We start from the raw sequence: 54,122 nt of genomic DNA, 5'->3' as shown, positions 1-54,122 counted from the left end.
CACCCGCTGCTCGATGCCGCGCACCAGCGTGCGCCATTCGCGCGCGGTGATGATGCGCGGGATCATGTCGAAGGGGATCAGCCGCTCTTCGGCGGCCTCATCGCCATAGACATTGAAGGTAATGCCGATGCGGCGGAAGAAGCGCTCCGCCTCCGCGTCCTGGCGGCGCAGCCACGCGGTATCCTGCGCGTCGTACCATTCCCGAAATTCCGCGTAGGCGGGTCTTACCGTCCCGTCCGCATCGAGCATTTCGTCATAGCACGTGCCGCCAGTTGACTTCATCACGACTCCTGTATGCATCCCGTTGATGCAACATGCGCAACCGCTTGCCAAGCGGGGTTACGCTGCACCTGCGAAATAATTGCCGCAGGTCCGTGCCGGGATGCAACAGGGGCCGGGAAGGCCGATCCGGCGCCGCTGGCCGGACGTCGGGTCAGGCCGGTTCGGCCTCGCGCACGCGCGCCTCGCCGGGGGTGAAGGTGATCGGCAGGCCGCGCAGCCCCCAGGTGCCGGGGAACGGCCGCCAGCCCACCGGGCCCGCCAGCCTGGGCTCGCGGATGCGCTGGGCGATCTGGTGCAGCGCTTCCTGCAACTGGGCGCGGGCGATGTACTGGCCAAGGCACATGTGCTTGCCCAGCGCGAAGGCGATGTGGCGCCGTTCCGGCTCGATCGGGCGGTCGGGATCGAACCTGTCGCCATCGGGATAGGTCACCGGATCGCGGCCGGACACGCTCAGCGGGAAGAACAGCATGGTGTCCTTGGGGATCAGCACGCCGCGATATGCGATGTCCTCATCGGCATAGCGCGCGACCGTGCCGGGATTGAACCAGCGCAGCGCTTCCTCGATCACCTTGCGGCAATAATCGTAATCTTCCGCGCAGCGTGCATAGATCTCGGGATAATCGAGCAAGGTGTACATCGTATAAGTCAGCACGTTCTTCGAGGTATCATAGCCGGCGATGAAGAAGAACATGATCAGGTCGGTAAGCTGGCGAGGGCTGATCTCGCCCTCGTCGCCCGTGCGGATCAGCAGTTCGAGCAGGTCTTCCACCCCGTCGGCCCGCGGATGGGCGCGGCGTTCGGCGATCGTATCCTCGACGAATTTCTCCAGCCGCACCATGCCTTCCTGGATGCGCGGAAAGCGATCGAGCTGATAGCTGTGCGCCAGGCCGATCGCTTCCAGATCGTCGCGCAGCAGCGCGATGCCTTCGTGCGGCGCGCCCACCAGCGCGAACATCACCGAGATCGGGAAGTGCGAGGAGAACTCCTCGAAGTCGATCGCGCCGCGCGGTGCCCAGTCGTCAAGCAGGCGGGCAACGGTTGCGCGCATCATCGGCCGAAGCTGGTTGGCATTGCGCGGAGTGAACTTGGCCGCGAAGGTGGTGCGCAGCAATTTGTGCTGATCGGGCGGCAGCGCGATCATCTGCTCCTGGGTGAAGCGGCCCCAGGGCGTGCCGACCTGCCCCAGTTCCTCGACGATGCCGGCATAGGGCGGGCGCAGCTTGTCATCCTGCCGGAACAGCTCGCGCATCGCGGCATATTCGTGCACGACATAACCGAATTCGTCCCATCGCGCGAGCCAGGGGTGCCGCTGGCGCGCCTTCTCGAATTCGGGCCAGGGATCTTCGCCCATGGCGGGATCGCCCATCGGCAGATGATACAGATCGAGTGCTTCGAGTGTCTGCACGGCACCTCTCCAACCAGGCTTTTATCTTTATGGTTTGCCTAGTCCCTCAGGAGCCGTGGAGTCAATCATGCGATACATGATGGATCATAAAAGGCCGCGCGATTGCAGGTCCGCTTCCAGTTCGGCCGCTTCGAAGAAGTGATGCACTTGCCAGCCCAGCGCGCGGGCAGCAGCGATGTTGGCGGCATTGTCGTCGATGAACAGCATCGCCTCGGGCCGATGGCCGAAGCGCCGCGCCGCCAGCGTGAAGATCTCGCGCGCGGGCTTGGCGATCTTCTCGTCGCCCGAGACGACGATATCGCCGAACAGGTCGAACAGCGGCTCGGTCGGGCGGTATTCGGCCCAGAACGGCGAAGCGAAATTGGTGATGGCGAACAGCGGCACCGCCCTGCCGGCCAGCCGGCGCACCAGATCATGCGTGCCCGCCACCGGGCCGGGAATGGTTTCGCGAAAACGGGTCGCGTAAGCGTCGATCAGGTCGGCGCAATCGGGAAACTGCAATTTGCGCTCGGCCACCATCTCGGACAAGTCGCGGCCCGCGTCATGCTCGAAGTGCCAGGCCTCGGTCACGACATGCGAGAGGAACCAGTCAAGCCGGGCCGGATCGTCGATCAGCTTGGCGAACAGCGCGCGCAGATCCCAGTGGATCAAGACCCGCCCGACATCGAACACCACGGCTTCAACGGCTTTGGACACAACAAGAACCCCCGCATTCGCGGGGGTTTCCGATCGCGTCAAACTCCCGCGCTGGCGATCATGCTCCCCGCCCCGGGCAGGGAGCGCGGCGATCAGCCCTGACGCGCCTTGAAGCGGCGATTGGTCTTGTTGATGACATAAGTCCGGCCACGGCGGCGAATCACGCGGTTATCGCGATGGCGGTTCTTCAGCGACTTGAGGCTGTTGCGGATCTTCATGGTCAATCTCGTTGCGTAGGGCCTTGGCGGTTACCGACCGCCGGAAATTCGAAGCCGCGCCGTTAGGGGGCGCAGGCCCGCAAGTCAAGTGGAACCGCGATCGGCACTGGCGCTTCGCCCACCCATTTCGCCGCCACGGGGCCGCATTCATCGGACCGCAACCTTGCCGGCCATAGCGCGGTCATGGGAAGTTCCGCAGTACTGGAGTCGCCATGTCCAAGATCCAAGGCGCGGTCCTTGCCGCGAGCGCCCTGTTCCTCGCCGCCTCGGCCGCGCCGGTCCTCGCCCGGCCCGGTGGCTGGAACGGGCCGGGCTGGAATGGTCCGGGCTGGAATGGTCCGGGCTGGGGCGGCCCCGGATGGGGCTCCCCGCTCGATACCCGTCTGCCGCCCAACCGGCGGTTCGAGGACAGCCGCGAAGGCCGGATCGAGGCCAGCCACTTCGTCGCCGAAGGCGATGCCGCCGTCGCGCTGGGCCACGGCCCGGTCTCGGTCACTTCGCAGTCGGCGCAGGACGATTTCATGGCCGGCAGCGACCGCGCGGTCTACGAAGCGGCCGTGGTCGATCAGCTGGTGAAGGCCGGCTATGACACCACCCATGCCGATAGCGAAGGCGGGCAAGTCACCGAACTGCGCATCTCGCGCGACGTGCTGGTTCCGGCGGAAGTCAAGAGAAGCCCGGTCAGCGGCAGCGCCGCGATGGAAGTGGGCACGCGCGGCTCGGCCTATGGGCTTGCCGTCAATGTCGACATGACCAAGCCGCGCACCGCGCTGGTCAACACCCGCCTCGAAGCGCGGATCGTCGACAAGGCTTCGGGCAAGGTCCTGTGGGAAGGCCGCGCCGAAGTGGCGACCCGCGATGGCGACGAGAAATGGAGCGGCCACGCGATCGCCAGCCGCCTGTCCGAAGCCCTGTTCGATAATTTCCCGCGCCCCGATTCGCCGCCGCGCGGCTGAGCGGCGCGCATGGGAATCCGGCACCGGCCTTGCATTGCCACCGCTTCGGCCGCACATCGCCTGACAGGGCGGGGCGATGCCCCCCGCCGGAGCGGAGTGATGCCATGAAATCCCCAGCCCGCGCCGCGGCGCTTGCCGGCCTCGCGCTGCTTTCGGCCTGCGTCGCGCCGGTAGGCCCGGTGGAAGTGACGCGATTCCACCTTCCCGAGGCGCAATCGCAGGCCCACGGCACGATCGCGGTCGAGCCGGCGGCGGGCGTGGACGGCAATACCCTGGAATTCCGCACTTATGCCGTGGCCGTCACGCGCGAGCTGAACCGCATCGGCTATGCCAGCGCCGCGCCGGGCAGCCCGGGCGATCAGGTCGCCCTGCTCGCGGTCGAGCGCCGCGCGATCCTGCCGCAACGTGCGCGCGGGCCGGTTTCGGTCGGCGTGGGCGGCGGCTCGGGCGTTGGCGTGGGCGTGGGTGTCGGCATCGACCTTTCCGGCCCGCCGCCCGAGCAGGTGGAAACCGAAATGCGCGTGTCGATCCGCGATCGCGCCAGCGGCCGCACGCTGTGGGAAGGCCGGGCCAGCTTCACCGTCCGGGCCAGTTCGCCGCTGGCGCAGACCTCGCTGGGCGCCGCGAAGTTGACCGAAGCCCTGTTCAAGGACTTTCCCGGCGAGTCCGGCCAAACTATCTACGTGCCATGACAGCGATCCAGATCAGTTCCGCGTTCGATTCCGGCAACATCGAAGTCCTTTCCATAAACGGCACCGAGGCGCGCCTGGCGATCCGGCGCGATCACCAGTCCAGCTTCTTCCAGTGGTTCCATTTCCGCGTGACGGGCGGGCGGGGGCGCGAACTGGTGCTGCGGATCACCGGGCTCAACGAATCGGCCTATCCGATGGGCTGGCCGCATTATCGCGCCCGCGTCTCGGAAGATCGCGACCATTGGGGCCAGGCTGAAACCACCTGGGACAAGGAGCGCGAAGGCGGCACGCTGACCATCCGCCACACCCCCGCCAGCGACATCGCCTGGTTCGCCTATTTCGCGCCCTATTCGATCGAGCGGCACCACGATCTCGTCGCGCGCGCCGCCAGGGCCGGCGGCGTCGCCTGTCGCTGCCTGGGCGCCAGCCTGGACGGACAGCCGATCGATTGCCTGGAAATGGGCGCGGGGCCCGTGCGGGTCTGGCTCTATGCGCGCCAGCATCCGGGCGAAGCGATGGCCGAATGGTGGATGGAAGGCGCGCTGGAACTGCTGACCGATCCGGCCAGTTCGGTCGGGCGCGAGCTGCGCCGCCGCTGCCGCCTGCACATCGTGCCCAACTGCAACCCGGACGGTTCGGCGCGCGGGCATCTGCGCACCAATGCAGCAGGCATCAACCTCAACCGCGAGTGGGACAACCCCTCGGCCGAAAAATCCCCCGAAGTCCTGGCGATCCGGGATGCGATGGACCGCACCGGCGTCGATTTCGCCATGGACGTGCATGGCGACGAGGCGATTCCCGGCGTCTTCATGGCCGGGTTCGAAGGCATCCCCTCGCTGAAGCCCGAGCAGATCGAAGGCTATCGCCGCTACCGGGCGATCCTCGATCGCCGCACGCCCGATTTCCAGACCGCCATGGGCTATCCGGTGCCGCCGGCCGGCAAGGCCAATCTCGCCATGTCGACCAACCAGCTTGCCGAGCGCTTCGGCTGCGTCTCGATGACCCTGGAAATGCCGTTCAAGGACCACGATGCCGCGCCCGATCCCCGCCAGGGCTGGAGCCCGGAGCGTTCACGGCAACTGGGCCGCGATTGCCTGGGAGCGCTGCTCGAATGGCTGGACGAGCGGACGGGCTGAGCGCGCCGGCGCCGCCTGCGGCGCTTTTGCATCGGTTCACCCGCGATTCGCGCCCGTCGGCGGATGGCAGGTCCGCGCGCCTTGCAATCCGCGCCGAACTTGGCTTGAACCGCCTGCATCACAACGATGGCGGCAAGGCGTCGCGCGGTCCCGCCAGGCCCGGCCGACACGCCGCCCGCGAATGGAGACCTTTCACCCATGAAACCCCGCCTCAAGGCCGCCTCGGCGCCTGCCGTCCTCGGCGCGGCGCTGCTTGCAGGATGCATCACCATGTCCCAGACCGCTGACGCCGCTCCCCCTCCGGCCAGTGCCCGGCCAAGCGCCGGCGCCGGCAGCTATTTCGCCAAGGACAGCGATCTGCCGTTCCACGCGCCCGATTTCACCAAATTGACCAGCGCCGATTATCAGCCGGCGATCGAGGCCGGGATCGCGCAGGCCCGCGCCGAAATCGAGGCGATCGCCGCCAATCGCGAGGCCCCGACCTTCGCGAACACGCTGGTCGCGCTGGAACGCGGTTCGCGGATGCTGAACCGGGTCATGCCGGTGTTCGGCCAGCTCACTTCGGCCAATACCGACGATACGCTGGATGCCACCGAAAAGGCCGTCTCACCCAGGCTTTCCGCACTTTATGACGACATGTTCCTTAACGACAAGCTCTTCCAGCGGGTCAAGGCGGTCTACGACCAGCGCGCGGCGCTGGCGCTGGCCGGCGAAGACGCGATGCTGCTGGAAACGACATACGCCCAGTTCGTCCACGCCGGCGCCCTGCTCGCGCCCGCGCAGAAGGAACAGCTCAAGGCGATGAACACGCAGCTTGCCGAACTGGAGACCGAATTCTCGCAGAAGCTGACCGAAGCGACCGCCGCCAAGGCGCCGGTGTTCGACAGCGCCGAGGAACTCGCCGGCCTGCCCGCCGCCGATCTGGCCGCGGCCAAGAAGCGCGCCGAGGAAAAGGGTATGCCCGGCAAGTACATGATCGCGCTGGTCAACACCACGCAGCAGCCCGCGCTTTCGTTCCTGACCAACCGCGCCGCCCGCCGCAAGCTGTTCGAGGCCAGCCTCAACCGCACTTCGGGCGGCGACCAGTACGACACCACCGCCATCGTCGCGCGGATCGCGGATCTGCGCGCGAAGAAGGCGGCGCTGCTCGGCCTGCCGAACTACGCCACTTTCGCCATGTACGATCGCATGGTGAAGCAGCCGGGCGAGGCGATGACGTTCATGAAGGGCTTCGTCCCCGCGCTCGCCGCGACGCAGGCGCGCGAGGCGAAGATGCTGGCGGATCACGCCAGCGCCGAAGGCGATACCGCCGCGCTCGCGCCATGGGACTGGAGCTTTTACGCCGAGCAGGTGCGCAAGGCGAAATATGATCTCGATGAATCGCAGATCAAGCCCTACTTCGAAGTGTGGCGCGTGCTGGAAGACGGGGTGTTCTATGCCGCCAACCAGTTCTACGGCATCAGCTTCAAGCGTCGCACCGACATTCCCGTCTATCACCCGACGATGCGCGTCTATACCGTGTTCGACAAGGACGGCTCGGAAATGGGCCTGTTCTATTCCGATCCGTTCGCCCGGCCCAACAAGAAGGGCGGCGCGTGGATGAACAATTTCGTCGAGCAATCGAGCCTGATCGGCGACAGGCCGGTCGTCTCCAACACGCTGAACATCACCGCCCCCGCCGAGGGCGAGCCGGCGCTGGCGACGTGGGACGACGTTTCAACCATGTTCCATGAATTCGGCCATGCGCTGCACGGGCTTTTCGCGCACCAGCGCTACGCCTCGCTCTCGGGCACCAACACGGCGCGCGATTTCGTGGAATTTCCCAGCCAGTTCAACGAGAACTTCGCGACCGTTCCAGCCGTGCTGAACCACTATGCCAAGCATTACCAGACCGGCGAGACGATCCCGCAAGCCCTGATCGACAAGATCGACGCGGCCGCGAAGTTCAACCAGGGCCTGGGCTTTGGCGAGACGCTGGAAGCCGCGATGCTCGACATGAAGTGGCACGAGCTGAAGCCGGCCGATGCGGCGCAGGACCCCAAGGCGTTCGAGCAGCAGGCGCTCGCCTCCTTCGGTCTCAAGACCGACCTGATCCCGCCGCGTTATCGCTCGCCCTATTTCCGGCACATCTGGGACAACGGCTATGCCGCCGGCTATTACTCCTACATCTGGACCGAGATGCTCGCGCACGATGCCTGGGACTGGGTGGTCAAGCACGGCGGCCCGACCCGCGCCAACGGCGATCACGTGCGCGACAGCTTCCTGGGCCAAGGCCACACCAAGGACTATGCCGTGATGTATCGCGACTATGCCGGGCGCGATCCGCAGATCCAGCCGATGCTGGAAGCCCGCGGGCTGGTGGATGAGACGGACAAGCCCGCCGCCAGATAAGACCGGGGGGTCACAGCCCCTTTCCGAGCGAGAGCGCCCGCGCGCCCGGCTCTCCGAGCCAGCGCGCGGCAACGCCCCAGACCGCCGCGATCACGCCGGGCGAGAGCGCCTCACCCGGCGGGCCATCGGCGACGAGCCCGCCCCGATCGAGCACCAGCACGCGATCGGCATGGTTCATCGCCATCGCCAGATCGTGCAGCACCAGCACCACGCCACGCCCGTCCCGCGCCTGATCGCCCAGCCGCGCGGTGAGCGCGGCGGCATGGGCGAGATCGAGATTGGCCAGCGGCTCGTCGGCCAGCAGCCAGCCGGGCCGCGTCGCCAGCACGCGCGCCATCAGCGCACGCGCCCGCTCTCCGCCGGAAAGGCGCGAGACGGGGCGGTGGCGGAACGCGGCCAGATCCATCGCGGCGATGGCTTCGTCGATCGCGCCTTGCGCCTCGCCCTGCCCGCCCGCTCCGGCCCAGGGAATGCGGCCGAGCGAGACCAGCACTTCCACGCTCACGTCCCAGGCGATCTCAGGCGTCTGCGGCAGGAAGCCGATCGCCCGCGCCCGGTCGCGCGGCGGCAGCGAGAGCAGCGCCGCTTCGCCCAGCCGCACCGTGCCCGCATCCGGCGTCAGCAACCCGCCCAGGCAAGCCAGCAATGTCGATTTTCCCGCGCCATTGGGGCCGCAGATGGCCGTGACCTGCCCGGGCGACAGCACCGCCGAGACCGTGTCCAGCCGCCCCGCGACGCTCACCGCGCGCGCTTCCAGCAAGGCTTGTCCGGTCATGCCAGCCCCCGCCGCATCCGCAGCAGCAAGTGCAGGAAGAACGGCGCGCCGATCAGGCTGAGCGCGATGCCGAGGCGCAATTCACCGCCCGCCAGCGGCAGCACCCGGCACAGGCAATCGGCCACGAGCAGCAGCAGCGCGCCAGCCAGCGCGCTCGGCACGATCAGCGAGGACGGGCGCCGATCGGTCAGTGGCCGCACCAGATGCGGCACGATCAGGCCGACGAAGCCGATGATCCCCGCCACCGCCACGCCCGAGCCCACGGTCAGGCCCACCCCCGCGATCAGCAGCGCCGGCAGCCGCCGAGGGTCCACGCCCAGCGATCGGGCCGCGACCTCGCCCAGCGTCAGCGCGTCGAGGCCGCGCCCCGCCGCCGCCAGCAAGGCGATGCCGGCCATGCTCAGCGGCGCGGCGATCTGCACCTCGCGCCAGCTCCGGTCGGCCAGCGCGCCCATCAGCCAGGTGACGATCTCGCTCATCGCGAAGGGCGTGGGCGAAAGGCTGATCGCCAGGCTCATCAGCGCGCCCGCCAGGCTGGCGATCATCAGTCCGGCCAGCGTGAACAGCGCCAGCCCGCCTTCGCGCCCGGCGATCAGCGACAGCAGCGCCATGGCGCCGCCCGCGCCGGCCAGCGCGAACAGCGGCAGCGCGTAAGGGCCCACCGCATAGCCGGTCCAGAAGCTCAGCACCGCGCCCAGCGCCGCGCCGGGGGCGATGCCGAACAGGCCCGGATCGGCCAGCGGATTGCGCAAATATCCCTGCATCGCCGCCCCCGCCGCGCCCAGCCCGCCGCCGACCGCCAGGGCCAGCACCGCGCGCGGCAGGCGAAGCTGCATCACGATGATCGCGGCATGGCGCGTCTCGGGCGCGAAAGGATCGATCCACACCCGGCCCGCCAGCAGCGAAAGCGGGATCATCAGGGCAAGAGCCGCGATCAGCAGGGGGACGGGGCGCATTGTCATGATCCCGCCCCGTCGGCCTGCTCGAAAGCGCGCCGCACTTGCGCCAGCCGGCGCGCCGCGCGCATGATCGTCGGCCCGCCGCACCACAGCAGCGAGGAAGCGAAGCGCTCGCGTCGCACGCCCGGCAGGCCGACCAGCGCCGGGTGGCCCAGCATCCGGTCATCCTCCGAGCGCGGATCACCGGCGGCGAAGATCACGCGCGGCGGATCGGCGACCATGCGTTCCAGCGGCAGGTAATCCGCCTGCCCCAGCCCGCGCGCCGCCGCACCATTGGCAAAGCCGGTGCGGCGCAGCAGATCGACGATCAAGGCGCCCTCGCCCGCGACGATGCCGCCCGATTGCCACACGATCGCCGGAATCGCCCGCGCGCCGCGAGGCGGCGCGGCGGCCTTGAGCGATGCCTCGATATCGCCGACAAGCGCTTCTCCCTTGCCCGGATTTCCCGTCAGCCGGGCCAAATCCCGGACTTGCGCTTCGCTTTGCGCGACATCGGTGGCGATCGGCACGGTGACGACGGTGATGCCCAGATCGCGCAGGGCCGTGCCGGTCGCGGGGGGCAGGAAAGTGCCGGCGATGACGACATCGGGCGCCAGCGCGGCGATCTCCTCCACCGAGCCGGACACCGCCCGGAAGCGCCGCGCCCTGGCCAGATCCATCGAACTCGCCGCCGGATCGTGGCTGTAATGCGAGATCGCGAGCAATTGCCCCGGCGCCGCGACTTCGGCCAGCACCGCGTCGCTGCACGGATTGAGCGAGATGATCGTCGGATGCGCCGCCCGCTCCTCCCCGGCGGGAGCCTGTGCGCAGGCGGCGAGCGCCAGCGCGGGGAGGAGCGGCATGATGCGCATCACATCCGCGCCCGCACTCCGACGAAGGCCGAACGGCCGGGCGTGCCGTAACCACTCACGGTCGCGTAGCTCTCGTCCGTCACGTTCTCCACCCGGCCGAAAAGCTCGAACTTCTCGCCAATCGGAAGCGATGCCCGCAGCGTTCCCGTGGCATAGCCGTCCAGCCGCGTGAAATTGCCCATGTCGTCATAGCTGTCGCCCGCCATGCGGATATCGGCGCCCAGCACCAGCCCGGCCAGCGGCGTCGTCCAGTCGGCCGAGACGGTGACGGCATGGCGCGGCCGGCGAGCCAGGGCATTGCCCTCGTTCACGTCGCCTTCGGTGCGATTGGTCGCCTTCACGTATGTATAGGCGGCTTGCGCGCGCAGCCGGGGCGAGACTTGCGCGCCCAGTTCCACTTCCACACCTTGCGCGCGGGCCCGGCCGACATTGGCATAAAGGCCATAAGGCCGCGTATCGCACACCGCGCCCGTGCACGACACGAAGTCGATCAGGTTGCGGCTGTCACGGCGGAACCCGGTGAGCGCGAGGTGCAGCCCTTCGCCGCGCGCGCCATATTCGATGCCGGCATCGTAGGAACGGCTGCGCTCGGGCGCCAGCGCGGTATCGCCATAGTCCGAATAGAGCTGGTAAAGCGTGGGCGCCTTGAAGCCTTCGCCATAGGACGCGCGCACGCGCAGGCGCGGCGCGATCGTGACGCTGCCATTGGCGCCGAAGGTCCATTCGCCGCCAAAGCGCGAATGATCGTCATAGCGCACCCCGGCCGCGAGGCTCAGGGCCTCGCCATACCAGCCGAGCAGCGCATGGCCACTGGAAAGGTTCGCCTTGCGCCGGCTGTCACCGGCCACGTCGATCCGCGACCATTCGTGATCGGCGCCGAAATCCAGCCGCAGCGCATCGGTTGCCCGCCACACGCCGTTCAGCTCGGCACGGCGGCTCTGGCCATGGTTCTCGCTGGTGAACGTGTCCGAATAGGTGGGGTCGTAATAGCGGCGGCGTGTATCGGAAACCTGGAAGCCGGCATCCAGGCTGATCGCATCGCCCGCCCAGGCCAGGCCCGCCCGGCCGCCGACCTCGCGCGTCTTCTGGTATTCGGGCGTATCGGCGAAGCTGTACAAGGGCGCCGGATAGCCATCGATGGCAAGCTTGCCATCGGTATAGCGGCCGACCAGGCTGGCCGTGAGCCCGGGCATGAGATCGACATGCGCGCGGCCGCCCGCGCGCCATTGGCGGAAGCCGTCCTTCTCGGTCCCGCTTGCCGCTTGCGAGATACCGTCGGTGCGGGTGTAGCCGGTGTTGAGCGTCACGCCGTAGCCATCCCCGGCAAGGCCCGCGTTGACTTGCCCGTCAAAGCTGTCGCGCGCGCCGTATTCGGCCGCGCCTTCGATGCCGTTCACCTCGCGCGAGGTCAGCGCCAGCACGCCGCCGATCGCCTCCGACCCCCAGACCACGCTGTTCGATCCGCGCAACAGTTCGATCTTGGCGATCGGCCCGGCCGCGAGATTGCCGAAGTCATAGCCGGCGCCCGGCGCCGCGACGTCAGCCACGCGGATGCCGTCCACCAGCACCAGCACCTGCTGCGAATTGGCGCCGCGCACGAACAGGCTCGTCACGCCGCCCAGCCCGCCGTTGCGCGCCAGCGTGACGCCGGGCAGCCGTTCGAGCACGCGGGCGATGTCCGGCCCCTGCACCGAGGCGATCTCGTCCGCGCCGATCACGCTGACCGACTGGCCGGTCTCCCCGACATCGAGCCGGCTGCCCGTGGCGACCACGGTGATCGCCGTGTCGTCGATCCGCCGGTCGGCGATCAGGACTTCGTCGGCACTGCCCTGGGCCAAGACAGGCGTGGCGACGGCAAGAGCGGAACAGAGATAAAACAGATATTTCATGGACGTACCTCCAGACATGAACGAACATGCCGTTCATGGCGGAGGCCGCGCCGGCCCGATCGGGCCCGCCACGCGGGTCTCGCTGCATTCCGGTACACCCCGCCCGGCGCGGAACGACCGTCTTCGGGCAGGTCTCCTGGCTCCCGGATCACCGCTGGCCCTCGCCTTCCCAGTCCCGCCCGAAGGCAGGTCCAGTGGCTTCGTGAGGGCAAGCTCCCCGGTCACAGTTGCGGGGGCAGCGCGGGATTCAGGAGGACATCCCCCTCACCCGCTTCCCTCTTCGTCGCGCCTTGCGGCGCAAAACCCGTGACGTGGCGTCGTCGATACCCGCGGCGCGCGGCGCTGGCAAGATCGTCAATTGTTTACCGATTAACTGTAACGCACAGCGCTGTGCCGCTTCGGCACGCCCCGGAATCGGTGGCTGCAAAGGCCTGCGCGCGCGGGTACGCGCGAGACCGACAGTCCCGAAAGGATACGATGACCGCCGCCCCTTCCTTGCCGCACGAACTTCGGCCGCGCGATTTCTCCGCGCGCTTCGTGCGCTCGGGCGGGCGATCGCTGGCCATGGGGCGCCGCCGCGTGCCGCGGCGCGGCAAGGCGGCCTTCGCACTGATCGGTGCCATCGCGCTGCCCGCCTTCGCCGCGCCCGGCGATTGGGACCGCTTCCAGATCGGCGATGCCGTGCAAAGCGAAACGCAAGTCCAGCCCATGCCGTTCGAGCAGGCCGGCAGCAGCTTTCCGGGATCGGCGTTCTATTACCTCGAACTGGAAAAGCCGGTGACGCGGATCGGCGAGGGCGACCATGCCGAGGGCGAGATCCCCGGGCAGGACGCGGATGCGTTCATCGGCCCGATCGCGCGCGCGATGCGGATCGACAACAGCGGCATCGACCGGACCCGCGCCGAACAGTGCCTGACCGCCGCGATCTATTACGAAGCCGCGAGCGAGCCCGATGCCGGCCAGCGCGCGGTGGCGCAAGTGGTGCTGAACCGCGTGGCCCATCCGGCCTATCCCAACACCGTGTGCGGCGTGGTCTATCAGGGCTCCGAACGCTCGACCGGGTGCCAGTTCTCGTTCACTTGCGACGGATCGCTGGCGCGCCGGCCCAGCCGCCTGTTCTGGCTGCGCGCCGAAGCGGTCGCGCGCGATGCCCTGGCCGGCTATGTCTATGCGCCGGTGGGCCTGGCCACGCATTACCACACCGTGCAAGTGCATCCTTATTGGGCGCCAAGCCTGCATTATCTCGGGACGATCGGCGCGCATCGCTTCTACAGCTTCGCAGGCGCGGCCGGGCGGCCGGGCGCCTTCCGCTTCGCCTACTTCGGCGGCGAGCCGATCGCGGCGCCGCACCGGCGCGACGATTCGCCGTCGGCCGTCGCGGCATCGGCATCGCTCGATCCGCTGCTGGTGCAGCGCACGTACGACGCCCTGCTCGATGCCGCCCCCGCGAGCGGTCTGACGCCCGCCGCCGCGACGCAGGCGCCAGTCGCGCCCGCGCCGCTCTACACCAACGACTTGCGCGAACGCGGCGGCGATTCGCTCTATCGCGGCCAGAAGCTGCCCGAGGCGACCGGCATTCGCCCGGAATACCAGAACAGCGGCCGCTGGATCACATCGCCGACCGGATAGACCGCCCCGCAAGCTGAACCGGGCCTCACGTCAGCCGGCCCGAAAAGCTAATGCCCCGGCAACCATAGGCTCTCATGAAGGCTTAGCCGCTTTTCGTCTAAACGACGGGCGCTCCAAGAAAAAGAAGGGTACGCGAGCCATGACCATCCGTTTCGCCCCGGCGCGCAAGCGAGGACATCCGGCCATTGCCCACACCGGCGGTCCGTCGCGGCGGCGTCGCGCGGCCAATGACAACGGACCGGATTCGTCCCACCATCTCCTGCTCGAAGCGGCGCTGCGCCATTTCGCCGGGCATGGCCTGGCCGCCGCCGAACACGCGCGCGACAATGCCGACGCGGCCCGGAACGCGGGCGACGACCTCCAGTGCGCCTGGTGGCTGGCGATCTGCCGTACGCTCGATCGCCGCATGGCCGATGCCTATGCCCGTCGGATCGCCGGGACCAAGGCATAGACCGCGCCGGCACAGCCGGGAACCATCGCCCCGGCAAGGCGTTTCCCAGCGGTATCGCGCGTACCTCGCGCGACTACGTACTCGGCCGTCGCATAGCTATTGCTATTGCAAACTGATATCATATAAACTCGAAAAGACTGTCTTTTTCAGCCAGTTTGGCGGTTGCATTGTCCATCCGACCAGCCTAGTGCACGCCGCGTGAATTTGATGGCGCCTGCCTGTCGCGGGACTGGGCAAGCCGCCTCCTGTCCGGCGTTCCCGCCTGGTGTGAAGGACAAGACAGCAATCATGGCTCGCAAGAAGATCGCGCTTATCGGCGCAGGCAACATCGGCGGAACGCTCGCGCACCTCGCGGCGCAGAAGGAACTGGGCGATGTCGTCCTGTTCGATATCGTCGAGGGCGTGCCCCAGGGCAAGGCGCTGGACCTCAGCCAGTGCGGCCCGGTGGAAGGTTTCGATGCGAGCGTCATCGGCACCAATGACTATGCCGACATCGCCGGCGCCGACGTGGTGATCGTCACCGCCGGCGTCGCCCGCAAGCCGGGCATGAGCCGCGACGACCTGCTGGGCATCAACCTGAAGGTGATGAAGTCGGTCGGCGAAGGCATCAAGCAGTACGCCCCCGACGCTTTCGTGATCTGCATCACCAACCCGCTCGACGCGATGGTCTGGGCGCTGCGCGAATTCTCCGGCCTGCCGCACAGCAAGGTGGTCGGCATGGCCGGCGTGCTCGATTCGGCCCGCTTCTCGACCTTCCTCGCCTGGGAGTTCGGCGTTTCGGTGCGCGACGTTTCCAGCTTCGTGCTGGGCGGCCACGGCGACACCATGGTGCCGGTGGTCGAATATTCGACCGTCAAGGGTATCCCGGTCCCCGATCTCATCAAGATGGGCAAGTCCACGCAGGAGCGCATCGACGCGATCGTCAAGCGCACCGCCAACGGCGGCGGCGAGATCGTCGCGCTGCTCGGCACCGGCTCTGCCTATTACGCGCCGGCCACCTCGGCGATCGCCATGGCGCAAAGCTATCTGGGCGACCAGAAGCGCGTGCTGCCTTGCGCCGCCTACCTTGAAGGCCAGTACGGCGTCGACGGCCTCTACGTCGGCGTTCCCGTGGTGATCGGCAAGGACGGCGTCGAGCAGGTCATCGAGATCGCGCTTGACGAAAAGGCCAAGGCCGGCCTGCAGGTCTCGATCGACGCGGTCAAGGAACTGCTGGTCGCCTGCAAGGCGATCGACGGCTCGCTGGCCTGATCGCGCCAGCCGCCAGACACCCTCTTCTCCCCAGGAGCCACTTCGATGTCGATCCTCGTTGACAAGAACACCAAGGTCATCACCCAGGGCATGACCGGCGCCACCGGCCAGTTCCACACCCAGGCCGCGCTCGACTACGGCACGCAGATGGTCGCCGGCGTCACCCCCGGCAAGGGCGGGGAGACCTGCCTGGGCCTGCCGGTCTATGACACCGTCGCCGAAGCCAGGGCGCTGACCGGCGCGACCGCGAGCTGCATCTACGTGCCGCCGCCGTTCGCCGCCGATTCGATCCTGGAAGCGATCGATGCCGAGATGGAACTGATCGTGTGCATCACCGAAGGCATCCCGGTGCTCGACATGATCCGCGTCAAGCGCGCGCTGACGGGCTCGAAGTCGCGGCTGATCGGCCCGAACTGCCCCGGCGTGCTGACGCCGAACGAATGCAAGATCGGCATCATGCCGGGCAACATCTTCAAGAAGGGTTCGGTGGGTGTCGTCTCGCGCTCGGGCACGCTGACTTACGAAGCGGTGTTCCAGACCACCAACGCCGGCCTGGGCCAGACCACCGCGGTCGGCATTGGCGGCGATCCGGTCAATGGCACCAACTTCATCGACGTGCTGGAGCTTTTCCTGGCCGATGACGAGACGCAGTCGATCATCATGATCGGCGAGATCGGCGGCTCGGCCGAGGAAGAGGCGGCGCAGTTCCTCAAGGACGAGGCCAAGCGCGGCCGCAAGAAGCCGATGGTCGGCTTCATCGCGGGCCGCACCGCGCCTCCGGGACGGCGCATGGGCCATGCCGGCGCGATCGTTTCGGGCGGCCAGGGCGGCGCGGAAGACAAGATCGCGGCGATGGAAGAGGCGGGCATCCGCGTCTCGCCCTCGCCTTCGGAACTCGGCGTCACCCTCGAAGGGCTGCTGAAGGAACTTGCCTGACGGGGCGCCCGCAAGGGCGTTCCACAAGAATGGGCACGAGGCCCCCTCGCGCGGGAACCTCAAGGCCCTATACTGATTGCTCGGTGGCGTCGGCTTGCGATTCCGGCGCGGAAAGGTGATTCCGATGGGCAGCGAGACTTTCGAATTCTTCCCCGACGATCCGCAGCCCGGCCCGAGCTGGCAGCGGTCGAACTGGCCGCGCGTCGGGGGCGAGTTCGAGGACGACCTGACGCAGGCGCTCGATCCCACCGCGCTCAAGGCCCGGATCGAGAAGTCGGCGGCCAAGGCCGGCGTGGCGATCGGCAGCGAACGGATCGAGGAAGCCGCGGCCGACGCGATCCGCGCGATGATGCTGATCCGCACCTTCCGCGTGCGCGGGCACCTTGCCGCCGATCTCGATCCGCTGGGCCTGTCGAGCCGCGAATTGCCCGCCGACCTGACGCCCGAGTATCACGGCTTCGCCGGCGCGGCGATCGACCGTCCGGTCTATGTCGGCGGCAGTCTCGGCCTGGAATGGACCACGGTTCGCGAACTGGTGAAGATTCTCAAGGCCAATTACTGCGGCAAGGTCGGCCTGGAATACATGCACATCGCCGACGTCGATGAGCGCCGCTTCCTGCAGGACCGCATGGAAGGCGCCGACAAGGAGATCGAGTTCACCGTCAACGGCAAGAAGGCGATCCTTTCGGCGGTGATCCGGGGCGAGCAATACGAGAAGTTCCTGGGCCGCAAGTATGTCGGCACCAAGCGTTTCGGCCTCGACGGCGGCGAATCGATGATCCCCGCGCTCGAAGGCGTCATCAAGTATGGCGGCCAGCTCGGCGTGAAGGAGATCGTCTACGGCATGGCCCATCGCGGCCGGCTCAACGTGCTCGCGAACGTGATGGCCAAGCCGTACAAGGTGATCTTCCACGAATTCTCGGGCGGCACCGCCAATCCCGAGGACGTGGGCGGATCGGGCGACGTCAAGTATCACCTCGGCACTTCGACCGACCGCGATTTCGACGGGATCAAGGTGCACATGAGCCTGATGCCCAACCCCAGCCACCTCGAAACGGTGGACCCGGTGGTGCTGGGCAAGGTGCGCGCCTATCAGGTCCGCCATGACGACATCGGCGAAGGCAAGCACAAGCAGGTGCTGCCCGTCCTGATCCACGGCGACGCGGCTTTCGCCGGCCAGGGCATCGTCTGGGAGTGCTTCGGCTTTTCCGGCATTCGCGGCTATGACACGGGCGGCTGCATCCATTTCATCATCAACAACCAGATCGGCTTCACCACCAGCCCGCAGTTCTCGCGCGGCTCGCCGTATCCCTCGGACGTCGCCAAGGGCGTCCAGGCGCCGATCATCCACGTCAACGGTGATGATCCCGCCGCCGTGACGTTCTGCTGCAAGCTGGCGATCGACTATCGCCAGACGTTCGGCCGCGACATCGTGATCGACATGTGGTGCTATCGCCGCTTCGGCCACAACGAGGGCGACGAGCCCAGCTTCACCCAGCCGCTGATGTATTCGCGCATCCGCCAGCATCCGCCGGTGAGCGCCATCTATGCCGAGCGTCTCCAGAAGGAAGGCGTGATCGACGCCAGCTTCGCCGCCGAAACCGAAGCCGCCTTCATCGCCCACCTCGAAAACGAGTTCGAGGCGGCCAAGTCGTACAAGGCGAACGAGGCGGACTGGTTCGGCGGGCAGTGGAGCGGCTTCAACAAGCCCGTCGATCCCGAAACCGCGCGCCGCAACGTGGCGACCGGCATCGAAGGCAAGCTGTTCGACAGCCTGGGCCGGACGCTGACCGCAGTTCCCGAGGGTCTGACGATCCACAAGACGCTCAACCGCGTGCTCGACGCCAAGCGCGAGATGTTCAAGACCGGCACCGGCTTCGACTGGGCGACCGCCGAGGCGCTCGCGTTCGGCAGCCTCGTCTCCGAAGGCTATGCCGTGCGCCTGTCCGGCCAGGATTCGGGTCGCGGCACGTTCAGCCAGCGCCACGCCGTGTGGGTGGACCAGACCGACGAGCACAAGTACATCCCGCTTTCGACCGTGCCGCATGGCCGCTTCGAAGTGCATGACAGCCCGCTGTCCGAATATGGCGTGCTCGGCTTCGAATATGGCTTCGCCAGCGCCGACCCGAAGACGCTGGTGCTGTGGGAAGCGCAATTCGGCGATTTCGCCAACGGCGCGCAGATCATCATCGACCAGTATGTCGCCGCGTCCGAAGCCAAGTGGCTGCGCGCCAACGGCCTCGTCATGCTGCTGCCGCACGGCTACGAAGGCCAGGGGCCGGAGCATTCGTCGGCCAGGCTGGAACGTTTCCTGCAACTCTGCGCGCAGGACAATATCCAGGTGTGCAACATCACCAGCCCGGCGAACTACTTCCACGTGCTGCGCCGGCAGATGCACCGGCCGTTCCGCAAGCCGCTGATCATCATGACGCCCAAGTCGCTGCTGCGCCATCCCATGGCGAAGTCCGACGCGGCGGAATTCATCGGCGAAGGCCACTTCTTCCGCATCCTGTCTGACCCGACGCCGGCGGAAGACAAGGACACGCGCAAGGTCGTGCTGTGCTCGGGCAAGGTCGCCTACGACCTGATCGAGGCGCGCGACGCGGCGCAGCTCGGCGATGTCCAGATCATCCGGCTCGAACAGCTGTTCCCCTTCCCCGGTGAGCCGCTGGCCGATCGCCTGGCCCGGATGCCCCGTCTCGAAGAGATCGTGTGGTGCCAGGAAGAGCCGCGCAACAACGGCGCGTGGTTCTTCGTCGCCTCGCAGATCGAGGACGCCGCCGAACGGGCGGGCCGCACGGTCGGCCGGGTCCGCTATTCCGGGCGGGCGCCTTCGGCTTCGCCCGCCACCGGCCTTGCCAAGCGTCATGCCGCCGAACAGGCCGCGCTCGTCGCCGATGCGCTGGGCCTTTCCGTCCGTTCCGAAATCCGCCGCCGTCAGAAGGCTTGAGGTAATCCATGTCGAGTGAAGTCAAGGTTCCCACGCTGGGCGAATCCGTTTCGGAAGCCACCATCGGCCAATGGCTGAAGCAACCGGGCGAGGCCGTCGCCGCGGACGAGGCGATCGCCAGTCTGGAGACGGACAAGGTCGCCGTCGATGTGCTGGCCCCGCAGGCCGGCGTCCTGGGCGCGCACCTCGCCAGCGAAGGCGATACGGTCACGGTCGGCGCGCTGATCACCACGATCGAGGACGGCGCGGGCAAGCCCGCCGCCGCCAGGGCCGAAGCCGCGCCGGCTCCCAGCCCGGCGCCTGCTTCCGCCCCTGCTCCGGCCCCCGCCGCCGCCCCGGTCGAGGAAGCCGCCTCGTCGGACGCGGCCGTGCTTTCACCCTCGGTCCGCCGCGCGGTGCTGGAATACGGGATCGATCCCTCCCGCGTGAAAGGCACCGGCAAGGACGGCCGCATCACCAAGGATGACGTGGTCGCCGCCGCCCGCGCCAAGACGGCCGAGCCGGCGTCGGCCGCCAGCGCTCCCGCACCCTCGCCTGCCGCCACGGGCGAGCGCCGCGAGGAACGCGTCAAGATGACGCGCCTGCGCCAGACGATCGCCAAGCGGCTGAAAAGCGCGCAGGATACCGCCGCGCTGCTCACCACCTTCAACGATGTCGACATGTCCGCCGTCATCGCGGCGCGCGCGCGGTACAAGGACGTGTTCGAGAAGAAGCACGGCATTCGCCTGGGCTTCATGAGCTTCTTCGCCAAGGCATCGGTCCTGGCGCTGAAGGACATCCCCGCCGCCAACGCCTATATCGAGGGCGACGAGATCGTCTATCATGACTATGTCGACATCTCGGTCGCGGTCTCCGCGCCCAACGGGCTTGTCGTCCCGGTCGTGCGCGATTGCGACAAGCTGTCGTTCGCCGGCATCGAAAAGGCGATCGCCGAATATGGGCAGAAGGCCAAGGACGGCACGCTCACCATGGACGACATGAAGGGCGGCACGTTCACCATCTCCAACGGCGGCGTGTTCGGCTCGCTGATGTCGACCCCGATCATCAATCCGCCGCAGTCGGCGGTGCTGGGCCTCCACCGCATCGAGGATCGCCCGGTCGTGGTGAACGGCCAGGTCGTGATCAGGCCGATGATGTACATCGCCATGAGCTATGACCACCGCCTGATCGACGGCCGCGAGGCGGTGACCGCGCTCAAGATCATCAAGGACGCGATCGAAGATCCCACCCGGCTGCTGATCGACCTTTGATTTTTCCGCGTCCTCCCCATGTCCTGTCTGCGAAGCGCGGGGCATGGGCGCAGGTCGCACCATGGGATCCCGCCGCGGCGGGGATGATGACTGAAGGGAAAGACCCGAACCATGGCTGAATACGACTACGACGTCCTCGTCATCGGTGCCGGCCCCGGCGGCTATGTCGCCGCGATCCGCGCGGCGCAGATCGGGCTGAAGACGGCTTGCGCGGAAAGCCGCGAGACGCTGGGGGGTACGTGCCTCAATGTCGGCTGCATCCCGTCCAAGGCGATGCTGCACGCTTCGGAATACTTCGAGGCGGCCGCTGGCGGCGCCATGGCCAAGCTGGGCATCAAGGTCACGCCCGAGCTTGATCTCGATACCATGCATGGGCAGCGCAAGGACGCGGTCAAGCAGCTTACCGGCGGCATCGAGTTCCTGTTCAGGAAGAACAAGGTCGATTGGCTGAAAGGCCGCGCCAGTTTCGAGGACGCGCACACCGTCACCGTGGCGGGCAAGAGCTACACCGCGAAGAACGTGGTCATCGCCACGGGCTCCTCGGTCACGCCGCTGCCCGGCGTCGAGATCGACAATGCCAAGGGCGTGGTCGTCGATTCCACCGGCGCGCTGGAACTGGCCAGCGTGCCCAAGAAGCTGGTCGTGATCGGCGGCGGCGTGATCGGGCTGGAACTGGGCTCGGTCTGGCGGCGGCTCGGCGCGGAAGTCACCGTGGTCGAATTCCTCGACCAGCTCCTGCCCGGCATGGACGGCGAAGTCCGCAAGGAAGCGGGGCGGATCTTCAAGAAGCAGGGCATGGAGCTCAAGCTTTCGACCAAGGTCACGGGCGTGAGCGTGAAGGGCAAGAAGGCGACGCTGACGCTGGAACCGGCGGCCGGCGGCGAGAGCGAGACGCTGACGGCCGACGCGGTGCTGGTCTCGATCGGCCGGCGCCCCAACACCGAAGGGCTTGGCCTCGACAAGATCGGGCTGACGCTGAACCCGCGCGGCCAGATCGAGACCGGCCACGATTTCGCCACCAAGGTCGATGGCGTCTGGGCGATCGGCGACGTCATCCCCGGCCCGATGCTGGCGCACAAGGCCGAGGACGAAGGCATCGCCGTGGCCGAGAACATCGCCGGCCTGACCGGCATCGTGAACCACGACGTGATTCCGGGCGTGGTCTACACCATGCCGGAAATCGCCGGCGTCGGCCTGACGGAGGAAGCCGCCAAGGAACGCGGCGCGATCAAGGTCGGCAAGTTCCCGATGCTGGCGAACAGCCGCGCGAAGACCAATCATGAGCCCGAGGGCTTCGTGAAAGTCATCGCCGATGCCGAAAGCGATCGCGTGCTCGGCGTGTGGTGCATCGCCTCGGTCGCCGGCACGATGATCGCCGAAGCCGCGCTGGCGATGGAATTCGGCGCCACCAGCGAGGATATCGCCTATACCTGCCACGCCCACCCGACGCATTCCGAAGCGATCAAGGAAGCGGCGATGGCCGTGACGGGCAAGCCGATCCACATCTGAAGGCGGCGCGCGCGGATCGCATGAGCCTGCGCCCCTTCCACCTCGCCTTCCCGGTCCACGATCTGGAAGCCGCGCGCGCCTTCTGGGGCGGCGTGATCGGCTGCCCGGAAGGACGCAGCTCGGCCGAATGGATCGATTTCGATTTCCATGGCCACCAGATCGTCGCGCATCTGGTGGCCGGACTGGCCGCGCCCGACAGCGGCGCGAACCCGGTTGACGGCCACGACGTGCCGGTCCCGCATTTCGGCCTGGTGCTGACGATGGACGAGTGGCACGCGCTGGCCGACCGGCTCACCACCGCCGGGGTCGCCTTCGTCATCCCACCGCATATCCGCTTCGCCGGCCAGCCGGGCGAGCAGGCGACGATGTTCTTTCGCGACCCATCGGGCAACGCGATCGAAATGAAGGCTTTCGCCGATATGGGGCAATTGTTCGCGAGATAGCGCTCAAATCGCCTTGGGATAGACCGGCAGGATATCGACCGGGATATCCTTCATCGCCGCGATCACCCCCTCGGCCTGCGGATCGAGCCGGGCCCATTGCGCCAGGAATGCCTTGGTGCCTTGGTAATCGCCGTTGGCCTGCAGCATCAGCATGTCGTGCAGCAGATCGCGCAGGCCCGCTTCCATCCTGGCATCGTCGATCACATAGCGCCCGGCGGCCGCGTCCCACGCGAACGCGCCCTTGTTCAGCAGATAGCCGTATTGCACCGCCGCGCCCTGCCCGTGCGCCTCGACCGCGCCGAAGCGCACCGCGCGGAAGATCCCGGTGAAGTAAGTCGCGAACAGTTGCGGCTTCTCACTCGCCGGAAGCTCGCCCTTCTGCATCATGAACAGCAGGTTCCACACGCCCGCCACGTCCGCCTTGGCTTCCTCCAGCGCGGAGTTCTGCTCCTTGAGCGCCTTGTCCACCGTCGTCTGGACGCCGCCGACCGTGATCGTGCCGGGCCCCAGGCTGTGCGACAGTTCATGGAACAGCGTTTCAAGCTGCATGTACTTCCTGGCGACCAGCGCGGCCTGGTCCGGTTCCAGCGCGACCGCCGCCATCGGCTTCAATATCCGCTCGTACTTGGCGCCCAGCACGTTCGAGAGGATCACCTTCTTCGCGCCCTTGGCCTCGCGCACGCGCTCATCATTGGGCAGGTTGAAGGCGATGGTCTGGACGCCGGGCACGTTGTCGCCGCCGCCATGGACCTGCTCGGCCACCGCGATCGGGCTGGCGAAGCCGCGCTTGAAGTTCTTGTACCGATCCTCGATCGGCAGGTTGCCTTCCATGTCCTTGAGGTAGCCCTTGTACTTGGCCAGCGCGGCGGACTCCTCGGGGTCCTTCAGCGTCACGAAGCTCTCGAACGAGGTCTTCGCGCCATAGAGGCGGTCGGTGTAGACTTCATAAGGCCCGATCGCGACCTCGATCGGCGTGCCTTCCAGATCCATCCAGGCCAGTTCGCTGGCGAAGTAGTCATCGGTGCGCAATGCCTTGGCGCGCAGCGTCAGGAACGTCTTCAGGCTGGCATTGCTCGTCCGCGCCGCCGCCTGTTCGAGAAGCCGGGCGGCCGGTTCGAGCCACTCCCGGTATTCCACCGAATAAGGCACGGCCTTGAGCGTGGCTCCTTCGCGACGCACCACGGTATAAGGGCTGGTCAACGCCGCCTTCTGGTCGGGATGGGCCGCGACATAGGCATCGAATTCCGCGCGCGTCATGTCGGACGGATAGAAGCCCGCGCCATCGGGCGTCGGTGCCGTACCCCAGAACGGGTGCAGGTCGGCCATCTCGTCCCACGGCCCGAAATTGCGATCGAACATGGCGACCAGCAAGTCGCGATCGGCGCGCCGGTTCATCGCGACCGCCCGGCGCACTTGCGGATTATCGACGCTGCGCTGGCGCAGGTAGATTTCGCTCATCAGGTCGGACGCCTTGATCAGCAGGTTCACGACGTCGCGTTCCTCCGCCGAAAGATAGCCCGTATCGGGGCGCATCTCGATCGTGGCGAGCTTGGCCGCCTGCGCCGCCAGGTCATAGGAATCGGCAGGCGCGGGATCGGGATCGGGCGCGGGAGCCGGCGCGGGCGTCGATGCCGGCGCGCCCACCGTCTGCGCGCAGGCGGCCGTGGCAAGAAGAAGCGGAAGGAGCGCGATACGCATCATGGCCATGTCCGATCGAAAGGATTTCATGCCCGATACTTAGCGCCCGCCACGCCGGGTGTCACGGCACCGTTGGCTTCCGCCCCGCTGCGGTCGTATGGTCGCGCGCGATGGAACCGTCCGATCTTCCCGCCCTGCCACCGCTGCTCGATATCGCGGGCATCGCCATCTTCGCGCTCTCCGGGGCGATCGCCGCCGCGCGCGAGAAGCAGACTTTCGTGACGCTGGCCTTCTTCGCGCTGATCACCGGCGTGGGCGGCGGCACGGTGCGCGATCTGCTGATCGGGGTTCCCGTCTTCTGGGTGCACGATCCGCTGGTCGCGCCGATATGCCTTGCCACCGCGCTGGTGGTCTGGTTCGCGCCGGGCCACTGGTGGAGCGCGCGACTGCTGGACTGGGCGGATGCGGCCGGCCTTGCCGCCTATGCCGTGCTGGGCACGATCAAGGCCCTGCACGTGGGCCTGCCGCCGATCCCGGCAGTGCTGATGGGCGTCATCACCGGCTGCGTCGGCGGGATCATCCGCGACGTGCTGGCCGGCCGGCCCTCGATCCTGATGCGCCCCGAGCTATATGTGACGGCGGCCGCGCTGGCCGCGACACTGGCGGCGGCGGGCTGGCTTGGCGGACTGCCCCTGCCCGTGACCTGGACTGTCGCGGTGTCGGCCGGGTTCGCCTTGCGCGGCGCGGCGATCCACTGGTCGCTCGCCCTGCCCGCCTATAGCCGGGGCCCGAAGGACGAACCGCCGGATATGCCGGCCTAGATGATCGCGTGGCCATCCACCGCGACTTGCCGGATCTGGCCGTCGCGATCGACCCGGCACGAGAACCCGCGACCATCGCGCATATGGCCTTCGACGCGGTAGCCGCCATCCTCGCGGTTCACCGAATCGACCGTGTCCACCCGGCGCTCGCCGCGCTCGACCTCATCCACGCAGCGATCGACCGCGCCGTCCAGGCTGCCCGCGTCGCGCCAGCTATCGCTGGGGGGATAGGCCGGCCGGTCGTCCGGCGGAGCCTCGCCATAAGCGCCGTCATCGGGGGCAGGCTCGGCCTCGGGGCCGGGATAGCGATAAGGCTCGTCGCGCTGGTCGTCGGAGGACTTGCTGGCTGCGCCGGCAATCGCGGCGATGCCACCCAGGATCAGCAGGCCGGCCAGCACATCGCCGCCGTCGATCCCGTCGCCATGGCGGCGGTGATGATGGCCATCGCCCCACCCGCGCGCGAGCACCGGGCTCGCCATCATGGCAAAGGCGGCAGTGGCGGCAAGCGCGACCGCGGGACGCGAAGCAGACAGTCTCATCGAAAAGCAACCCCACCAACCGACATGCACGCCCCGCGCCGAACGCGGGCTCCATGCCGCCCAAGTATCCGCGCTAGGCGGCTCATGCTGTCGACAGCCTGAACCGCCCGATCGCGCCTACAGCCCGCGAATGCCGCTGAAATCCAGATCGGCGATCCGGCCATATTCGACGTCGCACTTGAACGTGCCGCTGTCATAGCCGCGCAGATTGGCGTTCCATCCGCGATAGTCGCCGTTCCAGCCCCGGCCATAGCGGGAATCGCCCGCGCGCCAGCCGCGCGCGTTGCCGTTCACCGCGATCCGCCCGCTGACATCGTAGCCCCGGCTGGTCCGCTTGATCTTGCGAATGTCGGTCACTTTCGCGCGGCCATAGCTGCGGCGGCTCGCGGTGCTTTCCGCCGCGCGGACGCACTGCGCGACCGCCTGGCGCGAAGTCATGCCATAACGGCCATTGCCGTAAGGACGGTCGCGATAGCGATCGTCGCGGCCATAGGCATAGCGGCCGTCACTGTCGCCAGCGCTTGCGGCCACCGCCGCGATGCCGCCGATGATGAGCGCGCCGGCAACGATCTCGCCCGTGCCGATCCCGTCGCCTTCGCGCGCGAAGGCCGGCGTCGCGGCCGAAACCGCCATGGCGCCGGCGGCCACGGTTCCGATCAGGGCTTTGGCAAGGTTTTCCATGGCTTCATCCTTTCGCTTGCGGGACACAGCATGTCCCTCAACGCAGGATGATCTAGCGCGCCTGCGGTGAGGCGAGGCTGAACCACCATGTCAGTTCTTGTTCAGCTTAATTTGCCTTTTTCTGAACATCAAAGCCGCCCACCTTGGCTTCCGGCAGGGCAAGCCCGGTCCATTCGGCCAGGAAGGCCAGCGTATCGGCCCCTTCCTCAATCGCCTTGTCGGTCGGCTTGCCCGATCCGTGGCCGGCGCGCGTCTCGATGCGGATCAGGCGCGGCTTGTCGCCAAGGTCAGCGGCCTGGAGCGCGGCGGCGTATTTGAAGCTGTGGCCGGGCACGACGCGATCGTCGGTATCGGCGGTGGTGACGAGCATCGCCGGGTATTTCACGCCCGAACGGATGTTGTGATAAGGCGAATAGGCGCGCAGCACGCGGAAATCCGCCTCGCGGTCCGGGTAGCCATAGTCGTCCACCCAGTATCGCCCGGCGGTGAAGCGATCGAAGCGCAGCATGTCCATGACGCCGACTTGCGCGTTGGCCGCCGCGAACAGGTCCGGCCGCTGGTTGACCACCGCGCCGACCAGCAGGCCGCCGTTCGATCCGCCCTGGATCGCCAGCCCGCCCCTGGGCGTAATCCCCTCGGCGATCAGGAATTCGCCGGCGGCGATGAAATCGTCGAACGTGTTCTGCTTGTTCGCCCCGCGCCCGGCATCGTGCCATTCGCGGCCATATTCGCCGCCGCCGCGGATATTGGCCATGGCGAAGGCCCCGCCCGCTTCCAGCCAGGCCATCCGCTGCGAGGAGAACGTGGGCGTCAGCGAGATGTCGAAGCCGCCATAACCGTAAAGCAGCGTCGGCAAGGCCCGCCGCGCCTTGGCGGCCGCTTTCGCGCGGACGATGAACATCGGGATGCGCGTCCCGTCGCGGGAGCTGTAGAAGCGCTGCTCCACCACGAAGGCGGCCGGATCGAACGTCAGCGCGGGTTCGGCGAAAGGTTCGCTATGGCCAGTCGTGAGGTTCAGCCGGTAGACCGCGCTGGGCTGGTTGAAGCTGGTGAAGCTGTAGAACGTCTCGGGATCGCCGGGCCGCCCGCGAAAGCCCGAGGCGGTGCCGATGCCGTTCAGCGTGAGATCACGCGCCTTCCTGCCATCCAGCCCATAGACCAGCGCATGGCTGGCGGCATCGTGCAGGTAATTGAGAATGAGCTGATCGCCGACGATATCGCCTTTTTCGAGGATATCCTCCCGCTCCGCCACCAGTTCGCTCCACCCCGCGTCCCGCTTCGCCAGATCGATGCCGACAAGCCGGTAACGCGGCGCCTGCCAGTTGGTGACGAACCAGAGCTTTTCGCCGGCCCCTTCGACCAGCTTCCAGTCGTCGGTGAAGCCGGTGACGAGCGCGCGCGCCTTCCAGCCATCGCGCGCGCGGTGGGCAAGGTCGATCACGCGCAGTTCGTAGCGCGCGTCCGTGCCGGTGGCGCTGGTGATGACCGCGAGCCGGCCATCGTGCGTCACTTGCACGGAATGGCTGTAATCGGGATGATCGGGCGTGGCATAAACCAGTTCGTCGCGCGCCTGCGGCGTGCCGAGCCGGTGGTAATAGATCGCCTGGTTGTAGTTGAGCCCCTGGAAAGCGGTCCCTTCGGCGGGCTCGGGAAACCGCGAATAGAGAAAGCCCTCGTTGCCGGCCCAGGCCAGATTGGTGAACTTGGCCCAGCGCACTTCATCGGCCAGCGCCGCGCCCGTCGCGACATCGCGCACGCGCAGGATGCGCCAGTCGCTGCCGCCATCCTGCACGCTGTACAGCAGATGCCGGCCATCGTCGGAGGGCTCCCAGGCATCGAGCGCGGTGGCGCCATCCTTGGCCCAGGCGTTGGGATCGAGCAGCAGCCGGGGCGTTCCATGCAGCCCCTTGCGCACGAAAAGCTGCGCCTGGTTCTGCAACCCGCTGTTGCGCGTATAGAAGTAGTAAGGGCCCGCCTTCACCGGCAGGCCGAACCGTTCATAGCCCAGCAGTTCGCGCATCCGGTCGGCGAACCAGGCGCGCTGCGGCAAGCCATCGAGGTAGGCGCGCGAAACGCGGTTCTCGCGCTCCACCCAGTCGGCAACCTCGCGGTCGTTGCGGACATCGTTTTCGAGCCAGCGATAGGGATCGGCGATGGCTTCGCCGAACTGCTGTTCGACAACATCATCGCGGCGGGTTTCGGGATATGTGATCTTGGGCATCGTCCCGGCCCAGATGGGCGCGGAAACGAGCAGCGGCAAGGCCGCGCAAAGCGCTTTCACCGCACGCGGCACGGTTCTCTCCCAAACAAAAGCGGCCGCGAATCTAGCATTCGCGGCCGCCCATGCAATTTCTATCCGGGATCGGGAGATCAGGCCTCCGCGTATTCCTCGACCTCGCTCGTCACCGGGCCCGAATCCTGGCCCTTGGCGTCGGTATCGCGATCGACGAATTCGATGATCGCGATCGGCGCGGCGTCCGAAGCGCGGATGCCGGCCTTGATGATGCGGGTGTAGCCGCCGTTGCGACCGGCATAACGCTCGGCAAGAACCTCGAACAGCTTGCGCTCCTGCGCTTCGTCCATCACGCGGCTATGCGCCAGGCGACGGTTCGAAAGACCGCCGCGCTTGGCCAGCGTGACCAGCTTTTCGACATAGGGGCGCAGTTCCTTGGCCTTGGCCGTGGTGGTCTGGATCTGCTCGTGCTTGATCAGCGCGGCGGCCATGTTGCGCAGCAGCGCGGCGCGGTGGCCGCTGGTGCGCTGCAGTTTGCGGCCGGCGATTTTATGGCGCATGTTCTGTACTCCGTTCGTAAGGGGCCCGTATCAGGTAGCCCGGTCCCGGCGGCAGTTCGGGTCGCCGCCCCATCACCCTTGTCGGCTGCCGGTGGCAGGCCCGCCCGGGGTTCAGCCGAGCAGTTCCTGTTCCAGCTTCTTGGCCATTTCCTCGATATTTTCGGGCGGCCAGCCGGGGATATCCATGCCCAGGCGCAGCCCCATCGAGCTGAGGACTTCCTTGATCTCATTGAGCGACTTGCGGCCGAAGTTCGGCGTGCGCAGCATCTCTGCCTCGGTCTTCTGGACCAGATCGCCGATGTAGATGATGTTGTCGTTCTTGAGGCAGTTGGCCGAACGCACCGACAGCTCCAGTTCGTCCACCTTCTTGAGCAGGTAGCGGTTGAGCTGGTTGGTATCGCTCTCTTCAGGCGCGGCGGCGGCGATGCCGATCATCGGCGAGGTGCCGACCGGGGCGATATCCTCGAAGTGGACGAACAGCGCGAGCTGGTCCTGCAGGATGCGCGCCGCATAGGCGACCGCGTCTTCGGGCGTGACCGTGCCGTCGGTCTCGACCGTGAGGCTCAGCTTGTCGAAGTCCAGTTCCTGGCCGATACGCGCGTTCTCGACCTTGTAGGAGACCTGACGCACCGGCGAGTACAGCGAATCGACCGGGATCAGGCCGATCGGCGCATCGACCGGACGGTTCGACACGGCCGGGACATAGCCCTTGCCGGTGTCGGCGGTCAGTTCCATGTTCAGCGTGGCGCCTTCGTCGAGATGGCAGATCACGAGGTTCTTGTTCATCACCTCGATGTCGCCCGAGACGGCGATATCGCCCGCCTTGACCGCGGCCGGGCCGATCGCCGAAAGCTGCAAACGCTTCGGACCATCACCCTGCATCTTGAGCGCGATCTGCTTGACGTTGAGCACGATGTCGGTCACGTCCTCGCGCACGCCGGCCAGCGACGAGAACTCGTGCAGGACGTTGTCGATCTTGATCGAGGTGATCGCGGCGCCCTGAAGCGAGGACAGCAGCACGCGACGCAGCGCGTTGCCGAGCGTCAGGCCGAAACCCCGCTCAAGCGGTTCAGCGACGAAAGTCGCGCGGAGCTTGGGGTCGGCTCCCGGCTTGACCTCAAGGCTGTTCGGCTTCTTGAGTTCCTGCCAGTTCTTGATGTTGACGGTCATGGACTTCCCCTGGGATGTTCAGTGCGGTTACGGCCGCGGTGCCCGATGCGGGCCGCGGCCGATCCGAAAGCCGGACGGCGAGAGGGCCTCGCCGTCCGTACAGGCTCGATCAGACGCGGCGGCGCTTGGAAGGCCGGACGCCGTTGTGCGGGATCGGCGTAACGTCGCGAATCGAGGTGATGGTGAAGCCGACGGCCTGAAGCGCGCGCAGCGCGCTCTCGCGGCCCGAACCCGGGCCCTTGACCTCAACCTCAAGGGTGCGGACACCATGCTCGGCGGCCTTCTTGCCGGCATCGTCGGCGGCGACCTGGGCGGCATAGGGCGTCGACTTGCGGCTGCCCTTGAAGCCCATCATGCCGGCCGACGACCAAGAGATGGCGTTGCCCTGGGCATCGGTGATCGTCACCATGGTGTTGTTGAAGCTGGCATTCACATGCGCGATGCCGCTGGTGATGTTCTTGCGCTCCCGCCTTTTGATGCGCTGGGGTTCGCGTGCCATGTTCGTCTATCCTGTCGAAAAATCGCTGGGGGAAACCGTGAAGGGCCGCTCCGGCCCTGCGGCTTACTTCTTCTTGCCGGCGATCGGCTTCGCCTTGCCCTTGCGGGTGCGCGCGTTGGTGTGCGTGCGCTGGCCGCGAACCGGAAGGCCCTTGCGGTGGCGAAGGCCGCGATAGCAGGCCAGGTCCATCAGGCGCTTGATGTTCATCGCGGTCTGGCGGCGAAGATCGCCTTCCACCACGTGATCGGCGTCAATCGCCTCGCGGATCTGCAGCACTTCGGCGTCGGACAGATCCTGCACGCGGCGGCTGTGATCGATCCCGAGCTTGTCGGCGATCTCAACAGCCTTGGTCCGGCCGATTCCATGGATATACGTCAGCGCGATGATAACACGCTTGTTGGTGGGGATGTTTACCCCGGCAATACGAGCCACTTAATTCTCCTGCTCCACAGAGGCGCCTCAGCCACCCCTATCTCAACGCGATCAACACTCTTGTGACAGGCAACGGTGCGAAAAGGCAAAAGTCCGGGTAGCGCGCACAGTGGCTGACGCCTGCCGGACCGAGCCGTTTCTGTCGAGTGAAGGGCGCGCTTAGAATGATTCACAAGGGCTGTCAACGCCCCGCACGCCAATAAGTTTTGACCACACCGAAAAAGTCCGGTGAGGTTTCCAATGCCTGTGATCTCTACTTACCGCATCGCGGGGCCGCAGTCAAAACCCCAAAATGGCCGTAATCGCGAAAGACGCGCTCAGTGGCCGATGATCTCGCCGATCCTGTCGCCTTTCATCGGCTCGCGCGGAGCGGCGGTCGGCGCGGGGACCGGCTCTGACGGCCCGGCGCCCTGCTCGCGCGCCGGTTCGCTGGCGGGCTCGCTCACCGTCACCAGCTTGCCGCCCAGCTTCTGCGCCAGGCTCGTCACTTGCTCGGTCAGCATCTGGTCGACCAGCGGCGCAAGGTTCCTGGGTTCGGTGCGGAAATAGCCGCCTACCGTGTATTCCAGCAGGATGCGCGTACCCGCACCCGCAGGTTTCAGCATGACCGTCATCACCCCTGTCGCCGCGTCGGATTGCAGCGGCCCCAACCCGCCGACCATCCGCAGGGCCCGCCCGCGCTCGACGTAGACCACGCGCATATGCTCGACACCGCCACGGGGCGCGGCATTGGGCGAAACGGTGCTGGGCAGGATTTCGCAGAAACAGCCACCCGGCCGCAAGTCGATCGTCATGTTCCGGGAATCGCCCGAATACGTATGCGCCTTGCTCCACCACTTCGCGGGCGCGATCAGCGTTTCCCAGGTCTCGTCGGCGCTGGCGGGCACCTCGGCCACATAGCGCACCACGAACCCCCGCTCCGTCACCGCCTGCACGCCCGCCAACGCGGGCAGCGGCGCCAGCAACGCGGCGAGGGCCAAGGCCGGGCGAAACACCGGGCGGAACATGGGCACTTCCTCTTCGTTCGCCAGTGCCTTGCGGTCGCCCGCGAAGATCAGGCGGCCACGATCTTCTCGATCGCCTTGGTCACATCATCCATGTCGGCCATGCCATCGACCCGCGCGACGATGCCGCGCGCTTCGTAGATCGGCAGGATCGGCGCGGTCTTGGCGCGATATTCGGCAAGGCGCGTGCGCACGGTTTCGGCATTGTCATCCGGCCGCCGCTTGAACTCGGTGCCGCCGCACTTGTCGCACGTGCCCGGCAATTGCGGCTGCTCGAACTTGTCGTGGTAGCCCTTGCCGCAGGTGGCGCAAGTGAAGCGGCCGGTGATACGCTCGACCAGCGCGTCCTCGTCCACTTCCAGCTCGATCACATGATCGAGCGTGCGTCCCCGTTCGGCCAGCAGAGCGTCGAGCGATTCGGCTTGGGCGGCCGTGCGCGGATAACCGTCGAAGATGGCGCCGGCATCCGGCCCCATCGCGTCCAGTTCCTCACCGATGAGGCCCGAGACGATCTCGTCGGAAACCAGCTCGCCGCGATCCATGACCGCCTTTGCCTGCAGGCCGATCGGCGTACCCGCCTTGACCGCGGCGCGCAGCATATCCCCGGTGGAGAGCTGGCGCATCCCGTGCCGCTCGACCAGACGCTGCGCCTGGGTTCCCTTGCCCGCTCCCGGCGGTCCCAGCAGAATAATGTTCACGCAAAAACCCCCAATACGCTCAAGGCCGCGTCACCGCAGCCTGCCTTTCAGTTTCGCCTTCTTGATGAGATCGCCATACTGGTGCGCCAGCAGGTGTGACTGGATCTGGGTGATCGTGTCGACCGTGACGTTGACGACGATCAGCAGGCTGGTGCCCCCCAGGAACAGCAGCGGCAGCCCGGTCTGCGACAGGAAGTATTCCGGCACGGTGCAGACGATCGTGAGATAGGCCGCGCCGATCACGGTGATGCGCGTCAGCACATAATCGAGATAAGTCGCCGTGTTCTTGCCCGGACGAATCCCCGGAATGAAGCCGCCATTCTTCTTGAGGTTCTCCGCCGTCTCTTCCGGGTTGAAGACGACAGCCGTGTAGAAGAAGCAGAAGAAGATGATGCCAGCGGCGTAAAGCGCCATGTAGAGCGGCTTGCCGTGACCAAGGTACTGGTTGAGCGTCACCACGAACTGGCCCATCGCGGTATCGGTCGACAGCGACTTGCCGGCGAACTGCGTGATGGTGAGCGGCAGCAGCAGCAGCGAGCTGGCGAAGATCGGCGGGATGACGCCGGCGGTGTTGATCTTCAGCGGCAAGTGGCTGCGATCGGCCTGCATCATGCCGCGCTGCGTCGCCCGCTTGGGATACTGGATCAACAATCGCCGCTGCGCGCGTTCCATGAAACAGATGAACAGGATCATCGAGACGACCAGCACGATCAGCGCGACGATCAGCAGGCTGCCGGTATCGCCGGCGCTGTATTGCCGCCCCAGGTTGCCGGCGAACGTCGGCATCTGGGCGACAATGCCCGCCATGATGATGAGCGACACGCCATTGCCGATCCCGCGCGAGGTGATCTGCTCGCCCAGCCAGAGCAGGAACATCGTCCCGCCGACCAGGCTGACGACCGCGCCAACACGGAACATGTAACCGGGATTGACCACCGCCTGCAGGCCGCTTTGCGCCGCATAGGCCTCAAGCCCGGTGGCGACGAACCAGCCCTGGATCGCGCACAGCAGCACGGCGCCGTACCGGGTATACTGGTTCAGCTTCTTGCGCCCCGCCTCGCCTTCCTTCTTGAGCGCCATCAGCGCCGGATGGAGCGAGGCGGCAAGCTGCACCACGATCGAGGCGGTGATATAGGGCATTACGCCCAGCGCGATCAGGCTCATGCGTTCCAGGCTGCCGCCCGAAAAGGTGTTGAACAGATCGAGAATGCCGCCGCGAGTCTGGCTGTAGAGCGTTTCCAGCACCAGCGGGTTGATGCCGGGCAGCGGCACGAAGCTGAGAAAGCGGAAAACGATCAGCGCGCCGATCGTAAACCAGATTCGGTTCTTGAGCTCGGTCGCCTTGGAAAAGTTGGCCAGGCTCAGGCTGCTGGCAATGTTGTCGGCGCGTGAAGCCATCGCGAAAATTGAGCCTCGATTGAAAGGGTCGATCCGGCCTTAGCTTGCGCAAGGCGCCTTGTCGAACCCCGGTGCGGAAACAATCATATAGGTATTCCCGCCGGGCCGAAAACCCGTGAAGGCGGGGAAACGCGCACCAGCGCTCCCCGCCCTGTCGCGGGAGCGCGGACTCAGGCTTCGGCGGCTTCCTTGGCGACGAGCACCTCGACCGAGCCGCCGGCCTTGCCGACCGCCTCGATCGCGCCCTTCGACGCACCGGCCACCTGGAAGCTCACCTTCGCGGTGAGTTCGCCCTTGCCGAGCAGGCGCACGCCGTCGCGGCCGCCACGCGCCAGGCCCGCGGCCTTGAGCACGGCGTGGTCGATCACCGCCGAGGTATCGAGCTTGCCCGCGTCGATCGCCTTCTGCACCATGCCCAGGTTCACTTCGGCATAGTCCTTGGCGAACTTGGCGTTGGTGAAGCCGCGCTTCGGGATGCGCATGTGGAGCGGCATCTGGCCGCCCTCGAAGCCCTTGATGGCCACGCCCGAGCGCGCCTTCTGGCCCTTCTGGCCCCGCCCGCTGGTCTTGCCCTTGCCCGAGCCGATGCCCCGGCCGACGCGGATGCGGCGGTGGCGGGCACCATCATTGTCACGGATGTCGTTCAGTTTCATAGTCTGCACTCGCTTTCGCTTTAAGTCGCGCTGGATGGAAAGGCGGCCCCATAAGGGAAGCCGATGGCAATGTCACCCCCTCAATTGGGCGGAGGCGGCCGGCGCGCGCTCGCCTCACTTGCCCATCGTGCGCACGGCGACGGTGAACTCGCCCGGAACGGCTGTGCCGAAGGTGTTGCGCGCCGGCCGGAAGCGCAGGACATTCATCGCCAGCGTGCAGACTTCCCGATCGAACACGGGCAGCGGCGTGCCGGGCTCCAGCTTGCACGAAAGCGCCTTGCCCGCGTCATCGACGGCGATGGTCACGAGCTGGACGCTCGATTCCTGCCGCGCCAGTTCCTCTTCGTGGCGCTTGGCCAGTTCGATCAGCGCGAGCCGGAAGGTCATCTCTTCCTTCTCGAACATCTGCGGCTGCTCGGCCAGCTCGTCGAATTCCTCGGGCGCGACCATGCTGCGCATCCGCAGGATCTCGCTGCGCCACTGCATCGACCGGGCGATCTGGATCGGGGAACTGGCATCGAGCAGCGACTGGCATTTCGATCCGGCCGGGCTGGCCTTGGCCCGCAACAGCGCTTCGACCGCGTCCGACTCGCGATAGGCGATGGCCCAGGCAAGCGCGGTCAGCCCGAACATATCGGCGGCGTTGACGTCGTGACGGCCCGAACGCAGCATCCGGCCAAGGCTCGCGGTGTCGCCGCGCCGCGCCGCGTCGGCCAGCGTCGCCGGGATCGGCCGCGACGCGAGATCGGGGAAGCCATAAGCCTGCTCCGGCGCGAGACCGGCCGCCCCGGACGCCTTGCCCGCGTCCTCGCCGGGCCGGCACACGTCGCTGTAGGGATAGCGCGGATCGGCCAGCAGCGCCTGGTTATAGCGGCGCCCGAAACTGGCGACGCGGCTTTGGTGCGCGCGCTCGGCGCCGGAGCGGTCGTCCGCCGCATCCTCGCCCTCGACGCCGATCACGCGCGCCATCCATGGGTCGAGCCCGCCGGCGATGCGGCATTGCGCGCCGTAAAGCCGGGGATGGGCCGCATCCATCGTCATGGCGGCGGCCAGGCGGAAATCGCCTGCCACCACGGCCTTGCGCGCTTCGACGGCGGGATCGGGCCCGGCCGCGAGCAAGGCCTTGCGCAAGGCTTCGTCCGCCAGTCGCTGCCGCTTCAGGACGTCAGGCGTCAGCGCCGGTTCGTCACAGGCGGCAACCCCGGTCTGGCTTTCGTCCCAGATCCGCTCCTGCTCGGGCTCGCGCGGCGTGCAGGCCGCCGTTCCCAGCAGCATCGCGCACACGAGCCAAGCCGCATATGTCCTGCCAGCCAAGTCAGTTCCCCAGCAGCGCCGCCACCCGGCCGCGCACATTCCGCCGAACAAAAAAGCCCCGGCGCCTGGCACCGGGGCTTTTTGCATAACTCACGTCGAGCCGGTGAAGCCTCAGTCGAGCACTTCGACCATATGCGGCAGCCTGGCGATCGCGCCGCGCACTTCGGCGGTGTCTTCCACCTCCACAATGCGATGCATCTTGCCAAGGCCCAGGCCGACGAGAATCTTCTTCTGGCTTTCCGGCCGGCGGATCGGCGAGCCGATCTGCTTGATCTTGATCTTAGCCATCTGACTCACTCCACAATCGCATCGGCGGCGGCCTCTGCCTCCGCCTCGTTCGCGCCACCGCGACCGAGCAGATCGGCGACCTTCTTGCCGCGACGCTGCGCCACTGACTTCGGCGAAGTCTGGCTGGTCAGCGCGTCGAACGTGGCGCGGATCATGTTGTAGGGGTTCGACGTGCCGACCGACTTGGTCACGACATCGTGAACGCCCAGGCTTTCGAACACGGCGCGCATCGGACCGCCGGCGATGATGCCGGTGCCCGCGGGCGCGGTGCGGACGTTGACCTTGCCGGCGCCGAAGCGGCCCTTGCCGTCATGGTGCAGGGTGCGACCTTCCTTGAGCGGGACGCGGACCATCTTCTTCTTGGCCGAAGCAGTCGCCTTGGTGATCGCCTCGGGCACTTCGCGGGCCTTCGAGTGGCCGAAGCCGACCCGGCCCTTGCCATCGCCCACCACGACCAGCGCGGCGAAACCGAAGCGCTTGCCGCCCTTGACGGTCTTGGAGACGCGGTTGATGTGCACGAGCTTCTCGATCAGCTCTTCGCCGCCGTCGTCCTCGTTGCGGTTGCGACGATCGTCGCGCCGGCCACCGCGACCGCCACGGCCGCCACGGCCACCACGCTCGCGATCGCCGCCGCCACGGCCGCCACGGCCCTCACGGACCTCGGGCTCGGCGCCCTCGACCACGACTTCGACCTGGTTTTCGGTGTTTTCGTCAGCCATCATCAGAACTCCAGCCCGCCTTCGCGAGCGGCATCAGCCAGCGCCTTGACGCGGCCATGGAACAGGAAACCGCCGCGATCGAACACGACCGAGGTAATGCCCGCCTGCTTGGCGGCCTCGGCGAGTTCCTTGCCCACGCGGATGGCGGCATCGATATCGCTGCCCTTGCTACCCAGCGTGTTGGCGGCGACGATCGTGCGGCCCTGCGCGTCGTCGATCACCTGCGCGTAGATGTGCTTGCCGGTGCGATGCACCGAAAGCCGGGGACGGCCGCCCGAACGGGCGCGAAGCGCGGTGCGGACCCGCCGGCGCCGGCGGTCGAAAAGGGAAAGCTTGGCCATTACTTCTTCTTCCCTTCCTTGCGGAAGATGTACTCGCCGCGGTACTTGATGCCCTTGCCCTTGTAGGGTTCGGGCTTGCGCCAGCGGCGAATCTCGGCCGCAACCTGGCCGACCTTCTGCTTGTCGTTACCGGAAATCTCGATCGTCGTGTTGTCCGGCGTCTTGATCTCGATGCCTTCGGGCACGTCGATGTCGACATCGTGCGAATAGCCGAGCTGGAGCTTCAGCTTCCCGCCCTGGGCGTTCGCGCGATAGCCGACGCCGGTGATGTCGAGGATCTTCGAAAAGCCCTGCGTCACCCCTTCGACGAGGTTCGAGACGAGCGTACGCTGCATACCCCAATGGCTGCGCGACGCCTTGCTGTCGTTGGCCGGCTGCACCGAGATCGCGCCGTCATCGAGACTGTAGGTCACGAGGTCCGACAAGCCCATGGTGAGCGTGCCCTTGGGGCCCTTCACCGAAAGCACGCCATTGTCGATGGAGGCAGTGACCCCGCTCGGGATCGCTACCGGCCTTTTGCCGATACGGCTCATCAGAACACCTCCGCCAGCACTTCGCCGCCGACGTTCTGGGTGCGTGCCTCGGCATCCGAGAGCACGCCCTTGGGCGTCGAGACGATGGTGATGCCAAGGCCGTTGCGCACGATCGGCAGTTCCTTCGAACCCGAATAGACGCGGCGGCCCGGCTTGGAGACGCGAGCGACGTGCTTGATCGCCGGCTCGCCTTCGAAATACTTCAGTTCGATCCGCAACTGCGGGTGCTTGCCGGTGGCATCCTCGGTGTAGCCACGGATGTAGCCTTCACGCTGGAGCACCTCGAGCACGCGGGCGCGAAGCTTGGACGCGGGCGAAAGGACGGAATCCTTCTTCGCCTGCTGGCCGTTGCGGATACGGGTGAGCATGTCACCCAGGGGATCGGTCATCGCCATCTTGCGTGTCCCTTACCAGCTCGACTTGGTGACGCCGGGGATCATGCCCTTGTTGGCAAGATCGCGCAGCTCGATGCGGCACAGGCCGAACTTGCGGTAGTAACCGCGCGGACGGCCGGTCGTGGCGCAACGGTTGCGGACCCGGGTCGGGTTACCGTTGCGCGGGATCTCGGCCAGCTTGAGGCGGGCGATGAGGCGCTCGGTTTCCTCGAGCGATTCGTCATCGGCCACGGCCTTCAGGCGCGCGTACTTGCCGGCATACTTCTTCACGAGCTTCTTGCGACGCTCGTTCTTGTTGATGGAACTCAGTTTCGCCATGGACTTAAGCTCTCTTCTTCAGCGGCGGCTCACGCCGCCTCCTTCTGTTCCTGCACCTCGGCAGGGAACGGGAAACCGAACAGGCGCAGCAGTTCGCGCGCTTCGTCGTCGGTCTTCGCGGTGGTGGTGACGATGATGTCCATGCCACGCACCTTCTCGATCCTGTCGTAGCTGATCTCCGGGAAGATGATCTGCTCCTTCAGGCCCATCGCATAGTTGCCGCGGCCGTCGAACGACTTCGGGTTCAGGCCGCGGAAGTCACGGATGCGGGGCATCGCGATGGTGATCAGGCGATCGAGGAATTCGTACATGCGCTCGCGGCGCAGCGTCACCTTGCAGCCGATCGGCATGCCTTCGCGCAGCTTGAACTGCGCGATCGACTTGCGGGCCTTGGTGATCACCGGCTTCTGGCCCGCGATCAGTTCCATTTCCTCGGCGGCGGTCTGGACCTTCTTCTTGTCCTGGCTCGCTTCGCCAACGCCCATGTTGAGCGTGATCTTCTCGATCCGCGGCACTTCCATGACGTTCTTGTAGCCGAACTTCTCGGTCATCGCCTTGACGACGGTGTCGTCGTAGCGCTGCCGCATACGAGGGGTATACTTGTCAGCCATCGATGGTCTCCCCGGACTTCACGGCCACGCGGACCTTCTTGCCGTCCTTGGTTTCGAAGCGAACCCGAGTGGGCTTGCCGTCCTTGGGATCGGCCAGGCCCACCTTGCTGATCGCCATCGGCGCCGGCACGCGGTCAATGCCGCCGTTCGGATTCGTCTGCGTCGGCTTGCGGTGACGGGTCGCCACGTTCACGCCCTCGACCAGGACCTTGCCTTCCTTCGGCATGACCTGGAGGACAGTGCCGGTGCGGCCCTTGTCCTTGCCCGAACGGACGACGACACTGTCACCCTTCTTGATCTTCGCGGCAGCCATCACAGCACCTCCGGAGCGAGCGAGATGATCTTCATGAAGCCCTTGCCGCGCAGTTCGCGCACCACGGGGCCGAAGATACGAGTGCCGATCGGCTCCTCGTTCTTGTTGATCAGCACGGCGGCGTTCGTGTCGAAACGAATCACGCTGCCATCGGCACGGCGCACGTCCTTGCGGGTCCGCACGATCACCGCGCGGTGCACGTCGCCCTTCTTGACGCGAGCGCGGGGCTGCGCCTCCTTGACCGACACCACGATGATGTCGCCCACGCCGGCGGTACGACGCTTCGACCCGCCCAGCACCTTGATGCACTGGACGCGCTTGGCGCCGCTGTTGTCCGCGACGTCGAGGTTGGATTGCATCTGGATCATAGATCCGGTTCCTTCTTACCTGGCTTGCCGGAACCAGTCCGGCAGTTCCAAAAATTCCCTGACGCCAGCTCAGACGTCCGCTTCGACCGCCGCAACCTTGCCGGCCTGGAGGCGATCGAGCACCTTCCACGACTTGGTCTTGGAAATCGGCTTGGTCTCCTCGATGCGGACGCGCTCGCCAGTGCGGAAAGCATTGTCCTCGTCGTGGGCGTGATACTTCTTCGAACGGCGGATGATCTTCCCGTACAGCGGGTGCTTCACCTTGCGCTCGACCAGCACGGTCACGGTCTTGTCGGTCTTGTCGGAAACCACGGTCCCGATCAGGATACGCTTGGGCATCGTGTGTCTCCTTACTTCGACGTCACGGCCGCACGCTCGGTCTGGAGCGTCTTGATGCGGGCGATGTCGCGACGGACTTCCTTGATCCGGGCCGGGCGTTCAAGCTGGTTGGTCGCAGCCTGGAAGCGCAGGTTGAACTGCTCGCGCTTGAGATCGGCCAGATCAGCGGTGAGCTGGTCGTCCGTCTTGGCGCGCAGGTCTTCGGTCTTGCTGGCCATCATTCGCCTCCCAGATGCGAGGTGTCGCCGAGGCGGGCGACAACCTTGGTCTTGATCGGCAGCTTCATCGCCGCGCGGCTGAACGCCTCGGCCGCGAGCGGGCCGGCAACGCCATCCAGTTCGAACAGGATGCGGCCCGGCTTCACGCGGGCAGCCCAGTATTCGACCGCGCCCTTGCCCTTGCCCTGGCGGACTTCGGCGGGCTTCTTCGACACCGGCACGTCGGGGAACACGCGGATCCACAAGCGCCCCTGGCGCTTGATGTGACGCGTGATCGCACGGCGCGCGGCTTCGATCTGGCGGGCGGTGATCCGCTCCGGCTCGAGCGCCTTGAGACCGTACGACCCGAAATTCAGGTCGGTACCGCCCTTGGCGTCACCCTTGATCCGGCCCTTGAAGGCCTTGCGGAACTTGTGCTTCTTCGGTTGCAACATGGTGCTTACTCTATCCTAAGCCTCAGCGCGCCGGACGGACGCCGGAGGTCTGGGCCTCCATCATCAGCCGGTCCTGCGCCATCGGGTCGTGGCCCAGGATCTCGCCCTTGAAGATCCAGACCTTGATGCCGATGATCCCATAGGCGGTCAGCGCCTCGGCTTCGGCATAATCGATGTTCGCACGCAGCGTGTGCAGCGGCACGCGACCTTCGCGATACCACTCGACACGCGCGATCTCGGCACCGCCAAGACGGCCGCCGCACGTGATCTTGATGCCTTCGGCACCCAGACGCAGCGCCGACTGCACCGCGCGCTTCATCGCCCGGCGGAACGCCACGCGGCGAACGAGCTGGTCGGCGACGCCCTGCGCGACGAGCTTGGCGTCGATCTCCGGCTTGCGGATCTCGACGATGTTCAGCTTCACTTCGCTGCCGGTCATCTTCGAAAGCTGCTTGCGCAGCTTCTCGATGTCAGCGCCCTTCTTGCCGATGATGACGCCCGGACGGGCGGCATAGATCGACACGCGGCACAGCTTGGCCGGCCGCTCGATCACCACTTTCGAGATCGCCGCCTGCGGCAAGGTCTCGATGATGAACTTGCGGATCTTGAGGTCTTCCTCAAGCAGCTTGCGGTAATCGCGGCCTTCCGCGAACCAGCGGCTGTCCCAGGTGCGGTTGATCTGGAGACGCAGACCGATCGGATTGCTCTTCTGACCCATGGCTCAGGCCTCCTCGACTTCGCGGACCACGATGCGCAGCCGGCTGAACGGCTTCAGGATGCGGGTCGACTTGCCGCGACCGCGCGCGTGCCAGCGCTTCATGGTGATGGACTTGCCCACGCTGGCCTCGGCGACGACGAGCGCGTCGACGTCGAGGTTGTGGTTGTTTTCCGCGTTGGCGATCGCCGACGCGAGAACCTTGCGCGCGTCCTGCGCCATCGCCCGCTTCGAGAAGGCGAGGATGTTCATCGCTTCCTCCGCCTTCTTGCCGCGGATCAGGCCGGCGACCAGGTTGAGCTTCTGCGCCGAACCACGAATCGTGGTGCCGACCGCCAGCGCTTCCTTGTCACCGACGCGACGGGGTGCTGCCTGCTTGCTCATTAGCGCTTGCCCTTCTTGTCGGCGGCGTGACCGGGGAAGGTGCGCGTGGGCGCGAACTCGCCGAGCTTGTGACCGACCATGTCCTCGTTGACCGAGACCGGGATGAACTTGTGGCCGTTGTAGACGCTGAACGTCAGGCCGACGAACTGCGGCAGGATCGTCGAACGACGCGACCAGGTCTTGACCGGACCGGCGCGGCTGCCCGCATCCTGCGCGGCTTCCGCCTTCTTCAGCAGGTACAGGTCGACGAAGGGGCCTTTCCAGACGGAACGTGCCATCGTGTCTTACCTCTTCTTCTTCGCGTGGCGCGAACGGATGATCATCTTGTCCGTCTGCTTGTTGTGACGAGTGCGGGCGCCCTTGGTCGGCTTGCCCCACGGAGTGACCGGATGACGGCCGCCCGAGGTGCGGCCTTCACCACCGCCGTGCGGGTGGTCGACCGGGTTCTTGGCGACGCCGCGAGTCAGCGGGCGACGGCCCATCCAGCGCTTGCGGCCGGCCTTCGCGAGATTCTGGTTCGCGTTGTCCGGGTTCGATACGGCGCCGACGGTGCCCATGCAATCGCCGCGCAGGTAGCGCTGCTCGCCCGAATTCAGGCGAACGATGACCATGCCCCGGTCGCGGCCGACGACTTGCACGTAAGTGCCGGCCGAGCGGGCGATCTGGCCGCCCTTGCCCGGCTTCATCTCGACGTTGTGGCAGATCGTGCCGACCGGCATCTGCGACAGCAGCATCGCGTTGCCCGGCTTCACGTCGGTCTTCTCGCCCGCGACGACGGTGTCGCCCACGGCGAGCCGCTGCGGCGCGAGGATGTAGGCGACTTCGCCGTCCGCGTACTTGATCAGCGCGATGAACGCGGTGCGGTTCGGGTCATACTCAAGCCGCTCGACAATGGCCGGCGAATCCCACTTGCGACGCTTGAAGTCGATGAAGCGGTACTTCTGCTTGTGGCCGCCGGCGATGCCGCGCGAGGTGACATGGCCCTTGTTGTTGCGGCCGCCCGTCTTGTGCTTGCCTTCGGTCAGCGCCTTGACCGGCTTGCCCTTCCACAGCGACGTCTTGTCGACCAGGATCAGGCCACGCCGGGAGGGGCTGGTCGGATTGTAATGCTTCAGTGCCATCGGATCAGCCCCGTACGCCTTCGGTGATGTCGATCGACTGGCCCTCGGCCAGCGTGACAATCGCCTTCTTCACGTCGCTGCGACGGTATTCCCTACCGCGCCAGCGCTTGGTCTTGCCCTTGGTGACCAGCGTGTTGACGCCAGTGACCTTGACGTCGAACAGCGCCTCGACCGCAGCCTTGATTTCCGGCTTGGTCGCGCTGTCCGCCACCTTGAAGACAACCGCGTTATGCTCGGAGAGCAGCGTGGCCTTCTCGGTGATGTGGGGCGAGAGGATCACGTCGTAGTGACGGATATCCACTTCCTTGGTCTTAGCCATTAGTCAGCCCCTCCCGGGAGGGCGAAACGCGCCTCCAGTTTCTCGACCGCGGCGCGCGTCAGCACCAGCGTATCATGCTTGAGGATGTCGTAGACGTTGGCGCCCACGGCCGGCAGCACGTTCACGCCGGCAAGGTTGCCCGCGGCGCGCGCGAAACCTTCGTTCACCTGCTCGCCATCGATCACCAGGATCTTGCGGCCAAAGCCGGCCTGGGCCAACTGGCCGGCCAGCGCCTTGGTCTTGGCGTCGGCGACGTCAAGGCTGTCGACGACCACCAGGCCGCTCTGGGCCTTGGCCGAAAGCGCCATCCTGAGGCCGAGCGCGCGAACCTTCTTGTTGAGCGAGACGTTGAACTCACGGCGACGCGCGCCGTGGGCCTTGCCGCCGCCGATGAACACGGGGGCCGCGCGGTCGCCGTGGCGAGCCGTACCGCCGCCCTTCTGGCGACCGAACTTCTTGCCGGTGCGGGCGACATCCGAACGCTCGCGCGTGGCGCGGGCAATGCCGCGACGGTTTTCGAGCTGCCAGGTTACGACACGGTGCAGGATATCCGCGCGCGGCTCGATGCCGAACACGTCATCCGACAGCTCGATGTCGCCCTTGGCGGCCGAACCATCCAGATTGAGGACCTTGACCTTCACGACTTAGCCCTCCTGGCCTTCGGTCGCCTCGACCGCCGCGGTATCTTCCGCGGGCGTTTCGGCGGCGCCATTCGATTCCGGCGCTTCGTTGCTGTTGGCGGCCTGCTTCAGGCCGGCGGGGTAAGGCGCTTCGGCGTGACGGTTGACCTTCACGGCGTCCGACACGGTGAGCCACGAGTTCTTCGCGCCCGGGACCGAGCCCTTGACGAAGATCAGGCCGCGCTCGTCATCGACGCGAACCACTTCGAGGTTCTGCTGCGTGCGCTGGCGATCACCCATGTGGCCGGCCATCTTCTTGTTCTTGAAGACCTTGCCCGGATCCTGGCGGTTGCCGGTCGAACCGTGCGAGCGGTGCGAGAGCGAGACGCCGTGCGTCGCGCGCAGACCGCCGAAGCCCCAGCGCTTCATGGCGCCGGCAAAGCCCTTGCCCTGCGTGTGGCCGGCGACGTCGACCAGCTGGCCGGGAACGAAGTGCGAAGCGGCGATCGTCGCGCCGACATCGAGCAGCGCGTCGTCGGCGACGCGGAACTCGGCAACGCGCATCTTCAGCGGCACTTCCGCCTTGGCGAAATGCTCACGCTGCGGCTTGGCGACATTCTTCTGCTTGGCCTCGCCCGCGCCGAGCTGGACCGCGACGTAACCGTCACGATCAGCGGTGCGAACCGAAACCACCTGGCAATCTTCCAGCGCCAGGACGGTAACGGGCACGTGCCGGCCGTCCTCCTGGAAAAGGCGGGTCATCCCCACCTTTTTGGCGATCACGCCAGTGCGCATGATCAAAACTCCTCAACAGAGGCCCCCGGACCCATTCCGGGGGCTTGCCAGCCCGAGTTGTGATGCATCGCCCCGTCCGGGCTGAGTGCTTCCCGAAGGAAGCGAGACGGGGGACGCAGCCCGGAGAACATCTCCGGCGGTATCCCTTATGTCCGCGCGAGCCTGGGCTCGCGAAACCGGGTGCCGAATTGCTTCGGGCCGGAAAGGATGGTTGACCCCGAAGGATCGAAACTCTGGTCGAGCCCGGCCTCAGGCCAGCTTGATCTCGACGTTCACGCCGGCCGCCAGATCGAGCTTCATCAGCGCGTCGACAGTGGTGGCGTTGGGCTGCACGATATCCAGCAGCCGCTTGTAGGTGCGCACCTCGAACTGCTCACGCGACTTCTTGTCGATGTGCGGCCCGCGGTTCACGGTGAACTTCTCGATCTGGGTCGGCAGCGGAATGGGGCCCCGAATGAGCGCGCCGGTCCGGCGGGCGGTGTCCGCGATCTCGCCAGTGGCCTGATCGAGCACGCGGTGGTCAAACGCCTTCAGGCGAATGCGAATATTCTGAGCTTCCATGTCCAACTACCGATGAGAAAGAGCGTTCATAAAAAAAGCTGATCGCCCCGCCTCTTTCCCGCTTTCGTGAAAGAGCGGTGCGATCGCTTCGAAAACCTGCCCGCCGGAGCGTGCCCGAATCTCGGGCCGCCCCTGCGGAGCGCGGCCTATATTACTTCGTGATCTTGCTGACAACCCCCGAACCGACGGTACGACCACCTTCGCGGATAGCGAAGCGGAGACCATCGTCCATGGCGATCGGCGCGATCAGCTTGACCGAGATCGTGACGTTGTCACCCGGCATGACCATCTCGGTGCCCTCGGGAAGGATCACTTCGCCGGTCACGTCGGTCGTGCGGAAGTAGAACTGCGGACGATAGTTCGCGAAGAACGGCGTGTGACGGCCACCTTCGTCCTTCGACAGCACGTAGACTTCCGCGTCGAACTCGGTGTGCGGCGTGACGGTGCCGGGCTTGGCCAGAACCTGGCCACGCTCGACGTCCTCACGCGCGACGCCGCGAACCAGCGCGCCGATGTTGTCGCCCGCTTCGCCCTGGTCGAGCAGCTTGCGGAACATTTCGACGCCGGTGACGACGGTCTTGCGGGTGTCCTTGAGGCCGACGATCTCGACTTCCTCGCCAACCTTGACAATGCCGGTCTCGACACGGCCGGTCACGACGGTGCCGCGGCCCGAGATCGAGAACACGTCTTCGACCGGCATCAGGAACGGCTTGTCGGTCGGGCGCGGCGGCTGCGGGATGAAGTCGTCCACGGCCTTCATCAGTTCGAGGATCGAGTTCTTGCCGATCTCGTCGTCACGGCCTTCCAGCGCGGCAAGGGCCGAACCCTTGACGATCGGAATGTTGTCGCCATCGAAGTCGTACGAGCTGAGCAGCTCGCGCACTTCGAGCTCGACGAGCTCGAGCAGCTCCTCGTCGTCGACCTGATCGACCTTGTTCATGTACACGACCAGCGCGGGCACGCCGACCTGACGAGCGAGCAGGATGTGCTCGCGGGTCTGCGGCATCGGGCCGTCGGCGGCGTTCACGACCAGGATCGCGCCGTCCATCTGCGCGGCGCCGGTGATCATGTTCTTCACATAGTCGGCGTGGCCCGGGCAATCGACGTGCGCATAGTGGCGAGCGGCGGTTTCGTATTCGACGTGCGCGGTCGAAATCGTGATGCCGCGCTCACGCTCTTCGGGGGCCTTGTCGATGTTCGCAAAGTCCACCGCGGTGCCGCCGAACGTTTCGGCCATGACCTTGGTGATCGCAGCGGTCAGCGTGGTCTTGCCGTGGTCGACGTGACCAATGGTGCCGATGTTGCAGTGCGGCTTATTCCGCTCGAATTTTGCCTTCGCCATCTTACAAACCTTCTTTTCGTTTGAAATTGAATCTGCGGGAATTCAGGCGGCACCCGCTGAATCAGGCGCCGCCCCTAGACTGATTGCGCCGATCAGGCAAGCTTCTCCTTGACCTCGGCCGCGACATTCGCCGGAACCTCGTCATAGTGGGAGAAGAACATTGAGTAGTTGGCCCGGCCCTGGGTGAACGAACGCAGCTGGTTAACATAACCGAACATGTTCGCCAGCGGGACCATCGCCTCGACCACCTGCGCGTTGCCGCGGCTGTCGGTGCCCTGGATCTGGCCGCGACGGCTGTTCATGTCGCCGATGACGTCACCCATGAATTCCTCGGGGGTGACGACTTCGACCTTCATGATCGGCTCGAGCAGCTTGATCCCGGCCTTCTGCGCGACTTCGCGCATACAGCCGCGACCGGCGATCTCGAACGCCAGCGCCGAGGAGTCGACGTCGTGGTAAGCGCCGTCATAGAGCAGGATCTCGAAGTCGATGATCGGGAAGCCGACCAGCGAGCCGGTGGCCGCCGTTTCGCGCATACCCTTTTCAATGGCCGGAATATATTCCTTGGGAATATTGCCGCCCTTGATCTCATCCTTGAAGATGATGCCCGAACCGCGCTCGCCCGGCGTGACCTTCACCTTGACGCGGCCGAACTGGCCGGTGCCGCCCGACTGCTTCTTGTGCGTGTAATCGACGTCGACCGGCTTCGCGAGGTACTCGCGATAGGCCACCTGCGGCGCGCCCACGTTGGCCTCCACCTTGAACTCGCGGCGCATACGATCGACGATGATGTCGAGGTGAAGCTCGCCCATGCCCTTGATGATGGTCTGGCCCGATTCATGGTCGGTCGAAACGCGGAACGAGGGATCCTCGGCCGAAAGACGATTGAGCGCGACGCCCATCTTCTCCTGGTCGGCCTTGGTCTTGGGCTCCACCGACAGTTCGATGACCGGCTCGGGGAATTCCATGCGTTCGAGCACGATCGGCGCGCGTTCGGCGCAGAGCGTGTCGCCCGTGGTGGTTTCCTTCATGCCAGCCAGCGCGACGATATCGCCGGCGAACGCCTCTTCGATGTCCTTGCGGTCATTGGCGTGCATCTCGAGGATACGGCCAACCTTCTCCTTCTTGCCCTTCACCGAGTTCAGGTAGGTGCCCTTGCTCAAGGTGCCGGAATAGATGCGGATGAAGGTGAGCGAACCGACGAAGGGATCGTTCATGACCTTGAACGCCAGCGCGCTGAACGGCGCGCCGTCTTCGGGCGGACGGCTGTCGGCCTCGTCGCTGTCGACCTTCACGCCCTGCACGTCCTCGATGTCGAGCGGCGAAGGCAGGTAGTCGACAACCGCGTCGAGCAGGGGCTGCACGCCCTTGTTCTTGAACGCCGAGCCGCACACCACCGGAACGAAGGCGTGACCGAGCGTACCCTTGCGGAGCAGCCGCTTGAGCGTGGCGACATCGGGCTGCTGGCCTTCGAGATAGGCCTCCATCACCTCGTCGTCCTGCTCGACGGCAAGCTCGATCAGCTTCTCGCGGTATTCGGCCGCTTCATCGACCATGTCGGCCGGGATCTCTTCGTAGAAGAACTCGGCGCCGAGCGATTCGTCCTTCCAGATGATCGCGCGGTTCTCGACCAGATCGACCAGGCCCTTGAGGTCCGCCTCGATGCCGATCGGCAGATAAAGCACGGCCGGGGTCGCGCCGAGGCGGTCGATGATCGACTGGACGCAGTATTTGAAGTTGGCGCCGGTGCGGTCCAACTTATTGATGAAGCACATCCGGGGCACGCCGTACTTGTCGGCCTGGCGCCATACGGTTTCGGACTGCGGCTCCACGCCCGCGACGCCGTCGAAGCAGGCGACCGCGCCGTCGAGCACGCGCAGCGAGCGTTCCACCTCGATGGTGAAATCGACGTGTCCGGGCGTATCGATGATGTTGATCCGGTAGTCGCCCCAGAAGCAGGTGGTCGCGGCCGAGGTGATGGTGATCCCCCGTTCCTGTTCCTGCTCCATCCAGTCCATGGTGGCGGCGCCATCGTGGACTTCACCGATCTTGTAGGACTTGCCGGTGTAGTAGAGGATGCGCTCGGTCGTGGTGGTCTTGCCGGCGTCGATATGCGCCATGATACCGATGTTGCGGTACTTTTCGAGCGGATGGCTGCGTGCCATGGGGTCTTTCCTTGGGGTGAATGGAGCGGGAGGCCTGGCCTTAAGATAGGCCCCCGCCCCATTGATTGAAAGTATGTCGCCCGGATGACAGCCAGCCGTCACCCCGGCGGCAAATTACCAGCGATAGTGCGAGAAGGCGCGGTTCGCGTCGGCCATGCGGTGCGTGTCCTCGCGCTTCTTCACCGCGTTGCCCCGGTTGTTGGCCGCATCGAGCAGTTCGCCCGAAAGGCGCGCCGACATGGTCGTTTCCGGGCGGTTGCGCGCGGCGGTGATCAGCCAGCGGATGGCCAGCGCCTGCGCGCGTTCGGGACGCACCTCGACCGGCACCTGATAGGTGGCGCCACCGACGCGGCGGCTGCGCACCTCGATCTGCGGCTTCACGTTGTTCAGCGCATCGTGGAACAGCTGCACCGGATCGGCCTTGGCCTTGGTCTCCATGGTGTCGAGCGCGCCATAGACGATGCTTTCGGCGGCGGACTTCTTGCCGTCATACATGAGGTTGTTCATGAACTTCGACAGCACCTGATCACCGAACTTCGGATCCGGCAGGATTTCCCGCTTCTCGGGACGACGACGACGTGACATTTCATTCTACTCCTTCGGAGTGCGGCGAGCCCATCCGGCCTCGCCTTGGCGGCTCCGGCCCTCTCCCCCACCCCGGCCACCCATGAGCATACCTGCGGTAGCCGGGTGGAGGAGAGGGCCCGAGCCGCTCACCGCCGTGAGGCGGACAAACTTACTTCGGGCGCTTGGCGCCGTACTTCGAGCGGCTCTGCTTGCGGTCCTTGACGCCCTGGGTGTCGAGCACGCCGCGCAGCACGTGATAGCGCACGCCGGGAAGGTCGCGCACACGGCCGCCGCGGATTAGCACCACCGAGTGCTCCTGCAGGTTGTGGCCCTCGCCCGGGATATAGGTGATGACCTCGCGCTGGTTGGTGAGGCGCACCTTGGCGACCTTGCGCAGCGCCGAGTTCGGCTTCTTCGGGGTCGTGGTGTAGACGCGGGTGCAGACACCGCGCTTCTGCGGGTTCTGCTCCATCGCAGGGACCTTGCTCTTGGCCTTCTGCGGTTCGCGGCCCTTGCGGACCAGCTGGTTGATCGTCGGCATCTGGACTCTTCTTTCTATGGAGTGCGATGGATCCGGTCCGCGCGCCCCTCGCCAGCCCTTTCGCAAGCAAGGAACGGAACGGACCCGTCGCACCCCGGGTCAACAAGCCCGGCGAGCACAGGGTGCAAGCGATGTCGGGATCACGCGGGAAAACCGGCCGCCCGCCCCCTGCCCGGCCATTCCCGCCGGAGCGGCAGGGCCATGAAGCAAGGTGCGCGGGAATCGCCGTCCCCATCGTGAGCCGAAAACACTCCACCCGACGAACCCGCCGGATTACTTTGCCGCCGGACGCCGGAGGAAACCCTCCGAAAACCGGGGCTTTGAGGCCCCGCACGCACAAACGGCAATGTTCAGCTCTATAACGCCCTTCAGGAGCCAGCCGGTGGGAAGACCCGCGAAGGAAGCGCGCCCTTAGGCGGATTCGGGGGTCGGGTCAAGGGCGGGTGCGACCTGCCATAGCAGTGCCCCCTGAGCCCCCCTTCTGGTGACTCGCGCGGGTTTCAACTCGCTGGGCTTTCTTAACCGCACTGATGATCGGGGGCAATTTCGGCCTGGGCGCGGATCAATTCGAAGATGGTAACGACCCGCATCGCTGGAAAGCGGCCGAGCTGCCAGATACGGGCGACGTGCTCGACCGGATCAACGCCAAGCTGGACCGGATGCGCGCCGGCGCCATCGCGCGCCGAGAAATGGGGGAGCGGGATTCCCGCAGGCGGGCTTCCGGGAGACGCGGACTGGGGCCCTCCCCTGGCCGGAGCGGATCGCGGTCAGGAAACGTCGTAAATGTCGGCGTCCAGGCCGTGGACCGCGCTGACGCGCCACTTCAGGTTGTGCGCGGCGAGCTGCTGGTTGAGGAAATCGGGCGGGGCCAGTTCCTTGCCCTGCGCCATGGCGGGGGCGGCATCCTTGTGCTGGGCGACATAGATGCGCGTATCGGCCAGCAGTTCCGCCCGCCGCTCGCTGCCGAGCGAGCCGGCGGCGAAATCCTCCGCATCGTCATGCAGCGCCACGTCATGGTCTGGCGAAAGCGGCGGCGTGGTGTGGAACAGGAAGTGGAAGGCGAGGCCGAGAATGCCGATCCACGCGATCAGCACCGCCCCGACACCGAGTTTGAACTTGCTCATGCGCGCGCCATTAGCAGCATCGCACCGCCGGTGCAAAGCGGATATGGCGCACCGATCATAGGTATTTTCCCCTGGGCAGGGGTTCATCCTGTTCTGAAATGGACCGTATTCGCAAAATTGTCGCTCGCAGGGGCGCTTGGCCCTTTCTGTCGGGGCCGAGCTTGTATAGACCTCCAGCAAGGTTCAGGATTTGCCTCTGCCCCGTCGGCCGGCTGGCTGGCGGGTTGTGCTCGGGAAACTGGTGGGTCGCGTGAGATGCCGCAGATAAAATGGCCGCATCGGCAAGGAACGCACGCAGCCACGCTGCGATGCGGTGCGGGACGATGCCCGGGGATCTGACCGCCATCCAGTCGCTCGGCTCGCTGACCGACAAGCAGCGCGAGGTGCTCGACCTGCTGATCGAGCACAAGACCTCCAAGGAGATCTCGCGCGAGCTGGGCATATCGCCCCACACCGTGGACCAGCGGCTCGATACCGTGCGCGCCAAGCTGGGCGCGCGCAACCGTTCCGAAATCGCCCAGATCTATCGCCGCCTGCGCCTGGCCGAAACCGGCGCGCAGGCGGGCGAACCGGCCGGAGAAGCCATATCCGAACGATTGACACATGAAAAAACCCATATGGCGCCACCGGCGTTCTTCGCGAATGGAAGCGATCGGAACGACGAGGACCTGCCCCCGCAGGACCAGGGCGAACCGGACCGGGCCGATCCCGGAACCGACGCCGAGACCGTGCGGGACTACCGCGTCGTTCCCGAGCTGTTCGATGGCGAATACGGAACCCAGGCCCGGCTGCTGGCGATCGTGCTGATCGCCGCCGCCTTCCTGGTGACGGCGCTGACGGGCTTCAGCATCGTGAAATCGGTGTCTGATGCCTTGCAGGGCTAGCCAAGGCGGCTCGCGTCCTGAGAAATCCAATGTGGGGTACGAAAAAATGACGATGAACGTCTCTGTCGCGTCGGCCAGGATCGCTCGTGAAATTCACGAGGCCGAAGCAGCCCTTGAGGAAGCGCTGATCAAGCAGTCGCTCCTGTTCAGTTCGATGGTTACCGCGCGCCGCGATCTCGCGACGGGCAAGCTCACCGGCCAGGAGGCCCTGCTGCGCCTGACCAAATCGCAGCAGGCGCTGCTCGCCGCCGGTTCGGAACTGGGCCGGGTGCACAACCGGATGCGTGACGTGCACCACGAGATCACTGGCGACCTCGCGTCCGACTGCCCGCCCCAGCTCAAGCCGGTCGGCCATCACGACGAGAGCCTGGCCGCCTGAGGTGACGGGCGCCTCCCGGCTAGCCCCCGACAGGATATCGCGTAAATCCGGTGCGTCTGGCAGCAACCATAACGATGATGGTCATCCTCGTCCTCTTCGCCATGCGGAGAGGATCGGGGCCGGAGCGCTGCGTCGCCGCGATCCTGTCGGCGAGCCTGCTGTTTTCGCTGATCCGCGTGATGCTGCGCGGGCCGGACGATTTCACCGGGCTCGACCCGATCCTGGTGACGATCGACTTCGCAGTGTTCGCCGGCGTGCTGTGGGTGGCGCTGCGCGCCAACCGGGTATGGCCGCTGGTGATCGCCGCCATGCAGCTTATCGTCCTGCTGGCGCATGGCTATACGCTGCTGAAGATCGGCGCGAACCAGGTCTACTGGGCGATGATGGCCTTCCCGCAGTATATCCAGATGGTCGCCCTGGGGATCGGTATCTTCTGCCACCTGCTGCGCCGCGCGCGGGTGGGGCGATATCGCGACTGGCGGGTGGATTGATCCCGCTCGCCCGCCGCGCGCAGGCGCGCGAAGCGCTTGCCCAAACCGGATGCGTCCCCGGATGCAACCCTTCACCCGATATCGCCGTTTCGCGAAAGACCCTTGCCGCGATGCGCCTGATGAACGGAGCATGTCATGCCCAGTGAACGCCTGAGGCAACTGGCCGAGCAGCTTCTGCAATTCGCGGAAACGCTGCCGCTGGAGGAAGTCAGCGTCACCCCGCTGGCCAAGCGCCTGGAACAACGGCTGCGAACCGCCGACGGCATCAGCCAGGAAGACCTGGCCGAATGCATCAAGGTGGCCGAGCAGCTCTATGCCCTGCGCCGCTTCCGCGATCGGCTCTTCGGCCCGGCGCACCGCTTCGGCGAAGCGGCGTGGGATATCCTCCTGGACCTGTTCATCATGGAGAGCCGGGGCAAGGCGATCCATGTCACCAGCGCCTGCATCGCTTCGGCGGTGCCGCAAAGCACCGCGCTGCGCTGCATCCGCGAGCTGGAGCGCGACGGCCTGATCGTGCGTGACCTTGACGCGAATGACGCGCGCAAATCGTTGCTGCGGCTGACCGACGATGGGATGCGGCGGATGATCCTGGCCTTGCGCGGCCGCTTCGCCGCGCAAGGCCAGGATGAGCCCGCGCGCGACAACCCCGCCAATGGCTATGGCCAGGGCGGCGATGCCATGCCGCCCCGGATCAAGGTCGTGCGATAGGGCCGTTCTTGACGCCGATGCCGCGCCATGGGCGCGGCCCGCAAGGCTATGGCGCCAGGCCGCCTCCACCACCGCCGCGCGGCGGTCCCCTTCCCCGTTCCGGGGATGATCCGGGGTCAGGACAGCAGGTCTGCCTCGATCGCGGCGCGCATCGCCTGGTAGCTGGAATTGGTGTCCAGCTTGCGCAGCAGGTTGGCGCGGTGGATCTCGATCGTGCGGT

The 54,122-nt window shown here is 66.3% G+C and carries 64 protein-coding genes and 1 riboswitch (2 of these 65 cut by a window edge); of the genes, 17 read left to right on the top strand and 47 right to left on the bottom strand.

The window, feature by feature from the left end:
• The 4 genes from PYV00_RS06710 to ykgO all read right to left on the bottom strand — a co-directional run.
• Nucleotides 1-282, bottom strand: partial view of a circularly permuted type 2 ATP-grasp protein gene (locus PYV00_RS06710; RefSeq protein WP_275227506.1) — the beginning only. 1,149 nt of this gene lie to the left of the window's left edge; the window shows 282 of its 1,431 coding nt (coding positions 1-282); it begins with the start codon at nt 280-282; the stop codon falls past the left edge of the window.
• Between the two features lie 151 nt (nt 283-433).
• A complete protein-coding gene (locus PYV00_RS06705; protein WP_275227505.1) occupies nt 434-1,687 on the bottom strand; it encodes a cytochrome P450 in 1,254 nt (417 codons plus the stop codon).
• A gap of 84 nt (nt 1,688-1,771) precedes the next feature.
• Nucleotides 1,772-2,383 (bottom strand): HAD family hydrolase, encoded by a 612-nt coding sequence (locus tag PYV00_RS06700; protein WP_275227504.1) that lies wholly within the window; start codon nt 2,381-2,383, stop codon nt 1,772-1,774.
• Between the two features lie 92 nt (nt 2,384-2,475).
• On the bottom strand, nt 2,476-2,601 hold the full coding sequence (gene ykgO / locus PYV00_RS06695) for a type B 50S ribosomal protein L36 (RefSeq protein WP_066763420.1): 126 nt from the start codon (nt 2,599-2,601) through the stop codon (nt 2,476-2,478).
• Between the two features lie 212 nt (nt 2,602-2,813).
• On the opposite strand from ykgO, the gene PYV00_RS06690 reads away from it, so the two are divergent.
• From PYV00_RS06690 to PYV00_RS06675, 4 genes are all read left to right on the top strand, one after another.
• The gene (locus PYV00_RS06690) at nt 2,814-3,557 is read left to right on the top strand and encodes a hypothetical protein (RefSeq protein WP_275227503.1); all 744 of its coding nucleotides are present in this window, start codon (nt 2,814-2,816) and stop codon (nt 3,555-3,557) included.
• A gap of 104 nt (nt 3,558-3,661) precedes the next feature.
• Nucleotides 3,662-4,249, top strand: a complete 588-nt coding sequence (locus PYV00_RS06685; protein ID WP_275227502.1) for a DUF4136 domain-containing protein — start codon at nt 3,662-3,664, stop codon at nt 4,247-4,249.
• Nucleotides 4,246-5,385 (top strand): M14 family metallopeptidase, encoded by a 1,140-nt coding sequence (locus PYV00_RS06680; protein ID WP_275227501.1) that lies wholly within the window; start codon nt 4,246-4,248, stop codon nt 5,383-5,385. Before PYV00_RS06685 ends, PYV00_RS06680 begins: the two co-directional genes overlap by 4 nt.
• 270 nt (nt 5,386-5,655) lie before the next feature.
• Nucleotides 5,656-7,776 (top strand): M3 family metallopeptidase, encoded by a 2,121-nt coding sequence (locus PYV00_RS06675; RefSeq protein ID WP_275227500.1) that lies wholly within the window; start codon nt 5,656-5,658, stop codon nt 7,774-7,776.
• A 10-nt stretch (nt 7,777-7,786) separates the two neighbouring features.
• Here the strand turns inward: PYV00_RS06675 and PYV00_RS06670 are convergent, their stop codons facing one another.
• Genes PYV00_RS06670 through PYV00_RS06655 form a run of 4 tightly spaced genes read right to left on the bottom strand, consistent with a single transcriptional unit; the run spans nt 7,787 to nt 12,250 of the window.
• A complete protein-coding gene (locus tag PYV00_RS06670; protein WP_275227499.1) occupies nt 7,787-8,551 on the bottom strand; it encodes an ABC transporter ATP-binding protein in 765 nt (254 codons plus the stop codon).
• Nucleotides 8,548-9,513 (bottom strand): FecCD family ABC transporter permease, encoded by a 966-nt coding sequence (locus tag PYV00_RS06665; protein WP_275227498.1) that lies wholly within the window; start codon nt 9,511-9,513, stop codon nt 8,548-8,550. Before PYV00_RS06665 ends, PYV00_RS06670 begins: the two co-directional genes overlap by 4 nt.
• Complete coding sequence (locus PYV00_RS06660) at nt 9,510-10,352, bottom strand: ABC transporter substrate-binding protein (protein ID WP_275227497.1); 843 nt, start codon at nt 10,350-10,352, stop codon at nt 9,510-9,512. Before PYV00_RS06660 ends, PYV00_RS06665 begins: the two co-directional genes overlap by 4 nt.
• A gap of 8 nt (nt 10,353-10,360) precedes the next feature.
• Nucleotides 10,361-12,250, bottom strand: coding sequence for a TonB-dependent receptor plug domain-containing protein (locus tag PYV00_RS06655; RefSeq protein ID WP_275227496.1), 1,890 nt, complete (start codon nt 12,248-12,250; stop codon nt 10,361-10,363).
• A 109-nt stretch (nt 12,251-12,359) separates the two neighbouring features.
• Nucleotides 12,360-12,573, bottom strand: a riboswitch (cobalamin riboswitch).
• Between the two features lie 154 nt (nt 12,574-12,727).
• On the opposite strand from PYV00_RS06655, the gene PYV00_RS06650 reads away from it, so the two are divergent.
• The 8 genes from PYV00_RS06650 to PYV00_RS06615 all read left to right on the top strand — a co-directional run bounded on the left by PYV00_RS06650 (nt 12,728) and on the right by PYV00_RS06615 (nt 22,669).
• A complete protein-coding gene (locus PYV00_RS06650) occupies nt 12,728-13,879 on the top strand; it encodes a cell wall hydrolase (RefSeq protein WP_275227495.1) in 1,152 nt (383 codons plus the stop codon).
• Nucleotides 13,880-14,018: 139 nt separating this feature from the next.
• Entirely contained in the window at nt 14,019-14,330 is a 312-nt protein-coding gene (locus tag PYV00_RS06645) for a hypothetical protein (RefSeq protein WP_275227494.1), read from the top strand.
• Between the two features lie 288 nt (nt 14,331-14,618).
• Complete coding sequence (gene mdh, locus PYV00_RS06640) at nt 14,619-15,581, top strand: malate dehydrogenase (RefSeq protein WP_275227493.1); 963 nt, start codon at nt 14,619-14,621, stop codon at nt 15,579-15,581.
• Nucleotides 15,582-15,626: 45 nt separating this feature from the next.
• Nucleotides 15,627-16,517 carry a succinate--CoA ligase subunit alpha gene (sucD, locus tag PYV00_RS06635; protein WP_275227492.1) on the top strand — a complete coding sequence of 297 codons (891 nt, stop codon included), beginning with the start codon at nt 15,627-15,629 and terminating at the stop codon, nt 16,515-16,517.
• 124 nt (nt 16,518-16,641) lie between these two features.
• Nucleotides 16,642-19,467, top strand: coding sequence for a 2-oxoglutarate dehydrogenase E1 component (locus PYV00_RS06630; protein ID WP_275227491.1), 2,826 nt, complete (start codon nt 16,642-16,644; stop codon nt 19,465-19,467).
• An 8-nt stretch (nt 19,468-19,475) separates the two neighbouring features.
• Nucleotides 19,476-20,717, top strand: coding sequence for a 2-oxoglutarate dehydrogenase complex dihydrolipoyllysine-residue succinyltransferase (odhB, locus tag PYV00_RS06625; RefSeq protein WP_275227490.1), 1,242 nt, complete (start codon nt 19,476-19,478; stop codon nt 20,715-20,717).
• A 111-nt stretch (nt 20,718-20,828) separates the two neighbouring features.
• Nucleotides 20,829-22,226, top strand: a complete 1,398-nt coding sequence (gene lpdA / locus PYV00_RS06620) for a dihydrolipoyl dehydrogenase (protein ID WP_275227489.1) — start codon at nt 20,829-20,831, stop codon at nt 22,224-22,226.
• A gap of 20 nt (nt 22,227-22,246) precedes the next feature.
• Nucleotides 22,247-22,669, top strand: a complete 423-nt coding sequence (locus tag PYV00_RS06615) for a VOC family protein (RefSeq protein WP_275227488.1) — start codon at nt 22,247-22,249, stop codon at nt 22,667-22,669.
• A 3-nt stretch (nt 22,670-22,672) separates the two neighbouring features.
• On the opposite strand, the gene PYV00_RS06610 is transcribed toward PYV00_RS06615, so the two are convergent.
• Nucleotides 22,673-24,376 carry a dipeptidyl-peptidase 3 family protein gene (locus tag PYV00_RS06610; RefSeq protein ID WP_275227487.1) on the bottom strand — a complete coding sequence of 568 codons (1,704 nt, stop codon included), beginning with the start codon at nt 24,374-24,376 and terminating at the stop codon, nt 22,673-22,675.
• Between the two features lie 101 nt (nt 24,377-24,477).
• On the opposite strand from PYV00_RS06610, the gene PYV00_RS06605 reads away from it, so the two are divergent.
• Entirely contained in the window at nt 24,478-25,128 is a 651-nt protein-coding gene (locus PYV00_RS06605) for a trimeric intracellular cation channel family protein (RefSeq protein ID WP_275227486.1), read from the top strand.
• On the opposite strand, the gene PYV00_RS06600 is transcribed toward PYV00_RS06605, so the two are convergent.
• The 37 genes from PYV00_RS06600 to PYV00_RS06420 all read right to left on the bottom strand — a co-directional run bounded on the left by PYV00_RS06600 (nt 25,125) and on the right by PYV00_RS06420 (nt 51,440).
• Nucleotides 25,125-25,667 carry a hypothetical protein gene (locus PYV00_RS06600; protein ID WP_275227485.1) on the bottom strand — a complete coding sequence of 181 codons (543 nt, stop codon included), beginning with the start codon at nt 25,665-25,667 and terminating at the stop codon, nt 25,125-25,127. The genes PYV00_RS06605 and PYV00_RS06600 overlap by 4 nt on opposite strands.
• A gap of 117 nt (nt 25,668-25,784) precedes the next feature.
• Nucleotides 25,785-26,348 (bottom strand): hypothetical protein, encoded by a 564-nt coding sequence (locus PYV00_RS06595; RefSeq protein WP_275227484.1) that lies wholly within the window; start codon nt 26,346-26,348, stop codon nt 25,785-25,787.
• A gap of 106 nt (nt 26,349-26,454) precedes the next feature.
• Nucleotides 26,455-28,569 (bottom strand): prolyl oligopeptidase family serine peptidase, encoded by a 2,115-nt coding sequence (locus PYV00_RS06590; protein ID WP_275227539.1) that lies wholly within the window; start codon nt 28,567-28,569, stop codon nt 26,455-26,457.
• A 149-nt stretch (nt 28,570-28,718) separates the two neighbouring features.
• Nucleotides 28,719-29,141, bottom strand: a complete 423-nt coding sequence (rplQ, locus tag PYV00_RS06585) for a 50S ribosomal protein L17 (RefSeq protein WP_275227483.1) — start codon at nt 29,139-29,141, stop codon at nt 28,719-28,721.
• A gap of 111 nt (nt 29,142-29,252) precedes the next feature.
• Nucleotides 29,253-30,311, bottom strand: coding sequence for a DNA-directed RNA polymerase subunit alpha (locus PYV00_RS06580; RefSeq protein ID WP_275227482.1), 1,059 nt, complete (start codon nt 30,309-30,311; stop codon nt 29,253-29,255).
• Between the two features lie 109 nt (nt 30,312-30,420).
• Nucleotides 30,421-30,810, bottom strand: a complete 390-nt coding sequence (gene rpsK / locus PYV00_RS06575; RefSeq protein ID WP_007011846.1) for a 30S ribosomal protein S11 — start codon at nt 30,808-30,810, stop codon at nt 30,421-30,423.
• A 63-nt stretch (nt 30,811-30,873) separates the two neighbouring features.
• Entirely contained in the window at nt 30,874-31,242 is a 369-nt protein-coding gene (gene rpsM, locus PYV00_RS06570) for a 30S ribosomal protein S13 (RefSeq protein ID WP_275227481.1), read from the bottom strand.
• 317 nt (nt 31,243-31,559) lie between these two features.
• Nucleotides 31,560-32,249 (bottom strand): SRPBCC family protein, encoded by a 690-nt coding sequence (locus PYV00_RS06565; protein WP_275227480.1) that lies wholly within the window; start codon nt 32,247-32,249, stop codon nt 31,560-31,562.
• 47 nt (nt 32,250-32,296) lie between these two features.
• Nucleotides 32,297-32,944, bottom strand: a complete 648-nt coding sequence (locus PYV00_RS06560; protein ID WP_275227479.1) for an adenylate kinase — start codon at nt 32,942-32,944, stop codon at nt 32,297-32,299.
• A gap of 30 nt (nt 32,945-32,974) precedes the next feature.
• Nucleotides 32,975-34,342 (bottom strand): preprotein translocase subunit SecY, encoded by a 1,368-nt coding sequence (gene secY / locus PYV00_RS06555; protein WP_275227478.1) that lies wholly within the window; start codon nt 34,340-34,342, stop codon nt 32,975-32,977.
• 170 nt (nt 34,343-34,512) lie between these two features.
• A complete protein-coding gene (gene rplO, locus PYV00_RS06550) occupies nt 34,513-34,995 on the bottom strand; it encodes a 50S ribosomal protein L15 (protein WP_275227477.1) in 483 nt (160 codons plus the stop codon).
• Nucleotides 34,996-35,109: 114 nt separating this feature from the next.
• Nucleotides 35,110-36,270: an ankyrin repeat domain-containing protein gene (locus PYV00_RS06545; RefSeq protein WP_275227476.1), complete on the bottom strand. Its 1,161-nt coding sequence runs from the start codon at nt 36,268-36,270 to the stop codon at nt 35,110-35,112.
• A 150-nt stretch (nt 36,271-36,420) separates the two neighbouring features.
• A complete protein-coding gene (gene rpmD, locus PYV00_RS06540) occupies nt 36,421-36,597 on the bottom strand; it encodes a 50S ribosomal protein L30 (protein WP_275227475.1) in 177 nt (58 codons plus the stop codon).
• Nucleotides 36,598-36,602: 5 nt separating this feature from the next.
• On the bottom strand, nt 36,603-37,316 hold the full coding sequence (rpsE, locus tag PYV00_RS06535; protein WP_275227474.1) for a 30S ribosomal protein S5: 714 nt from the start codon (nt 37,314-37,316) through the stop codon (nt 36,603-36,605).
• A 2-nt stretch (nt 37,317-37,318) separates the two neighbouring features.
• Nucleotides 37,319-37,657 carry a 50S ribosomal protein L18 gene (gene rplR, locus PYV00_RS06530; RefSeq protein ID WP_275227473.1) on the bottom strand — a complete coding sequence of 113 codons (339 nt, stop codon included), beginning with the start codon at nt 37,655-37,657 and terminating at the stop codon, nt 37,319-37,321.
• Nucleotides 37,657-38,190, bottom strand: a complete 534-nt coding sequence (rplF, locus tag PYV00_RS06525; RefSeq protein WP_275227472.1) for a 50S ribosomal protein L6 — start codon at nt 38,188-38,190, stop codon at nt 37,657-37,659. Before rplF ends, rplR begins: the two co-directional genes overlap by 1 nt.
• Nucleotides 38,190-38,585 carry a 30S ribosomal protein S8 gene (gene rpsH, locus PYV00_RS06520; RefSeq protein WP_275227471.1) on the bottom strand — a complete coding sequence of 132 codons (396 nt, stop codon included), beginning with the start codon at nt 38,583-38,585 and terminating at the stop codon, nt 38,190-38,192. Before rpsH ends, rplF begins: the two co-directional genes overlap by 1 nt.
• A 12-nt stretch (nt 38,586-38,597) precedes the next feature.
• Nucleotides 38,598-38,903, bottom strand: a complete 306-nt coding sequence (rpsN, locus tag PYV00_RS06515; protein WP_275227470.1) for a 30S ribosomal protein S14 — start codon at nt 38,901-38,903, stop codon at nt 38,598-38,600.
• A 29-nt stretch (nt 38,904-38,932) separates the two neighbouring features.
• Entirely contained in the window at nt 38,933-39,514 is a 582-nt protein-coding gene (gene rplE / locus PYV00_RS06510; RefSeq protein WP_275227469.1) for a 50S ribosomal protein L5, read from the bottom strand.
• Nucleotides 39,507-39,827: a 50S ribosomal protein L24 gene (gene rplX, locus PYV00_RS06505; protein WP_275227468.1), complete on the bottom strand. Its 321-nt coding sequence runs from the start codon at nt 39,825-39,827 to the stop codon at nt 39,507-39,509. Before rplX ends, rplE begins: the two co-directional genes overlap by 8 nt.
• A complete protein-coding gene (gene rplN / locus PYV00_RS06500) occupies nt 39,827-40,195 on the bottom strand; it encodes a 50S ribosomal protein L14 (RefSeq protein WP_275227467.1) in 369 nt (122 codons plus the stop codon). Before rplN ends, rplX begins: the two co-directional genes overlap by 1 nt.
• 69 nt (nt 40,196-40,264) lie before the next feature.
• Nucleotides 40,265-40,534 carry a 30S ribosomal protein S17 gene (gene rpsQ / locus PYV00_RS06495; RefSeq protein ID WP_275227466.1) on the bottom strand — a complete coding sequence of 90 codons (270 nt, stop codon included), beginning with the start codon at nt 40,532-40,534 and terminating at the stop codon, nt 40,265-40,267.
• Nucleotides 40,535-40,545: 11 nt separating this feature from the next.
• Complete coding sequence (gene rpmC / locus PYV00_RS06490; protein ID WP_275227465.1) at nt 40,546-40,752, bottom strand: 50S ribosomal protein L29; 207 nt, start codon at nt 40,750-40,752, stop codon at nt 40,546-40,548.
• On the bottom strand, nt 40,752-41,186 hold the full coding sequence (gene rplP / locus PYV00_RS06485) for a 50S ribosomal protein L16 (protein WP_275227464.1): 435 nt from the start codon (nt 41,184-41,186) through the stop codon (nt 40,752-40,754). The genes rpmC and rplP overlap by 1 nt, the downstream gene beginning before the upstream one ends.
• A 22-nt stretch (nt 41,187-41,208) precedes the next feature.
• Nucleotides 41,209-41,904 carry a 30S ribosomal protein S3 gene (gene rpsC / locus PYV00_RS06480; RefSeq protein ID WP_275227463.1) on the bottom strand — a complete coding sequence of 232 codons (696 nt, stop codon included), beginning with the start codon at nt 41,902-41,904 and terminating at the stop codon, nt 41,209-41,211.
• A 3-nt stretch (nt 41,905-41,907) separates the two neighbouring features.
• Entirely contained in the window at nt 41,908-42,285 is a 378-nt protein-coding gene (gene rplV, locus PYV00_RS06475) for a 50S ribosomal protein L22 (protein WP_275227462.1), read from the bottom strand.
• Nucleotides 42,285-42,563, bottom strand: a complete 279-nt coding sequence (gene rpsS, locus PYV00_RS06470; RefSeq protein ID WP_275227461.1) for a 30S ribosomal protein S19 — start codon at nt 42,561-42,563, stop codon at nt 42,285-42,287. The genes rplV and rpsS overlap by 1 nt, the downstream gene beginning before the upstream one ends.
• A 6-nt stretch (nt 42,564-42,569) precedes the next feature.
• Nucleotides 42,570-43,406 carry a 50S ribosomal protein L2 gene (gene rplB, locus PYV00_RS06465; protein ID WP_275227460.1) on the bottom strand — a complete coding sequence of 279 codons (837 nt, stop codon included), beginning with the start codon at nt 43,404-43,406 and terminating at the stop codon, nt 42,570-42,572.
• A gap of 4 nt (nt 43,407-43,410) precedes the next feature.
• Complete coding sequence (locus tag PYV00_RS06460) at nt 43,411-43,725, bottom strand: 50S ribosomal protein L23 (protein ID WP_275227459.1); 315 nt, start codon at nt 43,723-43,725, stop codon at nt 43,411-43,413.
• The gene (rplD, locus tag PYV00_RS06455) at nt 43,725-44,366 is read right to left on the bottom strand and encodes a 50S ribosomal protein L4 (RefSeq protein WP_275227458.1); all 642 of its coding nucleotides are present in this window, start codon (nt 44,364-44,366) and stop codon (nt 43,725-43,727) included. The genes PYV00_RS06460 and rplD overlap by 1 nt, the downstream gene beginning before the upstream one ends.
• Before the next feature lie 3 nt (nt 44,367-44,369).
• Entirely contained in the window at nt 44,370-45,140 is a 771-nt protein-coding gene (gene rplC / locus PYV00_RS06450) for a 50S ribosomal protein L3 (protein ID WP_275227457.1), read from the bottom strand.
• A 249-nt stretch (nt 45,141-45,389) separates the two neighbouring features.
• Nucleotides 45,390-45,701: a 30S ribosomal protein S10 gene (gene rpsJ, locus PYV00_RS06445; protein WP_275227456.1), complete on the bottom strand. Its 312-nt coding sequence runs from the start codon at nt 45,699-45,701 to the stop codon at nt 45,390-45,392.
• Nucleotides 45,702-45,852: 151 nt separating this feature from the next.
• Nucleotides 45,853-47,043 (bottom strand): elongation factor Tu, encoded by a 1,191-nt coding sequence (gene tuf, locus PYV00_RS06440; protein ID WP_275227455.1) that lies wholly within the window; start codon nt 47,041-47,043, stop codon nt 45,853-45,855.
• A gap of 92 nt (nt 47,044-47,135) precedes the next feature.
• Nucleotides 47,136-49,208: an elongation factor G gene (fusA, locus tag PYV00_RS06435; RefSeq protein WP_275227454.1), complete on the bottom strand. Its 2,073-nt coding sequence runs from the start codon at nt 49,206-49,208 to the stop codon at nt 47,136-47,138.
• A gap of 114 nt (nt 49,209-49,322) precedes the next feature.
• Complete coding sequence (rpsG, locus tag PYV00_RS06430) at nt 49,323-49,793, bottom strand: 30S ribosomal protein S7 (RefSeq protein ID WP_275227452.1); 471 nt, start codon at nt 49,791-49,793, stop codon at nt 49,323-49,325.
• A gap of 151 nt (nt 49,794-49,944) precedes the next feature.
• Nucleotides 49,945-50,316 carry a 30S ribosomal protein S12 gene (gene rpsL / locus PYV00_RS06425; protein WP_156841643.1) on the bottom strand — a complete coding sequence of 124 codons (372 nt, stop codon included), beginning with the start codon at nt 50,314-50,316 and terminating at the stop codon, nt 49,945-49,947.
• Nucleotides 50,317-51,083: 767 nt separating this feature from the next.
• Entirely contained in the window at nt 51,084-51,440 is a 357-nt protein-coding gene (locus PYV00_RS06420) for a hypothetical protein (RefSeq protein WP_275227451.1), read from the bottom strand.
• Nucleotides 51,441-51,763: 323 nt separating this feature from the next.
• On the opposite strand from PYV00_RS06420, the gene PYV00_RS06415 reads away from it, so the two are divergent.
• The 4 genes from PYV00_RS06415 to PYV00_RS06400 all read left to right on the top strand — a co-directional run bounded on the left by PYV00_RS06415 (nt 51,764) and on the right by PYV00_RS06400 (nt 53,902).
• Nucleotides 51,764-52,324, top strand: coding sequence for a response regulator transcription factor (locus PYV00_RS06415; RefSeq protein WP_275227450.1), 561 nt, complete (start codon nt 51,764-51,766; stop codon nt 52,322-52,324).
• 46 nt (nt 52,325-52,370) lie between these two features.
• Complete coding sequence (locus PYV00_RS06410) at nt 52,371-52,703, top strand: hypothetical protein (RefSeq protein WP_275227449.1); 333 nt, start codon at nt 52,371-52,373, stop codon at nt 52,701-52,703.
• Nucleotides 52,704-52,777: 74 nt separating this feature from the next.
• Entirely contained in the window at nt 52,778-53,194 is a 417-nt protein-coding gene (locus PYV00_RS06405) for a hypothetical protein (protein WP_275227447.1), read from the top strand.
• A gap of 135 nt (nt 53,195-53,329) precedes the next feature.
• Complete coding sequence (locus PYV00_RS06400) at nt 53,330-53,902, top strand: winged helix DNA-binding protein (protein ID WP_275227446.1); 573 nt, start codon at nt 53,330-53,332, stop codon at nt 53,900-53,902.
• 116 nt (nt 53,903-54,018) lie between these two features.
• On the opposite strand, the gene PYV00_RS06395 is transcribed toward PYV00_RS06400, so the two are convergent.
• A protein-coding gene (locus PYV00_RS06395; protein WP_275227445.1) for a response regulator transcription factor crosses the window boundary here: on the bottom strand, nt 54,019-54,122 show its 3' end. The gene runs 499 nt beyond the window's last position; 104 of the gene's 603 nt are visible here — the last part of the coding sequence; its start codon lies beyond the right edge, outside the window; the stop codon is at nt 54,019-54,021.

It is taken from the genome of Novosphingobium album (ex Liu et al. 2023) (assembly GCF_029076845.1).
Classification (GTDB): Bacteria; Pseudomonadota; Alphaproteobacteria; order Sphingomonadales; family Sphingomonadaceae; genus Novosphingobium.
This window is presented reverse-complemented; position numbering and strand designations above follow the sequence as displayed.

Bases quoted from the DNA above. Each gene is read 5' to 3' on its own strand.
- ykgO (WP_066763420.1), bottom strand. From the start codon at position 2,601: ATGAAGATCCGCAACAGCCTCAAGTCGCTGAAGAACCGCCATCGCGAT.
- PYV00_RS06690 (WP_275227503.1), top strand. From the start codon at position 2,814: ATGTCCAAGATCCAAGGCGCGGTCCTTGCCGCGAGCGCCCTGTTCCTC.
- PYV00_RS06685 (WP_275227502.1), top strand. From the start codon at position 3,662: ATGAAATCCCCAGCCCGCGCCGCGGCGCTTGCCGGCCTCGCGCTGCTT.
- PYV00_RS06680 (WP_275227501.1), top strand. From the start codon at position 4,246: ATGACAGCGATCCAGATCAGTTCCGCGTTCGATTCCGGCAACATCGAA.
- PYV00_RS06675 (WP_275227500.1), top strand. From the start codon at position 5,656: ATGTCCCAGACCGCTGACGCCGCTCCCCCTCCGGCCAGTGCCCGGCCA.
- PYV00_RS06670 (WP_275227499.1), bottom strand. From the start codon at position 8,551: ATGACCGGACAAGCCTTGCTGGAAGCGCGCGCGGTGAGCGTCGCGGGG.
- PYV00_RS06665 (WP_275227498.1), bottom strand. From the start codon at position 9,513: ATGACAATGCGCCCCGTCCCCCTGCTGATCGCGGCTCTTGCCCTGATG.
- PYV00_RS06660 (WP_275227497.1), bottom strand. From the start codon at position 10,352: ATGCCGCTCCTCCCCGCGCTGGCGCTCGCCGCCTGCGCACAGGCTCCC.
- PYV00_RS06655 (WP_275227496.1), bottom strand. From the start codon at position 12,250: ATGAAATATCTGTTTTATCTCTGTTCCGCTCTTGCCGTCGCCACGCCT.
- PYV00_RS06650 (WP_275227495.1), top strand. From the start codon at position 12,728: ATGACCGCCGCCCCTTCCTTGCCGCACGAACTTCGGCCGCGCGATTTC.
- PYV00_RS06645 (WP_275227494.1), top strand. From the start codon at position 14,019: ATGACCATCCGTTTCGCCCCGGCGCGCAAGCGAGGACATCCGGCCATT.
- mdh (WP_275227493.1), top strand. From the start codon at position 14,619: ATGGCTCGCAAGAAGATCGCGCTTATCGGCGCAGGCAACATCGGCGGA.
- sucD (WP_275227492.1), top strand. From the start codon at position 15,627: ATGTCGATCCTCGTTGACAAGAACACCAAGGTCATCACCCAGGGCATG.
- PYV00_RS06630 (WP_275227491.1), top strand. From the start codon at position 16,642: ATGGGCAGCGAGACTTTCGAATTCTTCCCCGACGATCCGCAGCCCGGC.
- odhB (WP_275227490.1), top strand. From the start codon at position 19,476: ATGTCGAGTGAAGTCAAGGTTCCCACGCTGGGCGAATCCGTTTCGGAA.
- lpdA (WP_275227489.1), top strand. From the start codon at position 20,829: ATGGCTGAATACGACTACGACGTCCTCGTCATCGGTGCCGGCCCCGGC.
- PYV00_RS06615 (WP_275227488.1), top strand. From the start codon at position 22,247: ATGAGCCTGCGCCCCTTCCACCTCGCCTTCCCGGTCCACGATCTGGAA.
- PYV00_RS06610 (WP_275227487.1), bottom strand. From the start codon at position 24,376: ATGGCCATGATGCGTATCGCGCTCCTTCCGCTTCTTCTTGCCACGGCC.
- PYV00_RS06605 (WP_275227486.1), top strand. From the start codon at position 24,478: ATGGAACCGTCCGATCTTCCCGCCCTGCCACCGCTGCTCGATATCGCG.
- PYV00_RS06600 (WP_275227485.1), bottom strand. From the start codon at position 25,667: ATGAGACTGTCTGCTTCGCGTCCCGCGGTCGCGCTTGCCGCCACTGCC.
- PYV00_RS06595 (WP_275227484.1), bottom strand. From the start codon at position 26,348: ATGGAAAACCTTGCCAAAGCCCTGATCGGAACCGTGGCCGCCGGCGCC.
- PYV00_RS06590 (WP_275227539.1), bottom strand. From the start codon at position 28,569: ATGCCCAAGATCACATATCCCGAAACCCGCCGCGATGATGTTGTCGAA.
- rplQ (WP_275227483.1), bottom strand. From the start codon at position 29,141: ATGCGCCATAAAATCGCCGGCCGCAAACTGCAGCGCACCAGCGGCCAC.
- PYV00_RS06580 (WP_275227482.1), bottom strand. From the start codon at position 30,311: ATGACCGTCAACATCAAGAACTGGCAGGAACTCAAGAAGCCGAACAGC.
- rpsK (WP_007011846.1), bottom strand. From the start codon at position 30,810: ATGGCACGCGAACCCCAGCGCATCAAAAGGCGGGAGCGCAAGAACATC.
- PYV00_RS06565 (WP_275227480.1), bottom strand. From the start codon at position 32,249: ATGTTCCGCCCGGTGTTTCGCCCGGCCTTGGCCCTCGCCGCGTTGCTG.
- secY (WP_275227478.1), bottom strand. From the start codon at position 34,342: ATGGCTTCACGCGCCGACAACATTGCCAGCAGCCTGAGCCTGGCCAAC.
- rplO (WP_275227477.1), bottom strand. From the start codon at position 34,995: ATGAAACTGAACGACATCCGTGACAATGATGGTGCCCGCCACCGCCGC.
- PYV00_RS06545 (WP_275227476.1), bottom strand. From the start codon at position 36,270: ATGCTGCTGGGAACGGCGGCCTGCACGCCGCGCGAGCCCGAGCAGGAG.
- rpmD (WP_275227475.1), bottom strand. From the start codon at position 36,597: ATGGCTAAGATCAAGATCAAGCAGATCGGCTCGCCGATCCGCCGGCCG.
- rpsE (WP_275227474.1), bottom strand. From the start codon at position 37,316: ATGGCTGACGAAAACACCGAAAACCAGGTCGAAGTCGTGGTCGAGGGC.
- rplR (WP_275227473.1), bottom strand. From the start codon at position 37,657: ATGGCCAAGCTTTCCCTTTTCGACCGCCGGCGCCGGCGGGTCCGCACC.
- rplF (WP_275227472.1), bottom strand. From the start codon at position 38,190: ATGAGCCGTATCGGCAAAAGGCCGGTAGCGATCCCGAGCGGGGTCACT.
- rpsH (WP_275227471.1), bottom strand. From the start codon at position 38,585: ATGGCGATGACCGATCCCCTGGGTGACATGCTCACCCGTATCCGCAAC.
- rpsN (WP_275227470.1), bottom strand. From the start codon at position 38,903: ATGGCGAAACTGAGTTCCATCAACAAGAACGAGCGTCGCAAGAAGCTC.
- rplE (WP_275227469.1), bottom strand. From the start codon at position 39,514: ATGGCTGACAAGTATACCCCTCGTATGCGGCAGCGCTACGACGACACC.
- rplX (WP_275227468.1), bottom strand. From the start codon at position 39,827: ATGGCTGCCGCGAAGATCAAGAAGGGTGACAGTGTCGTCGTCCGTTCG.
- rplN (WP_275227467.1), bottom strand. From the start codon at position 40,195: ATGATCCAGATGCAATCCAACCTCGACGTCGCGGACAACAGCGGCGCC.
- rpsQ (WP_275227466.1), bottom strand. From the start codon at position 40,534: ATGCCCAAGCGTATCCTGATCGGGACCGTGGTTTCCGACAAGACCGAC.
- rpmC (WP_275227465.1), bottom strand. From the start codon at position 40,752: ATGGCCAGCAAGACCGAAGACCTGCGCGCCAAGACGGACGACCAGCTC.
- rplP (WP_275227464.1), bottom strand. From the start codon at position 41,186: ATGTTGCAACCGAAGAAGCACAAGTTCCGCAAGGCCTTCAAGGGCCGG.
- rpsC (WP_275227463.1), bottom strand. From the start codon at position 41,904: ATGGGTCAGAAGAGCAATCCGATCGGTCTGCGTCTCCAGATCAACCGC.
- rplV (WP_275227462.1), bottom strand. From the start codon at position 42,285: ATGAGCAAGCAGGCAGCACCCCGTCGCGTCGGTGACAAGGAAGCGCTG.
- rpsS (WP_275227461.1), bottom strand. From the start codon at position 42,563: ATGGCACGTTCCGTCTGGAAAGGCCCCTTCGTCGACCTGTACCTGCTG.
- rplB (WP_275227460.1), bottom strand. From the start codon at position 43,406: ATGGCACTGAAGCATTACAATCCGACCAGCCCCTCCCGGCGTGGCCTG.
- PYV00_RS06460 (WP_275227459.1), bottom strand. From the start codon at position 43,725: ATGGCTAAGACCAAGGAAGTGGATATCCGTCACTACGACGTGATCCTC.
- rplC (WP_275227457.1), bottom strand. From the start codon at position 45,140: ATGCGCACTGGCGTGATCGCCAAAAAGGTGGGGATGACCCGCCTTTTC.
- rpsJ (WP_275227456.1), bottom strand. From the start codon at position 45,701: ATGGAAGCTCAGAATATTCGCATTCGCCTGAAGGCGTTTGACCACCGC.
- tuf (WP_275227455.1), bottom strand. From the start codon at position 47,043: ATGGCGAAGGCAAAATTCGAGCGGAATAAGCCGCACTGCAACATCGGC.
- fusA (WP_275227454.1), bottom strand. From the start codon at position 49,208: ATGGCACGCAGCCATCCGCTCGAAAAGTACCGCAACATCGGTATCATG.
- rpsG (WP_275227452.1), bottom strand. From the start codon at position 49,793: ATGTCACGTCGTCGTCGTCCCGAGAAGCGGGAAATCCTGCCGGATCCG.
- rpsL (WP_156841643.1), bottom strand. From the start codon at position 50,316: ATGCCGACGATCAACCAGCTGGTCCGCAAGGGCCGCGAACCGCAGAAG.
- PYV00_RS06420 (WP_275227451.1), bottom strand. From the start codon at position 51,440: ATGAGCAAGTTCAAACTCGGTGTCGGGGCGGTGCTGATCGCGTGGATC.
- PYV00_RS06415 (WP_275227450.1), top strand. From the start codon at position 51,764: ATGCCCGGGGATCTGACCGCCATCCAGTCGCTCGGCTCGCTGACCGAC.
- PYV00_RS06410 (WP_275227449.1), top strand. From the start codon at position 52,371: ATGACGATGAACGTCTCTGTCGCGTCGGCCAGGATCGCTCGTGAAATT.
- PYV00_RS06405 (WP_275227447.1), top strand. From the start codon at position 52,778: ATGATGGTCATCCTCGTCCTCTTCGCCATGCGGAGAGGATCGGGGCCG.
- PYV00_RS06400 (WP_275227446.1), top strand. From the start codon at position 53,330: ATGCCCAGTGAACGCCTGAGGCAACTGGCCGAGCAGCTTCTGCAATTC.